52 protein-coding genes, 1 tRNA gene and 1 pseudogene (1 of these 54 cut by a window edge) are annotated in these 57,427 nt (G+C 58.1%); 22 read left to right on the top strand and 32 right to left on the bottom strand.

What is annotated here, in order from left to right:
• Positions 1-382: 382 nt before the first annotated feature.
• A complete protein-coding gene (locus AC13C8_RS11000; RefSeq protein WP_091427176.1) occupies positions 383-1,132 on the top strand; it encodes a class I SAM-dependent methyltransferase in 750 nt (249 codons plus the stop codon).
• Positions 1,133-1,134: 2 nt separating this feature from the next.
• Here AC13C8_RS11000 and msrQ read toward each other — a convergent pair whose 3' ends face one another.
• The 3 genes and pseudogenes from msrQ to AC13C8_RS11015 all read right to left on the bottom strand — a co-directional run.
• Positions 1,135-1,767 carry a protein-methionine-sulfoxide reductase heme-binding subunit MsrQ gene (gene msrQ, locus AC13C8_RS11005; protein ID WP_482847330.1) on the bottom strand — a complete coding sequence of 211 codons (633 nt, stop codon included), beginning with the start codon at positions 1,765-1,767 and terminating at the stop codon, positions 1,135-1,137.
• Positions 1,767-2,675, bottom strand: a complete 909-nt coding sequence (msrP, locus tag AC13C8_RS11010; RefSeq protein WP_091427182.1) for a protein-methionine-sulfoxide reductase catalytic subunit MsrP — start codon at positions 2,673-2,675, stop codon at positions 1,767-1,769. The genes msrQ and msrP overlap by 1 nt, the downstream gene beginning before the upstream one ends.
• A 255-nt stretch (positions 2,676-2,930) precedes the next feature.
• Positions 2,931-3,424: pseudogene (locus tag AC13C8_RS11015) on the bottom strand (FMN-binding glutamate synthase family protein); the annotation flags it as partial.
• Positions 3,425-3,887: 463 nt separating this feature from the next.
• Here AC13C8_RS11015 and AC13C8_RS11020 point away from each other — a divergent pair.
• On the top strand, positions 3,888-4,127 hold the full coding sequence (locus AC13C8_RS11020; RefSeq protein ID WP_091427188.1) for an EF-hand domain-containing protein: 240 nt from the start codon (positions 3,888-3,890) through the stop codon (positions 4,125-4,127).
• 82 nt (positions 4,128-4,209) lie between these two features.
• Here the strand turns inward: AC13C8_RS11020 and clpB are convergent, their stop codons facing one another.
• On the bottom strand, positions 4,210-6,825 hold the full coding sequence (gene clpB, locus AC13C8_RS11025) for an ATP-dependent chaperone ClpB (RefSeq protein ID WP_482847331.1): 2,616 nt from the start codon (positions 6,823-6,825) through the stop codon (positions 4,210-4,212).
• Between the two features lie 231 nt (positions 6,826-7,056).
• On the opposite strand from clpB, the gene pyrF reads away from it, so the two are divergent.
• A complete protein-coding gene (gene pyrF, locus AC13C8_RS11030) occupies positions 7,057-7,776 on the top strand; it encodes an orotidine-5'-phosphate decarboxylase (RefSeq protein ID WP_482847332.1) in 720 nt (239 codons plus the stop codon).
• Between the two features lie 168 nt (positions 7,777-7,944).
• A complete protein-coding gene (locus tag AC13C8_RS11035) occupies positions 7,945-8,685 on the top strand; it encodes a hypothetical protein (RefSeq protein ID WP_482847333.1) in 741 nt (246 codons plus the stop codon).
• A 3-nt stretch (positions 8,686-8,688) separates the two neighbouring features.
• Here AC13C8_RS11035 and AC13C8_RS11040 read toward each other — a convergent pair whose 3' ends face one another.
• From AC13C8_RS11040 to AC13C8_RS11050, 3 genes are read right to left on the bottom strand one after another with little or no spacing between them, the layout of a single operon-like run.
• On the bottom strand, positions 8,689-8,958 hold the full coding sequence (locus AC13C8_RS11040; RefSeq protein ID WP_177179252.1) for an NfeD family protein: 270 nt from the start codon (positions 8,956-8,958) through the stop codon (positions 8,689-8,691).
• Positions 8,958-9,845, bottom strand: coding sequence for an SPFH domain-containing protein (locus tag AC13C8_RS11045; RefSeq protein WP_091427196.1), 888 nt, complete (start codon positions 9,843-9,845; stop codon positions 8,958-8,960). Before AC13C8_RS11045 ends, AC13C8_RS11040 begins: the two co-directional genes overlap by 1 nt.
• A gap of 43 nt (positions 9,846-9,888) precedes the next feature.
• Positions 9,889-10,272, bottom strand: coding sequence for an NUDIX domain-containing protein (locus AC13C8_RS11050; protein WP_482847334.1), 384 nt, complete (start codon positions 10,270-10,272; stop codon positions 9,889-9,891).
• A gap of 115 nt (positions 10,273-10,387) precedes the next feature.
• Between AC13C8_RS11050 and AC13C8_RS11055 the strand changes: the two genes are divergently transcribed.
• Positions 10,388-11,641: a DNA polymerase IV gene (locus tag AC13C8_RS11055; RefSeq protein ID WP_091427198.1), complete on the top strand. Its 1,254-nt coding sequence runs from the start codon at positions 10,388-10,390 to the stop codon at positions 11,639-11,641.
• Positions 11,642-11,643: 2 nt separating this feature from the next.
• Here AC13C8_RS11055 and AC13C8_RS11060 read toward each other — a convergent pair whose 3' ends face one another.
• Positions 11,644-12,504 carry an N-formylglutamate amidohydrolase gene (locus AC13C8_RS11060; protein WP_482847335.1) on the bottom strand — a complete coding sequence of 287 codons (861 nt, stop codon included), beginning with the start codon at positions 12,502-12,504 and terminating at the stop codon, positions 11,644-11,646.
• Positions 12,505-12,672: 168 nt separating this feature from the next.
• Between AC13C8_RS11060 and AC13C8_RS11065 the strand changes: the two genes are divergently transcribed.
• A tRNA-Val gene (locus AC13C8_RS11065) sits at positions 12,673-12,747 on the top strand.
• An 81-nt stretch (positions 12,748-12,828) separates the two neighbouring features.
• Positions 12,829-12,954, top strand: a complete 126-nt coding sequence (gene ykgO / locus AC13C8_RS11070; protein WP_005850168.1) for a type B 50S ribosomal protein L36 — start codon at positions 12,829-12,831, stop codon at positions 12,952-12,954.
• Between the two features lie 95 nt (positions 12,955-13,049).
• On the opposite strand, the gene AC13C8_RS11075 is transcribed toward ykgO, so the two are convergent.
• The 8 genes from AC13C8_RS11075 to AC13C8_RS11110 form a co-directional block, all read right to left on the bottom strand.
• Positions 13,050-14,525, bottom strand: coding sequence for a peptidoglycan-binding domain-containing protein (locus AC13C8_RS11075; RefSeq protein WP_482847336.1), 1,476 nt, complete (start codon positions 14,523-14,525; stop codon positions 13,050-13,052).
• A gap of 145 nt (positions 14,526-14,670) precedes the next feature.
• Positions 14,671-15,870 (bottom strand): phenylacetate--CoA ligase family protein, encoded by a 1,200-nt coding sequence (locus AC13C8_RS11080; protein ID WP_091427203.1) that lies wholly within the window; start codon positions 15,868-15,870, stop codon positions 14,671-14,673.
• A gap of 69 nt (positions 15,871-15,939) precedes the next feature.
• Positions 15,940-16,788: an ABC transporter ATP-binding protein gene (locus AC13C8_RS11085; protein WP_091431847.1), complete on the bottom strand. Its 849-nt coding sequence runs from the start codon at positions 16,786-16,788 to the stop codon at positions 15,940-15,942.
• Positions 16,789-16,865: 77 nt separating this feature from the next.
• A complete protein-coding gene (locus AC13C8_RS11090) occupies positions 16,866-18,152 on the bottom strand; it encodes an ABC transporter substrate-binding protein (RefSeq protein WP_482847337.1) in 1,287 nt (428 codons plus the stop codon).
• A 109-nt stretch (positions 18,153-18,261) separates the two neighbouring features.
• Positions 18,262-19,338, bottom strand: coding sequence for a branched-chain amino acid ABC transporter permease (locus AC13C8_RS11095; RefSeq protein ID WP_482847338.1), 1,077 nt, complete (start codon positions 19,336-19,338; stop codon positions 18,262-18,264).
• 3 nt (positions 19,339-19,341) lie between these two features.
• Positions 19,342-20,328 (bottom strand): branched-chain amino acid ABC transporter permease, encoded by a 987-nt coding sequence (locus AC13C8_RS11100; RefSeq protein WP_482847339.1) that lies wholly within the window; start codon positions 20,326-20,328, stop codon positions 19,342-19,344.
• A gap of 10 nt (positions 20,329-20,338) precedes the next feature.
• Positions 20,339-21,169, bottom strand: a complete 831-nt coding sequence (locus AC13C8_RS11105; RefSeq protein ID WP_482847340.1) for an ABC transporter ATP-binding protein — start codon at positions 21,167-21,169, stop codon at positions 20,339-20,341.
• On the bottom strand, positions 21,166-23,331 hold the full coding sequence (locus AC13C8_RS11110) for an AMP-binding protein (protein WP_091427211.1): 2,166 nt from the start codon (positions 23,329-23,331) through the stop codon (positions 21,166-21,168). Before AC13C8_RS11110 ends, AC13C8_RS11105 begins: the two co-directional genes overlap by 4 nt.
• 215 nt (positions 23,332-23,546) lie before the next feature.
• On the opposite strand from AC13C8_RS11110, the gene AC13C8_RS11115 reads away from it, so the two are divergent.
• Together AC13C8_RS11115 and AC13C8_RS11120 are read left to right on the top strand one after the other, a co-directional pair.
• Positions 23,547-25,469 (top strand): hybrid sensor histidine kinase/response regulator, encoded by a 1,923-nt coding sequence (locus tag AC13C8_RS11115; RefSeq protein ID WP_482847341.1) that lies wholly within the window; start codon positions 23,547-23,549, stop codon positions 25,467-25,469.
• On the top strand, positions 25,466-26,167 hold the full coding sequence (locus AC13C8_RS11120) for a response regulator transcription factor (protein WP_482847342.1): 702 nt from the start codon (positions 25,466-25,468) through the stop codon (positions 26,165-26,167). Before AC13C8_RS11115 ends, AC13C8_RS11120 begins: the two co-directional genes overlap by 4 nt.
• Positions 26,168-26,220: 53 nt before the next feature.
• Here the strand turns inward: AC13C8_RS11120 and AC13C8_RS11125 are convergent, their stop codons facing one another.
• Complete coding sequence (locus AC13C8_RS11125; RefSeq protein ID WP_482847343.1) at positions 26,221-27,039, bottom strand: DUF6544 family protein; 819 nt, start codon at positions 27,037-27,039, stop codon at positions 26,221-26,223.
• Positions 27,040-27,140: 101 nt separating this feature from the next.
• The gene (fdhF, locus tag AC13C8_RS11130; protein WP_482847344.1) at positions 27,141-29,891 is read right to left on the bottom strand and encodes a formate dehydrogenase subunit alpha; all 2,751 of its coding nucleotides are present in this window, start codon (positions 29,889-29,891) and stop codon (positions 27,141-27,143) included.
• A gap of 145 nt (positions 29,892-30,036) precedes the next feature.
• Here fdhF and AC13C8_RS11135 point away from each other — a divergent pair, with 145 nt between their 5' ends.
• From AC13C8_RS11135 to AC13C8_RS11155, 5 genes are all read left to right on the top strand, one after another.
• Positions 30,037-30,687 (top strand): histidine phosphatase family protein, encoded by a 651-nt coding sequence (locus tag AC13C8_RS11135; RefSeq protein ID WP_482847345.1) that lies wholly within the window; start codon positions 30,037-30,039, stop codon positions 30,685-30,687.
• 12 nt (positions 30,688-30,699) lie between these two features.
• The gene (locus tag AC13C8_RS11140; protein ID WP_482847346.1) at positions 30,700-31,755 is read left to right on the top strand and encodes a saccharopine dehydrogenase; all 1,056 of its coding nucleotides are present in this window, start codon (positions 30,700-30,702) and stop codon (positions 31,753-31,755) included.
• A 1-nt stretch (position 31,756) separates the two neighbouring features.
• Positions 31,757-32,005 (top strand): SemiSWEET family sugar transporter, encoded by a 249-nt coding sequence (locus tag AC13C8_RS11145; RefSeq protein WP_091427225.1) that lies wholly within the window; start codon positions 31,757-31,759, stop codon positions 32,003-32,005.
• Positions 32,006-32,019: 14 nt separating this feature from the next.
• Positions 32,020-33,159, top strand: coding sequence for a saccharopine dehydrogenase family protein (locus AC13C8_RS11150; protein ID WP_482847347.1), 1,140 nt, complete (start codon positions 32,020-32,022; stop codon positions 33,157-33,159).
• 303 nt (positions 33,160-33,462) lie between these two features.
• On the top strand, positions 33,463-33,978 hold the full coding sequence (locus tag AC13C8_RS11155; RefSeq protein ID WP_482847348.1) for a hypothetical protein: 516 nt from the start codon (positions 33,463-33,465) through the stop codon (positions 33,976-33,978).
• A 32-nt stretch (positions 33,979-34,010) separates the two neighbouring features.
• Here the strand turns inward: AC13C8_RS11155 and AC13C8_RS11160 are convergent, their stop codons facing one another.
• The 10 genes from AC13C8_RS11160 to AC13C8_RS11205 form a co-directional block, all read right to left on the bottom strand.
• Complete coding sequence (locus tag AC13C8_RS11160; RefSeq protein WP_482847349.1) at positions 34,011-35,258, bottom strand: hypothetical protein; 1,248 nt, start codon at positions 35,256-35,258, stop codon at positions 34,011-34,013.
• Between the two features lie 88 nt (positions 35,259-35,346).
• Complete coding sequence (locus AC13C8_RS11165) at positions 35,347-36,576, bottom strand: DNA recombination protein RmuC (RefSeq protein WP_091427233.1); 1,230 nt, start codon at positions 36,574-36,576, stop codon at positions 35,347-35,349.
• Positions 36,573-38,438, bottom strand: coding sequence for a DNA mismatch repair endonuclease MutL (gene mutL, locus AC13C8_RS11170; protein ID WP_482847350.1), 1,866 nt, complete (start codon positions 38,436-38,438; stop codon positions 36,573-36,575). Before mutL ends, AC13C8_RS11165 begins: the two co-directional genes overlap by 4 nt.
• A gap of 70 nt (positions 38,439-38,508) precedes the next feature.
• On the bottom strand, positions 38,509-39,819 hold the full coding sequence (locus tag AC13C8_RS11175; RefSeq protein WP_091427237.1) for a M16 family metallopeptidase: 1,311 nt from the start codon (positions 39,817-39,819) through the stop codon (positions 38,509-38,511).
• Positions 39,816-41,153 (bottom strand): M16 family metallopeptidase, encoded by a 1,338-nt coding sequence (locus AC13C8_RS11180; protein WP_091427238.1) that lies wholly within the window; start codon positions 41,151-41,153, stop codon positions 39,816-39,818. Before AC13C8_RS11180 ends, AC13C8_RS11175 begins: the two co-directional genes overlap by 4 nt.
• Positions 41,154-41,271: 118 nt before the next feature.
• Positions 41,272-41,799 carry a DUF3035 domain-containing protein gene (locus AC13C8_RS11185; protein ID WP_091427240.1) on the bottom strand — a complete coding sequence of 176 codons (528 nt, stop codon included), beginning with the start codon at positions 41,797-41,799 and terminating at the stop codon, positions 41,272-41,274.
• Positions 41,800-41,852: 53 nt separating this feature from the next.
• A complete protein-coding gene (gene lspA / locus AC13C8_RS11190) occupies positions 41,853-42,323 on the bottom strand; it encodes a signal peptidase II (RefSeq protein ID WP_482847352.1) in 471 nt (156 codons plus the stop codon).
• A 7-nt stretch (positions 42,324-42,330) separates the two neighbouring features.
• Positions 42,331-43,920 carry a bifunctional phosphoribosylaminoimidazolecarboxamide formyltransferase/IMP cyclohydrolase gene (gene purH, locus AC13C8_RS11195; RefSeq protein WP_091427243.1) on the bottom strand — a complete coding sequence of 530 codons (1,590 nt, stop codon included), beginning with the start codon at positions 43,918-43,920 and terminating at the stop codon, positions 42,331-42,333.
• Positions 43,921-43,941: 21 nt separating this feature from the next.
• On the bottom strand, positions 43,942-45,690 hold the full coding sequence (locus AC13C8_RS11200; protein WP_177179256.1) for a heparinase II/III family protein: 1,749 nt from the start codon (positions 45,688-45,690) through the stop codon (positions 43,942-43,944).
• Positions 45,691-45,811: 121 nt separating this feature from the next.
• On the bottom strand, positions 45,812-47,071 hold the full coding sequence (locus AC13C8_RS11205) for an RsmB/NOP family class I SAM-dependent RNA methyltransferase (protein ID WP_482847354.1): 1,260 nt from the start codon (positions 47,069-47,071) through the stop codon (positions 45,812-45,814).
• Between the two features lie 69 nt (positions 47,072-47,140).
• On the opposite strand from AC13C8_RS11205, the gene AC13C8_RS11210 reads away from it, so the two are divergent.
• Positions 47,141-47,344 (top strand): DUF1674 domain-containing protein, encoded by a 204-nt coding sequence (locus AC13C8_RS11210; RefSeq protein WP_091431852.1) that lies wholly within the window; start codon positions 47,141-47,143, stop codon positions 47,342-47,344.
• Positions 47,345-47,362: 18 nt separating this feature from the next.
• Here AC13C8_RS11210 and dapB read toward each other — a convergent pair whose 3' ends face one another.
• Positions 47,363-48,172, bottom strand: a complete 810-nt coding sequence (dapB, locus tag AC13C8_RS11215; RefSeq protein ID WP_091431853.1) for a 4-hydroxy-tetrahydrodipicolinate reductase — start codon at positions 48,170-48,172, stop codon at positions 47,363-47,365.
• 94 nt (positions 48,173-48,266) lie between these two features.
• Between dapB and rbfA the strand changes: the two genes are divergently transcribed.
• Both rbfA and truB read left to right on the top strand, forming a co-directional pair.
• Positions 48,267-48,689, top strand: a complete 423-nt coding sequence (gene rbfA / locus AC13C8_RS11220; protein ID WP_482847356.1) for a 30S ribosome-binding factor RbfA — start codon at positions 48,267-48,269, stop codon at positions 48,687-48,689.
• On the top strand, positions 48,689-49,594 hold the full coding sequence (gene truB / locus AC13C8_RS11225; RefSeq protein WP_482847357.1) for a tRNA pseudouridine(55) synthase TruB: 906 nt from the start codon (positions 48,689-48,691) through the stop codon (positions 49,592-49,594). The genes rbfA and truB overlap by 1 nt, the downstream gene beginning before the upstream one ends.
• 10 nt (positions 49,595-49,604) lie before the next feature.
• Here truB and deoA read toward each other — a convergent pair whose 3' ends face one another.
• Positions 49,605-50,912 carry a thymidine phosphorylase gene (gene deoA, locus AC13C8_RS11230; protein ID WP_482847359.1) on the bottom strand — a complete coding sequence of 436 codons (1,308 nt, stop codon included), beginning with the start codon at positions 50,910-50,912 and terminating at the stop codon, positions 49,605-49,607.
• Between the two features lie 92 nt (positions 50,913-51,004).
• Here deoA and AC13C8_RS11235 point away from each other — a divergent pair, with 92 nt between their 5' ends.
• Positions 51,005-51,511, top strand: coding sequence for a DUF1643 domain-containing protein (locus AC13C8_RS11235; RefSeq protein WP_091427253.1), 507 nt, complete (start codon positions 51,005-51,007; stop codon positions 51,509-51,511).
• A 10-nt stretch (positions 51,512-51,521) separates the two neighbouring features.
• Here the strand turns inward: AC13C8_RS11235 and AC13C8_RS11240 are convergent, their stop codons facing one another.
• Positions 51,522-52,835 (bottom strand): calcium-binding protein, encoded by a 1,314-nt coding sequence (locus tag AC13C8_RS11240; protein ID WP_482847361.1) that lies wholly within the window; start codon positions 52,833-52,835, stop codon positions 51,522-51,524.
• A 148-nt stretch (positions 52,836-52,983) separates the two neighbouring features.
• Here AC13C8_RS11240 and AC13C8_RS11245 point away from each other — a divergent pair, with 148 nt between their 5' ends.
• The 4 genes from AC13C8_RS11245 (at position 52,984) to pnp (ending at position 56,947) form a co-directional block, all read left to right on the top strand.
• The gene (locus AC13C8_RS11245) at positions 52,984-53,298 is read left to right on the top strand and encodes a DUF5665 domain-containing protein (RefSeq protein ID WP_245744606.1); all 315 of its coding nucleotides are present in this window, start codon (positions 52,984-52,986) and stop codon (positions 53,296-53,298) included.
• Positions 53,299-53,453: 155 nt separating this feature from the next.
• Complete coding sequence (gene rpsO / locus AC13C8_RS11250) at positions 53,454-53,723, top strand: 30S ribosomal protein S15 (RefSeq protein WP_482847363.1); 270 nt, start codon at positions 53,454-53,456, stop codon at positions 53,721-53,723.
• Positions 53,724-53,866: 143 nt separating this feature from the next.
• Complete coding sequence (locus tag AC13C8_RS11255; protein WP_091427258.1) at positions 53,867-54,607, top strand: sterol desaturase family protein; 741 nt, start codon at positions 53,867-53,869, stop codon at positions 54,605-54,607.
• 192 nt (positions 54,608-54,799) lie between these two features.
• Positions 54,800-56,947, top strand: a complete 2,148-nt coding sequence (pnp, locus tag AC13C8_RS11260; RefSeq protein ID WP_091431858.1) for a polyribonucleotide nucleotidyltransferase — start codon at positions 54,800-54,802, stop codon at positions 56,945-56,947.
• Positions 56,948-57,023: 76 nt separating this feature from the next.
• Here the strand turns inward: pnp and AC13C8_RS11265 are convergent, their stop codons facing one another.
• Positions 57,024-57,427, bottom strand: partial view of an ABC transporter permease gene (locus AC13C8_RS11265; RefSeq protein ID WP_482847365.1) — the 3' portion only. It continues 862 nt past the right edge of the window; the window shows 404 of its 1,266 coding nt (coding positions 863-1,266); the start codon falls outside the window, past its right edge; the stop codon is at positions 57,024-57,026.

Raw genomic sequence — 57,427 nt, forward strand, 5'->3', positions numbered from 1 at the left:
CTCAAAAATCCTATCCGCTGACCCGTGCCGCCGCTTCCGCAACCGCCAGTCCAGCGACCCAACCGCGCCTCAGCGCCGCCGGTGAAGGGGGTTCTAGGCCCAACGCAAAAGAGTCGCAACCCCTTTTTTGAGAAAAACGCATCTTTTTGTATTTTTCTGATTTTCGGTGTGTTTTTAACGTGTTGGCGTAATTTTCAACATCAGTGCCAGCTTCAGAATTTAAGATTATTACTCGATCGGGATCAATCCTTCCTATTGCCCTATTTCACCTTCAATTCCGACGCTGAATCTGAATGTCGCTCAAGACTACCGAGACTTTTCTTGCGCATCCGATCCGGATGATTGAACAGTTGCACCCAAATAACACCAAAAGAGGCCCAAATTGTCAGACACCACTCAAGTCACCCTCGCCGACATTGCTGCAATTGCTAAGACCGCTGAAACGCGGATAGATCTCACAACACGACTGATCGAATTGCTTGATCTACCGACGATCCTTGAGCTTGGAGTATGGCATGGTGAATTCGCGAAAGATATTCTTGAGCGAAATCCCTCTATAAAGACCTATTATATGCTTGATCCGTGGCGCACGCTTGATAACTGGAACAAGCCCTTCAACATAAGCGCACCGGAGTTCGAGGAAGCATATGAAACCTCACTTAAGAACACCAATTTCGCCGCACAGAAGCGGGTCATACTTCGGGGAACGACATTGGAAATGATAGACCAGATCAATGATGAATCGCTTGATCTGATCTATATCGACGGGGATCATACACTCAGGGGTATCTGCATCGATTTGATCTCAGTTTGGCCCAAACTGAAACCCGGAGGAATAATTGTAGGTGATGATTTCTCTCCGACGATTTGGCAACATAGCAGCGAGTACGAGCCAACTTTTGTGTATCCCTTTGCGCAGTACTTCGCAGAAGCGCAGAATGCACCAATGGTTGCGGCACATCGGGCACAGTTTATTATGATCAAACCCAATGGCCAAAATCATGGTCATCGATTTTTGGATGTCACAGGAATGTATCACACGCCGAATGTGCTGGATCAGATAGAGAAGAAGCCCACAACGGTGAAACCATCCAAGATAAGCGCGCTTCTAACGAAGTTTGGGCTACGCTGACTTTAAGTTGGAAGGGGCTGCTTTGGTTTCTGGACCCGGGCACGTGTCAAAACCTGCCAGACCCGCCAACCCAACAGCGTGACAATAACTGCCATATACATTAGCGCATCAGCTTCCCATGTCTTACCGACCATGATGAAGTGCACGCCGCCCAGCAGAACCGTGGGATAGACCAACCGGTGCAGCTTGCGCCATTTCGGGCCGAGCTTGCGCACCGACCAGTTGTTTGACGTGATCGCAAGCGGTGTCATCAACAGGAATGCCCCCATCCCAACAGTGATATACGGCCGTTTTACAATATCTTTCCAGATCTCGGACAGAATCTGAACATCCAGCACCAACCACACAAGAAGATGGACTGACACGAAATAGAAGGTCAGAACGCCGATTGCGCGCCTGAAACGGATCAGGTTGATGCCAGCAACGGCGCGTAACGGTGTCACGAGCAACCCAAGGATCAGGGCTTTCAGCGCCAGCCGGCCCAGCTCTTGCTCAAGTGCTTTGACAGGCTCTGGTCCCATACTGCCTGTTGCCGCAAGATACAGCAGCCAGGCCGGCCAAAGAGCACCTGCAACATAAAGCACCCAAACCGGCACCTTCCGCGACGCGGTGTTGATCCGTTCAACCATGGTCATCAGTGGTTCACCACCAAGTCCATGCCATCATACAGGCTGGCGACCTCTTCTTGGTATCCGTTGAACTTCAACGTCTCCTGCCGCTTGGCAAACAGACCACCCCCAATCGGTTTCTCGTAAGCTTGCGACCAACGCGGGTGGCTGACCTCGGGGTTCACATTGGAATAGAAACCATACTCATTCGGTTGCAACATATTCCAAGTGGTTTGCGGCTCTTTATCTGTCAGAGTCACGCGCACGATCGACTTGATCGACTTGTAGCCGTATTTCCACGGCACCACGAGGCGCAAGGGCGCACCATTCTGCTTCGGCATCGGTTCATCATAGATGCCGGTGGCCATGATCGTCAGCGGGTGCAGTGCTTCGTCCAGCCGCAGACCTTCACGATAGGGCCATTCCAGACTGACGGTTTTCTGCCCGGGCATTTCTTCGGGTCGGAACAGGGTTTCGAAGGCAACGTATTTCGCTGATCCTTGGACCCCGGCCAGATCCAGCAACTGGTTCAATTCGAACCCAACCCAAGGCACAACCATCGACCAGGTTTCAACGCAACGGAACCGATAGATGCGCTCTTCCAACGTGACCTTCTTCAGGATATCCTCAAGCCCATAGGTACCGGGTCGATCCACCATCCCGCCAATCTCGACGGACCATGGATCAATGGTCAGCTGGCTTGCGTATTTGACCGGGTCGGTCTTACCAGTGCCAAATTCATAAAAGTTGTTGTAGGAAGAGATGTCTTCCAAGGTGTTGGGCTCAAGATCGACCGAGTATTTCGATGCGCCCAGCACCGGACCAAGCGCCAGCCCGGCAGCCAGCCCGGCGGCACCGCCCATCAACTGGCGTCGGTTCATATACGCCGCGCGCGGCGTTACGTCGGAATATTTCAGTTTACTCATATAAGCCATTTGGCACACCTCTCATGCTCGTCTACCTTTGACCTAAGACAGCACGCGCGAAAATCCAAAGCACAATGACTCACGTCCGCGCCAGAGGATTGTAACAATCCATCAATCAAGAGGGGGGAAGGCAGGATAGATGTGGTTCATTTGAACCGAACGACCGTTCTGCTGCACCAGACGAACATGATGGCGGCCCATCTGGCGTGGCTGGCTTACGCCAACGGAATGAGCGATGGTTTCCACTTCTTGGATGATGCCCATGCCTTCGGCATCCCGCACCCCGTATTTCGCAGTGCCGATCTGAAAGACAATGTCGCTACACCCCTTCAGGTCATAGTGAGACAAGGCACCGAAACTCATACCTGACAGATTGAAAATGGATTTCGCGCTATAAGTGTGTCGGGCGGTTGGACCGATCAAAAACGGTTCGGTCTGGGAGTGCTGATCGCTGAGAGGCGGGAATGCGCCATTCACAAAGATGGGGGTGCCAGTAACACCCAGATTCCGGGTCGACCCGAAGGCACCGTGTTGCCCAGCCCCGACGCCGAACGCTTGACCCAATCCCGTTGGGCACGGTTGAATGGCAGTTCTTTGCGGTCCATCGCAAAGAAATACTGCCGGAAAAACTCGCCCGGATTGGTGAACAGCGCCCGAAACCGGCTGACCATCGGCTCGTTGCGGCGCACTGCGTCATGGGTTTGCAACCGGTCGATGGCATAAAGCACAACCAGCACCAGAAACCCGATGCCAATCATAAAGAACAACGCCTGCGCTAACAGTTCCACCGCCCAGAACTTGGCCAGAAGATGGCCAGAACATGGATTGCATCTAAACCTCTCCGTGATGCAGATCGAGTCTAGCGCCATGTGCCTGAACGGAAAGACTGCGACTCAATCTGGACGAAGTAGCGTGATTCGGGGTGAAGACGGAATCACCTTCGTCCACGCCACCGACAAGCACAAAACTTCGCGTGATCGCGAAATGCGATTTCTCGGCTGCGAATCGCCTAAAACCTCCCTTTGGATAGGAGCCGTTTTGCCGGGTTCCGACCCTTTGACCCGCCCCTGCGGAACTTCGCCTGTAGGTGGAGGTCAATCTCGCAGGTTAGCGCCTAAACAGAGCATCGCTGCGCATTTCAGATGAACCCTACCATCGGGCGTGATTTCTATCTCTCTGCACCCGACGTTGGGTGCGATCAATAAACTTGGAGTATATCGCATGAAAACCACATCTCTTGCCGCCGCTCTTCTGATTGCCGGGTCGACTTCAGCTTTTGCCAACATCGACGCTTTGGATGCAAACGAGGACGGGCAGGTCACGATGGAAGAACTGGTCGCAGTTTATCCTGACGTGACCGCCGAGGACTTCTCGACGGCCGACGCGGACGCAAGCGGCACTCTGGACGCTGACGAACTTGCAGCAGCCCAGGAAGCTGGCTCGATCCCAAGCGAGATGTAAGGGCTCTCTGCCTCTTCCCCACTCACGGCAAAGCCCCGTCGGTTCTCACCGGCGGGGCTTTCATTTGTTTTAACGGACGGGATTAGTGAACGACCGCGTCTTCCGGCGGATGTTGGTTCGAGCTTGCAACTCGATCCCCGATTATCAGGCCATCCACCCCGGCAGAAACCGGGATCGTGTCACCATCCATCACATCCCCGGCCAGGATCATTTCCGCCAACTGGTCCTGAAGCGCACGTTGAATAACGCGCTTCAAAGGGCGGGCGCCAAACACCGGGTCGTAGCCTTCATCGGCCAGCCATTTGCGCGCGCCATCGTCCAGTTCAAGGGCTATGTTGCGACGGGCCAGACGGCGGGTCAGACGCTCCAACTGGATATCGACGATGCCGCCCATGTCATTCCGGCTAAGCCGATCAAAGATGATCGTTTCATCCAGACGGTTCAGGAATTCGGGGCGGAAGTGGGCCCGCACCGCATCCATCACGTCACGCTTGGCATCTGACGCATCCGCTCCATCGGGAAGCTGGCTCAGCGCCTGCGCCCCAAGGTTCGAGGTCAGAACGATCAGTGTCTGCTTGAAATCCACGGTGCGCCCTTGACCATCGGTCAGAACACCATCATCCAGAACCTGCAACAGCACGTTGAACACATCGGGGTGCGCCTTTTCGACTTCGTCAAACAGCACCACCTGATAGGGCCGACGTCGCACCGCTTCGGTCAGCACCCCACCTTCGTCATAGCCGACATAGCCCGGAGGCGCGCCGATCAGACGGGCGACGGAATGCTTCTCCATGAACTCGGACATGTCCACACGAACCATCGCGTTGTCGTCGTCAAATAGGTATTCAGCCACGGCCTTTGTCAGTTCCGTCTTACCGACACCGGTCGGCCCAAGGAACAGGAAAGATCCAAGCGGACGGTTTTCGTCGTTCAGCCCGGCACGCGCACGGCGCACGGCGTTCGCCACGGCTTTCACGGCCGACGTTTGACCGATCACACGCTTGTGCAGCTCGTCTTCCATTCTGAGCAGCTTCTCACGCTCGCCTTCCAGCATTTTCGAGGTTGGGATACCCGTCCAACGCTCGACCACACTCGCGATCTGCTCGGGCCGCACCGCCTCTTCGACCATCATATCGCTCTCGGCGCTTTCGGCTTCTTCCAACTTCTTCTGAAGGCTTGGAATAACGCCATAGGACAGCTCACCGGCCTTGGCCAGATTGCCTTCGCGCTTGGCGGAATCCAGTTCTGCACGGGCGCGATCCAACTGCTCTTTCAAGCCGCGCGCACCTTCAAGCTGATCGCGTTCGGCCTGCCATTTGGCGGTCATCGAGGACGATTTTTCCTGAAGATCCGACAACTCGGCTTCAAGTTTCTCAAGACGGTCTTTCGACGCCTTGTCGTCTTCAAGTTTCAGGGCCTCGGCTTCGATCTGCATCTGCATGATCTGACGGTCCAGCGCATCAAGTTCTTCGGGTTTCGAATCCACTTCCATCCGCAAACGGCTGGCAGCTTCATCCACAAGGTCGATGGCTTTGTCCGGCAAGAACCGGTCGGTGATATAGCGATGGCTCAGCGTCGCGGCCGCGACCAACGCATTATCGGAAATCCGCACACCATGATGCAACTCATACTTTTCCTTGATGCCCCGCAGGATCGAGATCGTGTCTTCCACGGTCGGTTCTTCCACCATCACCGGCTGGAACCGACGGGCCAAAGCAGCATCCTTCTCGACATACTTGCGGTATTCATCCAGCGTGGTGGCCCCGACACAGTGAAGTTCACCGCGCGCCAGCGCAGGCTTGATCAGGTTGGCGGCATCCATCGCGCCATCCGACTTACCGGCCCCAACCAGCGTGTGCATTTCGTCAATGAACAGGATGATTTCACCAGCCGCGGCAGTCACTTCGCCCAGAACCGCTTTCATGCGCTCCTCGAACTCGCCACGGTATTTCGCACCGGCAATCAGCGCGCCCATATCCAGAGCGAGCAGTTTCTTGTTGCGCAGGCTTTCCGGCACGTCGCCATTGATAATGCGCAGGGCCAGCCCCTCGGCAATGGCCGTCTTACCGACACCGGGTTCACCGATCAAAACCGGGTTGTTCTTGGTGCGGCGCGACAGTACCTGCATGGTGCGACGAATTTCTTCGTCACGACCAATGATCGGGTCAATCTTGCCCTCTTCCGCTGCTTCGGTCAGGTCGCGGGCATATTTCGACAAAGCTTCATAGCTGTCTTCGGCACTGGCACTGTCAGCCGTGCGCCCCTGACGCACCGCATTGATCGCAGCGTTCAGTTTCTTGGCATCAACAGCGCCAGCATCCAACGCGTCGCGCGCCTTGGATTTGATCATCGCCAACGCGGTCAACAGCCGTTCGACGGGAACAAAACTGTCCCCGGCCTGCTTGGCCAGTTTCTGCGCCTCGTCCAGAACGCGAGCGGTGGCGTTGTCCATGTAAACCTGGGCGGCATCACCTGTCACCTTCGACAGCTTGCCGATGGCCTCGTCCACGGCGGCGCGGACACGTTCTGGCGACCCACCTGCCTTGCGGATCAGGTTGGCGCTCATCCCTTCTTCATCATCCATCAGGGCTTTCAGCAGATGCTCGGGAACCAGACGTTGATGGTTTTCGCGCATTGCGATGGTCTGTGCGGCCTGTATGAAACCACGCGACCGTTCGGTGAACTTGTTCAAGTCCATATCACTCTCCTTTTAAAGCGCCCGCAGTTGGAATGCCCACCGTTGCAGCACATCCCTTCGGGCCTCGCAATAAAGATGGGAACGGGTCGGAAAAATGCAAGACGACGGATGGGTCGATTGACCCGAAACTGATCATTTTTCAGCCCGTCGCATCGTCATCCAAACAACGATCAATTGCCATTGTCGTTGGCGGCAGTTAGGACGGGCCAACTGCGCAAAAAGGAACTTTCCATGTCTGATGACCGCCTGATCTTTGCCCTTGATGTCCCCAATGCGCTGGAAGGCCTGCAACTCGCCGAGTCACTGGGCGACGTCGTGAGTTTTTACAAAATCGGGCTGGGTATGCTGACGGGCGGCGGGTTGGCGCTGGCCAACGAGCTGAAAAGCGAACAGGGCAAAAAGATCTTTCTGGATATGAAGCTGTTTGACATCGGCAACACTGTCGAAGCTGCCGTGCGCGGGCTGTCGCAGTTCGATCTGGATTTCCTGACCGTGCATGGCGATCCCAACGTGGTGCGCGCCGCACAGGAGGGCAAGGGCGGCAGTGACATGAAGATCCTTGCCGTGACCATCCTGACATCGCTGGATCGCGACGATCTGGATGCTGCGCTGATCAAGCCCGGCAACATTCGGGATCTGGTTCTGGAACGTGCCGCCCGCGCGTTGGACGCCGGTGCGGATGGCGTCATCGCGTCACCACAAGAGGCCAGGTTGATCCGCGCCCTGCCCGAGGCAGACGGCAAACTGATCGTCACCCCGGGCGTGCGCCCGGCTGGCGCTGAGCTGGGTGATCAAAAGCGGATTGCCACCCCGGCGCAGGCCATCGCCGATGGTGTTGACCATATCGTGGTTGGCCGCCCCATACGGAACGCCAAAGACCCGAAAGCAGCGGTCGAAGCAATCATTGCCGAATTGAACTCACCTCAGGCCCGGCAAGCCAACCAAAGCTAGATCGCCCTCTCCGGTCAGCCCGGTCACGCATCGCTCGTACAATCGTGAGCCAATGACAGGACATGCCGCCTTGCGCGGTGCAAACAAAGTTTCGAACATAGGGCCTGATGTGCTTTGCTGCGGCACACATAACAATTGACGCCGGCGACAGCTACTCCGAGGTGCCCCATGCCTGACACACGCCCCAACCCCGACATGTCCACCGTGTTGCGACTTCGGCGTGCGATCGGGGCGATAGGGCTGACGCTGCCGTTTGTGTTGCTTGCCAATGTCTATCTGTTCAACGTGCCAATGCAGCGCTCGATCTCGGCCTTCTTCTTCACCGAACTGCGCGAAGTGTTCGTGTCGGCCTCAGCCGGTGTCGGGTTGTTTCTGGTCGCCTATGAGGGGTATTCACGCAGGCCGAACGAAGTGCTGACCGACCGCATGGTCTCCAGTATTTCAGGCGTCGCGGTGTTCACAACGGCGTTCATCCCGACGCTTTGCTATCGCGAAAATTGCTATCAACCGTTGGCGCTGTTTGATCGGCTCATCCCACCATCAATGGACCAGTTGCAACAGAACATCCATTTTTCGGCTGCAGGCATTTTCCTGATCTTCATGGGCATCACATCCATCCGGCTGTTCACCCGCTGCTCGGTGGAAAATCTTGGTCGGCACAAGAAACGACGCAATCAATGCTATCGCTTCTTTGGCTGGACGATCATTGCGATGGTGATCCTGATCGGCGTGGTCAAGATCTTCCTGCCCGAGCACGGAAGAATTTGGGACGCCGCATGGTCATTCACCTTCTGGGCAGAAAGCGTCGCCTTGTGGTCACTTGGTCTAAGCTGGCTGTTGAAGGGCGGCACGATGGCGGAACAGATACCTTTCCTGTTCGACGCCGAGGCCGCCAGCCCCGGCACCTGACAATCATAACTCGTTGATGTCGATGTCGATGCGTTTCGATTGCCCTTTGCGCACGCCAACAACCCGGCGCAAAACCAGCCATGTTGCCAGCGAAATGGCCGCGAACAGAACCAGCATCCACGGCAGGCCGGGTGCTATTCCAAAAAACAGCAAAAACCCTACAACGGCAGCGCCAACCGCGAATCCAAGGAAGATGAAACCAGGGGCCAGCATTTCAAGAATACCCAGGGCAATTGCCACAGCGACCCAGACCCACCATGTCGCCCAAAACATCATGGCTTTCCTTTCAACAGCTTAAAGGCATCCCCGAACGCCTCCAGCGCATTTGCAGGCAGGATGATGGTCTGTCTGCCCTCGCCCTTTCCGACCGCTGTCAGGGCTTCGACCTGCTTCAAGGCAACCTGATACTGTGCGGCTTCAAGCCCGTTCTCGGCGATGGCCTTGGCGACGACCCCGGTCGCGTATGCCTCGGCATCAGCTGAAATGCGGCGAGCCTTGGCGGTCTGCTCGGCGGCATAAAGCTCTGCATCGGCGGCCAGTTCAACCGCGCGACGCTTGCCTTCCGCTTCGGTGACTTGCGCCCGGCGGGCCCGCTCCGCGTTCAACTGCTGAAGCATGGCCTCGCGCGTGGCATTGTCCAAGTTCACGTCCAAAATTTCGGCGCGCGTCACCTCTATCCCCCAATCGTCGACGGCATCTGCGACCTGCTGCTTGATCTTCGCGATCAGTTGCTGGCGGTTGGATTGGACCTCATCCAACTCCATCTCGCCGATGCCCGACCGGACAATCCCGGCAACCGTGGTTGAAATCGCCGCATCCACATCGCGGATACGATAGACTGTCTTTTCAGGTTCAAGAATACGATAGAACACGCTGGTATCAACCTGAACCAACACGTTGTCCGAGGTGATCGCGTCCTGGCTGGCCGTCGGCAACTGGCGTTCAAGGATTGACACTTTGTGGCGCACACGATCCAGAAACGGCACGATGAAGTTGATCCCCGGCCCCAGAACCGATTGCAGGCGTCCGAACCGTTCGACCACGAATTTCTGGCTTTGCGGCACGATCTTGACGCCCAAAAGGACAACGACGATCAGGAAGGCCGCCAACAACAGCAGCACACTGTTTCCGCCAAGTAAATCTGCGGGGATGTCATTCATGGAAAGAACCTTTCACTGTCCGATAATTAAAATGAAGATGGCGTCATTTAGCCGGATATACAACGTATTGCTCCGCAATTGCGGCAAGTGCAGTTTGCAATCGTGGCTTGAAATGAGCAATCGCTTTCGGGTGCGACAGCCACTTTGACGGCTCCATCAAAGTCCAACACTGCCCTTCATCGCCAAACACCACGTCTTGCATGCACGTTTCTGGCAGGGACGCGGCAAACCACCACGTAAAAGTTCCGGGGACTGTCGGACTTTCGAAAGTTTGTCGCCAGATCAGATCTTCTTCGTTCAGCATTAACCCTAATTCTTCATGGGTTTCGCGCAGCACGCATTGTTCGGGGGTTTCGCCCGCTTCATTCCCGCCACCCGGAAAATCCCACATGTCGGGATACGGGATGTTTGCGAAATCATCGCGCAACAGGGTTGCCACCTGACCGCCAATCAGCAACACAAGCTTCGCGCCACTAAATTCCATGTGCCACCTTTGGTCCGCCAAATGTTTGAGCCACGCCGCTGATAAGTTACCATACCTTATGCCCGCTTTGTGCCGAGATTGCCTGACCCAATTCGATGATGGCCGCCGCTGCCCGTCCTGCCGCAGTCCGCGGGTGCTGTCGCATCCCGAGCTTTTTGACCTGACCATTGCGCATATGGATTGCGATGCGTTTTACGCTTCGGTCGAAAAGCGCGACAATCCCGAATTGGCGGACAAGCCTGTGATTATCGGTGGTGGGAAACGTGGTGTCGTATCAACCGCTTGCTATGTTGCGCGCATTCGCGGGGTGCGGTCTGCCATGCCTATGTTTCAAGCGCTGAAGCTTTGTCCTGATGCCGTGGTGATCAAACCGCGCGGAAGCCACTATGCGGCGGTGTCCAGACAGATCCGCGCAATGATGGATGATCTGTCCCCGTCAATCGAACCGCTGTCGCTGGACGAAGCGTTTCTGGACATGACCGGCACCCAGAAACTGCATGGCGCGCCACCTGCCGTAATGCTGGCAGGCTTGGTCAAACGTATGCAGAACGAATTGGGGCTAAGCGGTTCCATCGGGCTGAGTCACAACAAGTTCTTGGCGAAAGTAGCCTCTGATCTGGACAAACCGCGCGGATTTTCCGTGATCGGCAAGGAAGAAACCGCGCGTTTTCTGCGCGACAAACCCGTCGGCCTGATCTGGGGCGTGGGCGGTGTCAGTCAGGCGGCACTGGAAAAGGCAGGCATTCGCACCTTCGCCGATCTTCTGCGTTGGGAAAAACCCGACCTGATCACGCGGTTTGGCGGGATGGGTGAACGGCTTTGGCATCTGGCGCGAGGCGAAGACAAGCGACGCGTTTCAGCCCATGCGCCAGTCAAATCAATCTCGAACGAAACCACGTTTTTCGAGGACACATCAGACATTGACCTTCTGGACGGCCATCTGTGGCGTTTGTCCGAAAAGGTATCGGACCGTGCCAAAGCGCGTGATCTGGCCGGTCGGGTTGTGACGCTGAAACTGAAACGCGCCGATTTTCGCGCGCTGAGCCGGCAAAGCAATCTGGGGGATGTCACACAGTCCTCGGACCGGATTTATCGAACGGCGCGTACATTGCTGGACACGGTTGTCGACAAGGGGCCGTTTCGGTTGATCGGTGTGGGGCTTAGCCACCTTGGCTCGGCCGAGAATGCCGATCTCAGCGACGATCTGCTTGACCCCTACGCCGCGAAGCGACGCGCGGCGGAACGAGCGACGGACAAAATCCGCGCCCGTTTCGGAGATGGCAGTATCGTCAAGGGTCGCGGTATTCGCTGAGATTACTCGGCAGCCAATGCGGTTTCGCTCCGCCCGATCTCGGCAATTTCGGCGATCACGGACGCCAATCTTGCCCGGATATGTGCAAAATTGGCATTTGGGCGCACCATGCGCTCGTCCAGATAAAGCGACCGATCAATTTCGACCTGAACGACGTGTTGCCCACGTGACGGACGCCCATAATGTTGCGCAATATATGCGCCCGAGAAAGGTGTGTTACGCGCTGTGTCAAACCCTCCACGGACAAATGCGTCTTCGACGCGACCAACGATTTCTGGCGCGGCAGACGCGCCATAACGATCGCCCAGAACGATCTGTGGACAGCGCTTTGCACCTTTGCTCAGGCTGGCGACTGCCTCGTGCGGCATCGAATGGCAATCAATCAATATCGCCTCTCCGAACATCGCGTTGCTGCGATCCAGCAGGGATTGCAGCGCCGTATGATAAGGGTGCCAATGCGTCGCCAGACGTGATTGCGCATCACCCAAGGACATTTTGCCCCGATAGATCGCCCGCCCGCCTGCAACAACGCGCGGAACAACCCCCAGACCCGACGATACCCTTGGATTGTGATCGACCCGACGCAGTCCGTTGATCAGAGCCGGGTCCAATTCTTCAGGCCCGCGGTTAAGGTCGACATAGGCGCGCGGCGTGTTCGACATCAAAAACGGCGCGCCATGATCCGGGACCGCCGCATACAACTGATCAACATAAGCGTCTTCCGATGAGCGGAGGGCCTGTTCATCAAGCGCGCTGTTTCGCATGAAAGCGGGTGGGTAATCTCGACCGCTATGGGGCGACGCAAAGACAACACTGGTTGTGTGCGCCTTCGGCAATGTCAGCGTGTATGGAGGTGTCGACATCCGAAGCCCTTTGTGCCTTTTTCTACAATGTATAATATGGCAAAAAATCTCTCGTCAAAAGCCCTTGCGCACGGGCACGACTCCTTTTATAGAACCGCGAACCGGCGCGGGTATTCCCGCGTCGCGTTTTTTGGATCGGTCACATAGATTGGTCCGGGAAGATTTTCCGGGCGATTAGCTCAGCGGTAGAGCACTTCGTTGACATCGAAGGGGTCACTGGTTCGATCCCAGTATCGCCCACCATGAACCGCCAGACGACCGAAAGGTCCAACGGCATAATGTAGCTTAGGCGCAACCGCAGCGCCGCGTTGAAGGAGAAGGAACATGAAAGTTCGCAACTCGCTCCGCTCGCTGAAAAACCGCCACCGCGATTGCCGCGTGGTGCGCCGTAAAGGCCGCGTTTACGTGATCAACAAAACGCAACGCCGGTTCAAAGCCCGTCAGGGCTGAACACATCAGCAGCGTTATCAAAAAAGCCGCCCGGTGGGCGGCTTTTTTGTGTGGGTGTATGTGCCTGACCTGCCCCGCCTGACAGACGCATTCCCTTACATGTTGATCATCAATCGGGCGAAAGTGATCTGGTCGACAAATCCTGTAACGGCAAGACCCCGACTTTTCTGATACTGGCGCAATGCCTTGCGGGTTTGTGCATCAAACGCACCGTCGACCTGCCCGGTTTTGAACCCTTGCCCGCTTAGCCGTTGTTCGACGATCAGCCTCAGCGGGCCGTTTTTCAACAGCGATGCCTCGGCGGCGGCCAGCGCCTTCTGTTCCGCCTGACGCCTTTGCGCCTGCTTCAACTCTTCTATTCTGTTCGCAGCCGCAGCTGAAAAATAACCATTTGGATGCCTGCGCAGAAATGTATCATAGGCTTGAACCGTATCTTTAGCCTTTGCAATGTTCCAGTTTTCAAGTTCAATCTTGCTGGCCTTACCGTTACCTCCACCCTGTAACTTCGCAAGGGCTTCATTTGCTTCGTCAGAGTGCAATCCATCTGGGTATTTCTTCAGATAAGCCAGCAACCCTTTGGCGCTGCCATCTTTCCCGTTCTTGTTCCAAAACGCGTTATCCTGCCGCGTCTCTTCCGCCGCACGTTCACGCGCAGCCTCTTCCAACTCCGCCGCGCGACGCGATGCCTGTCGCTGCAATGCCTTGATCTGTCGTGCATTCAGATAGCCGGTCGTCTCGTGCCCCTGATCTTTCTGCCAGGCTTCGATCGCGGCGCGCGATCCCCGACCGAATATTCCGTCAATCCCACCCGGACTGTGACCCAGGATGGTCAGGTCACGCTGGACGTTCCGGCGCTCCGATCGTGTCAGACCCAATGCCGCTTCGGCACGTTCGGCGTTTGACAACTCACCACGCGTAAAGGGCGTGTTGTCCGCAACGTCCCCGAACACCTCGATCGCCGGATAATTGGCCCGCAGGGCGCTGCGCATTTTTGCATCGGGCGTCAATGCGATCTTGTCAACGAAGCGCACAAGACCGTCCGCTGGCCCAATCAGAACGCCAACACCTTCCGGGGCTTCGATCGGACCGACGCCTGGCAACAATCCGGCTCCCAGGGGCGTCCCGCTGCCTTGCGGCGCCAACAGAACCAAGGCCCGATCAGGATGGTCGGCCACACTGCGCAGGATTGCACTTAGTGGAACACCTACGCCGCCAATCGACAAATCATCGACATCTTCGGCATAGCGCGTGATCAACCATGTTTCATCGCCATTATTGGCAAATCGGCCCGATAAGAAGATCAGCAAACGCTCCGCATCCTCGGCCTCGGTTCGGAACACCGAGATCGCGTCCCAAGTGTCATCGGCACGCTCTGACTCGCTGTCAAGGAAAGTGAACCCTTCCTGCGTCAGACGGCGTTCCAGCGTCTCTGCGTTTTTGACGCCAACAACATCTTCCAAATACCGATAGTCGCTCTGCGTCACCAGTAAAGCCGCATCCTTGGCCGTTGCAAATCCTGCCAAACCGCTAAGCGCTGCTGCCGCAACTGCTATCTGAAACCGACGGGTCATGCCCACCTCCACCATATTACGAGAACGCCGAAGCGCCAGATTGGTTCATTCTGGGTGAAAATCAGCGACACTCAACGAAAAAACCCGCCAGTTAGATAACCGGCAGGTTTCGGAAAAACGCAGGCACCCGTCATGGCAGTTCAATCTAGTCGTAAACGCGCTTGTCGTCGATCACGATGCCGTCGTTGGGCAGGCTGCCGGGGGCGACGAGTTCAATCTTACCTTTAAGTTTCAGGGTTTCGACCACTGATTTCGCGTAAGACTCGGCATCGCCACCGTCTGCTTCGACCTGCACGGTCATCGCGTCCATCTCGCCTTCGCGGGTGGCGATGACGCGCGCCTTTGAAACTTCTGCGTGCTTGGCCACGAAATCGGCGACCTGCTCGGGGCGCACAAACATGCCCTTGATCTTGGCCGTCTGGTCCGCACGACCCATCCATCCTTTAATGCGCATATTGGTGCGGCCACACGGGCTGGTGCCAGTCAACACCGCCGACAAATCGCCCGTCGCAAAGCGGATCAATGGGTAATCCGGGTTCAGCGTGGTCACGACGACTTCGCCCACCTCACCTGATGCCACCGGATCGCCGGTGCCGGGGCGCACAATCTCGACGATCACGCCTTCATCAACGATCATGCCTTCCATCGCTTCGCTTTCATAAGCGATATTGCCAAGGTCAGCGGTCGCATAGCTTTGCAGACAGGTTACACCACGGTCCGCGTATTCCTGACGCAGACTGGGAAAAAGCGCCCCGCCGCCTACTGCCGCTTTGGTGATCTTGAGTTTGACGCCGTCGGCATCTGCGCGATCCAGAATGATCTTCAGATAGTCCGGGGTGCCCGCATAGGCCGTGGTGCCAATATCTGCCGCGGCGCGCACCTGCAATTCGGTCTGACCGACACCGGCAGGAAGCACGGAAGCACCCACGGCCTGCGCGCCGTTCTCGAATATCATACCGGCTGGGGTCAGGTGATAGCCAAAGCAGTTCTGAACGATATCCCCTTCTCCAATCCCACAAGCATGCAGGAACCTCCCCATGCGCCACCAGTCATGGCTGATGCCGCCGGGTTCATAAATCGGACCAGGCGATTGAAATATATGGGCGGGTTTCTTGACGGCAAATCCACCAAACGGCGGGCTTTTCTTTTGCCATCTGCTCAGGTCGGATTTTCGCAGGACCGGATATTTTGCCAGATCCGACAATGATTTGATCTCTGGCCCATCCAGTTGACAGGCGTTTTTCGCCGCACGGGCACGGTCAATCTGAGCGCGGAGGCCGTCAATCAATGCGCTTGTGCGTTCGTCCGCCGAACGGGTTTCCAGCGCGTCAAAATACTTGGACATGAGTGACCTCTTGTCATCGCCGGATATCCTCCGGACCTGCGTTACGTTTTGTCGGTGTGCGGGAAGGCGTCAGGCCAGCCAACGCTTGCGACGGCGATAGGACCGCACGTCGCGGAAGCTTTTGCGGCCTTCGTCCGACATACCGAGGTAGAATTCTTTGACGTCCGGGTTTTCGCGCAATTCGGCGGCCGGACCATCCATCACCACGCGCCCGTTCTCCAGGATGTATCCGTAATGCGCGTAGCGCAGCGCGACGTTGGTGTTTTGCTCTGCCAGCAGGAAGGTCACGCCTTCTTGCTCGTTCACTTTCTTGACGATCTCAAAGATTTGCTCGACCAACTGCGGTGCAAGACCCATGGATGGTTCGTCAAGCAAGATCATATCGGGGCGCGACATCAGCGCGCGGCCCATTGCCACCATTTGTTGCTCGCCGCCCGAAGTGTAACCCGCCTGGCTTTTACGACGCTCTTTGATGCGTGGGAAATAGTCATAAACCATCTCAAGATCCGCAGCGATCGCGGCCTTGCCATCGGTGCGGGTATAGGCTCCTGTCAGCAGATTTTCCTCGACGGTCAGGTGTTCAAAGCAGTGGCGGCCCTCCATCACCTGAATAACGCCACGTTTGACCAGCGCCGAAGGGTTCAGCTCGGCCACATTTTCATTCTTGTGCAGGATGGTGCCTTTGGTGACTTCCCCCCGCTCGGATTGCAGCAGGTTCGAGATCGCCTTCAATGTGGTCGTCTTGCCAGCGCCGTTGCCACCCAGAATGGCTGTGATGCTGCCTTTGGGCACATTAAGGCTCACGCCCTTCAACACAAGAATCACGTGATTATAGATCACCTCGATATTGTTGACCTCCAGAAGGTTTTCACCGGCGTTTCTTGCGGTCTTTTCTGCGGTCTGTGCGGCGTCCAGCATATCGGTCGTCCTGTTTGTGTTCGTTGTCCGGGGGTCGCCCGGACCAAACGGCCCGAGCGACATATCTTACACGCGGCTTAGTTGCAGCGCTCCTCGATGTTGTTCTCAGCGGCATAAGCAGCCGAATCTTCATCGATCAGCGGTTGGATCACATCCATGTCCGACGGTCCAAAATCCGAAATCAGCGACCACTTGCCAGCAGCCGCGTCCCATTGCTGGATCGCGCCAGTGCCGGGGCCGCCGTGGTTTTCGCAGCTGACCGAGAAGGACGGACCAAAGCCCGGCATCCCAAGTTCAGTCATCCGCTCCTCGGTGATCTCAAGCGCTTCCATACCATCACGCATCATCGACGATGTTATGTCCGGGGTGCCGTGGATCTCCTGAGCCTTCTTAGCCGCTTCAGCCAGCAACATCGCGGCATAGACACCACGGTTATAAAGGGCCTTGCCGATGTTATCGCCGTTACCTGCGGCTTTGCCGGCATCCACAACGTATTCCTTGATGTCGTCAAAGACAGGATAATCCGATCCAACACCGTGGAACGTCACAGCTTTGTAGCCAGTTGCAGCTTCACCAGCGGGGGTCACATCATGGTCACCGCCTGACCACCACACGCCGATGAAATTCTCCATCGGGAAACGAATATTGGCGGCTTCCTGGATGGCAACCTGGTTCATCACGCCCCAGCCCCACATCATTACGAAATCAGGACGCTCCCGACGAATTTGCAGCCACTGGGCTTTTTGTTCCTGACCAGGGTGATCCACAGGAACTGTCATCAATTCGAAGCCGTGCTTTTCTGCAAGGCCTTCCAGCGTGCGGATCGGCTCTTTGCCATAGGCCGAGTTGTGATAGACGAGCGCGATTTTCTTGCCTGTCAAATCGCCGCCGCTCACCTCTTTCAGGTGGTTCACAGCCAGCGAAGCAGCGTTCCAGTAGTTGGCGGGGAAGTTGAACACGTGGCTGAACACTTTCCCGTTTGCAGCCGATGTGCGGCCGTAACCCGGCGTGTAAAGCGGGATGTCATCTGCGGTTACTTTCGGGATCAACTGATAGGTGATGCCTGTCGACAGCGGGTTATACGCCAGCGCGCCCAGACCCTTGGTCGCCTCATAGCATTCCACACCTTTTTCAGTGTTATAGGCTGTTTCGCACTCGGGCGCAGATGTCATCACGCCACCGATACCGCCATCACGTTCGTTCAGCAGGGTGAAGTAATCTGCAAAACCGTCCGCATAGGGGATACCGCCGGCCGCATACGGGCCAGTCCGATAGCTGAGCGACGGGAACACCAATTCTGCGAGGACGGGGGTTGCCGCCATAAGGGCCGTGACACTGGCCGCTGCGAGTTTCGAGTATTTCATTTGCTTCCTCCCTAGATTAGCAAATTTATGTGCCCATTGCGGGTCACGTTGCTTTGCCCCCAGAACCTTCTCCTCGTTGGTCCTCGGGGTGTGATGGATTGCGCGGGTCCTAGTGCGGGAAGGGCCACAGACGCAGTTTTTCTTTCGTCAGTCGCCACAATTGCGCCAGACCATGAGGTTCGACGATCAGAAAGATGACGATCAGGCCACCCACGATCATGAACTCGAAATATGCGGCCAGATCGGTCGGCCAGCCAAGGCCGCCCACCAACACGTTCTTCAGCAAGACCGGCATCAGCACCATGAAGGCCGCACCCGCAAACGATCCGAAGATCGAGCCAAGTCCGCCGATGATGATCATGAACAGGATAAGGAACGACTTGTTGATGCCGAATGCCTCGCCTGCCTCGACTGCTCCAAGATAAACCGAGAAGAACAGCGCGCCAGCAATACCAATAAAGAAAGATGATACCGCAAAGGCCGACATTTTGGCCATCAGGGGGTTCACCCCGATGATCTCGGCGGCGATGTCCATGTCGCGAATGCCCATCCATTTGCGCCCCATCATGCCGCGCGTCAGGTTGCGCGCTACCCATGCCAGCCCGACAACAAAGACAAGGCAGATCATGTATTTTGCCCAAGCCTCGGTGTTGGGTCCGGTCACGATGACACCAAACACTGACCGCTCTGGCGCGTTGATCTGACCCGATGCAGAGTAGTTATAAAACCACGGTACTTTGTTGAAGACCCAGACAAGGAAGAACTGTGCAGCCAGCGTGGCCACCGCCAGATAGAACCCTTTGATCCGCAGGGACGGCAAACCAAATGCCACACCCACGACGGCAGTGATCCCACCGGCCAGCAGAATGTGGATGATGATGCTGACCTCTGGAAAGCCTGTCATCAGCTTGTAGCTCGCATATGCCCCCACAGCCATGAAGCCCCCGGTGCCCAGCGACACCTGCCCGGCATACCCGGTCAGTATGTTCAGCCCCAGCGCCGCAATTGCATAGATCAGGAACGGCGCGAACACGGCATTGACCCAATAGTCATTGATGAAGAACGGGACCACCAGGAAGGCCACGAACATCAGTATGTAGTAACCCATCCGATCCAGCCGGATCGGGAAGGTCTGGTTGTCGTCTCTGTAAGACGTTTTGAAGTCACCTGCTTCGCGGTAAAACATGTATCAGACCCTCTCGATGATTTTTTCGCCAAACAGACCTTGGGGCCTGAAGATCAGGAAAATAAGCGCCAACACATAGGCAAACCAGTTCTGGGTTGCGCCGCCGATCATGGGTCCGATGGCGAATTCGAACAACTGCTCACCCACACCGATGATAAGCCCACCAACGATGGCACCGGGGATCGACGTAAAGCCACCGAGCATCAGAACCGGAAGTGCCTTCAGCGCAATCAGCGACAGGCTGAACTGCACCCCTGACTTGGCCCCCCACATGATGCCCGCGACCAAGGCCACGAAGCCAGCAATCGACCAGACCAGCACCCAGATGAAGCGCAACGAGATGCCAACCGACAAAGCCGCTGAATGGTCATCCGCCACGGCGCGTAGCGCGCGACCCTGCTTGGTATACTGCGAGAAGATCACAAGCGAAGTTACAAGAAGCGCAGCAACGACGGTCGCTACAATGTCCAGATTGTCGATGAAGAAGCCGTAGCCGAACCAATTATAGGTGATTTCGTCGATGGTCATGTTCATACCCTGCGGCAAACCAACATCAAGCGTCTTGATGTCGGCACCCCACATTATATCGCCAAACCCTTCCATGAAATATGCCAGACCGATGGTCGCCATGAACAGGATGATATCAGGCTGTCCGATCAAGTGCTGAAGAATGTATTTTTCCACGATCCATGCAAACAGGATCATCACGCACGCAGCCAGCACGATCGCAATCAGTGACGGGACTTGCCATGGGAAATTTTGAACTTCCGTACCGAAAATCGCGTTGATCAGGTGAGAGAACGGCACCTGTCCTTGTTGGATGCCGACCAATGTGAGCGCTGCAAACAGCGCCATAACACCTTGGGCGTAGTTGAAGATGCCAGAGGCCTTGAAGATCAAGACAAACCCCAGCGCGACCAGCGCATAAAGCACCCCGGCCATCAGGCCGTTCAGGGTGACTTCCATCGCAAAGAGTAGCTGTTCAGGCATAAGTCCCCCCTTAATCGTGTGCCACGCCAAGATAGGCGTCGATCACATCCTGGTTGTTGCGCACTTCGTCCGGCGTGCCGTCCCCGATTTTCTTTCCGTAATCCATCACGACCACGCGGTCGGACAGATCCATGACCACGCCCATATCGTGTTCGATCAGGGCGATGGTGGTGCCAAACTCGTCGTTCATGTCGAGTATAAAGCGGGACATGTCCTCTTTTTCCTCAACGTTCATGCCGGCCATCGGCTCATCGAGCAAAAGAAGCGACGGTTGCGCGGCTAGTGCGCGCGCCAGTTCAACCCGCTTTTTCAGACCATATGGCAAACGTCCCACCGGCGTTTTGCGGATATGCTGGATTTCAAGGAAGTCGATGACCTTCTCGCAAATCTCACGGTTCGCAATCTCTTCCCGTTCGGCCTTGCCCTTCCAGATCGCTTGCTGAAGCAGGTTGGCCTTCATGTGGTTCAGACGGCCGGTCATGATGTTATCCAGCACAGTCATCCCGTCAAACAACGCGATGTTCTGGAACGTCCGCGCCAGACCTTGCCGTGCAACCTGATAAGGTTTCATCGGTGGGCGCTTTGACCCACGGAACCAAACCTCGCCTTCCTGAGGTTTATAAAACCCCGAAATGACGTTCAGCATGGAAGACTTGCCAGCCCCGTTCGGGCCGATGATTGCGCGTATTTCACCTTCGCGGATGTCAAAGCTGATGTCCTTGATCGCCACCACGCCACCAAATCTTAGCGTAATGTTTTTCAGGTCCATCACGACCCCGCCAATCGTGCGGCCGTCCGCGGTGACATAGCTGTCGGCGTTCATGTCGGTCGCTGTCGTCATTCTGCCGCCATCCCCTGAATGTTGCCCACAACAGCCGCGTCGCGGATATTGAGGGTCGCTTTGATCGAGCCCTTCCGACCATCTTCATATGTGACTTCGGTCTCGATGAATTGTTCGGATTTCCCGCTGTAAAGCGCGTCGATCAGCGAAGCGTATTTTTCCTCGACGATCTTGCGACGCACCTTGCGGGTCCGTGTCATTTCGCCGTCATCGGCATCCAATTCCTTGTGCAGGATCAGAAAGCGGTGGATCTGACAACCTGACAGCATCTCGTCTTCGGCCACGGATTTGTTCACGGTTTCCACGTGTTCCTGGATGGTCGACAACACATCCGGGTGTCCGGCCAGTTCCTGATAGGACGCATAAGCGACGTTGTTGCGTTCCGCCCAGTTGCCGACCGCCGTCAGATCGATGTTGATGAACGCCGTGCACATGTCACGGTCATTGCCAAACACCACCGCTTCCAGAATATCAGGATAGAACTTCAGCTTATTCTCTACATATTTCGGCGCGAACAGGCGACCATCGGCCATTTTGCCGACATCCTTAGCGCGGTCGATGATCCGCAAATGACCGTTTGTCTTGTCAAAGAATCCTGCGTCACCCGTGGCCACCCACCCTTCCGGGTCCTTGGTGTCCGCAGTGCTTTCGGGGTTGTTGTAATACTCTACAAAGGTGCCGGGGCTGCGATAGAAAATCTCGCCATTCTCCGCCAGTTTGATTTCAACGCCCGGTGCTGGCACACCCACGGTATCGTTGCGCACTTCGCCATCAGGCTGCACGGTGATGAACACGGTGGCTTCTGTCTGACCGTAAAGCTGTTTCAGGTTGATCCCCATCGAGCGGTAGAACTCGAAAATCTCGGGGCCAATGGCTTCACCGGCAGTATAGCCCACACGAATGCGCCCAAAACCCAGCGTGTCTTTCAAAGGGCCATAGACCAGAACGTCACCGCAGCGATACTTGAAATAATCATGCGCATTGCCGCGATACAGCTTCAGACCAATCGGGTCTTTCGCCTTGAAATGTTTGCGCACATTCTTGCCGTAACGCAGCTTGGCAATGCCCAGCCGGATGACATTTTCGATGACTGTCTCTGTTGCAAAGCCAATGCCCATCGCATAGCGAAAGCCGTGGCGAATCTTCTGCTCCAGGGTTTTTTTCTGGGTCGTGACCTTGCGGCGCGGCATACCGTATTTCTCGCCCGCACCTTTCTTGGCGAAATCCAGAAAATGGTGGAACAACGCGTATTTCAGATCGCCAGCGTCCTCCATCCGGATCATCACGTTGGTCAACTGGGTTTCGAACACGCGGGGCGGTGCGAAGTAATAGGTCGGACCGATTTCGCGCAGATCTGTCATCATCGTTTCCGGGCTTTCCGGGCAGTTCACGCAGAACCCGCACCACATCGCCTGTCCCAGCGAAAAGATGAAGTCACCCACCCACGCCATCGGCAGATAGGCAAGGATGTCTTCATTCACACCCAGATTATCGAACTCTGACGAATTCTTGGCGCTTTCAACGATGTTGCGGTTTGACAGCACCACCCCTTTGGGGCGTCCTGTCGTGCCGGAAGTGTAAAGCATGACGCATTTACTGTCATAGGTCAGTTCGGCTTCGCGGGCTGCCATTTCGCCTTCAAGGCGCGAATGGGCCACGCGGCCTTCTTCCTGAATGTCGCGATACCAGTGCAGATGGCTGTGGTCGTATTTCCGCAAGCCGCGCTTGTCATAATACACGACATGCTCGATATGCTTGATGCTTTCCTGCACCTCGATGACCTTGTCGACCTGCTCCTGATCGCCACAGACCACGAACCGTGCACCGCAATGGTTCAGCACATATTCCATCTCTTCTACGACAGCGTCCTGATACAATGGTACCGGTACCGCGCCGACCTTTTGCGCGGCGACCATTGCCCAGTAATGAGCGGGGCGGTTGCGCCCGATGATGGCGACGTGGTCGCCGCGATCAATCCCAAGCGCCAAAAGGCCAAGGGCAAGTTTCTCGATTTCCTCGGCAGCTTCAGCCCAAGTCCAGCTTTGCCAAATGCCGAATTCTTTTTCACGATAGGCCGGGCGATCCCCATACTTCTTCGCATTCCGCGCAAGCAGCGCAGGAATGGACGCAAAGTCGCCTTGAGCGGCTAGTTCCTGTGACAAATTTTCCTCCCACCGTCGGTACGGGCGACGTTCCCGAGCGCAGAGCGAATCTTGCCCTGCAACCCTGACCTAAAAAACTTCGCCGTCAAAGGTTTCGCCACTTTTTCGCAATTCTAACGAATTGTTACACGGCGGGCTTCGGGCCGAACCACCATCTGAAATGCCTTTTCACAGGTCGTTTCAGGTGCTAGCGAAACAAGGAACAGGAGGCACTGTTGGCAAAAAATTCAACCGAAACCTCGGCCCTGACGCAAGCCGGTCTGAACCTTATTCAACAGGCGCTTTCCATTTATGACCGCAAACTGCAACTGGTCGTAGGGAACCGCCAGTTTCAACAGATGTTCGACCTGCCCGATCACCTTGTCACCCCCGGTGCAGAGTTTTCCGACACCATCCGCTATCTTGCGGAGCGGGGCGACTATGGCGCGGTCGGGGACATAGAATCTTTTGTGACCTCGCGCGTCCAGCAAGCATTGGCGTTCGAACCTCACTATATGGAGCGCACGCGGGCCAACGGTCGGGTGATCTCGGTCGAGGGGCATCCGCTGTCTCAGGGCGGGTGGGTGACGGTCTATACCGACATCACACCGATCAAGCGGCAAGAGGCGCTGTTGCGCGCCCGGTCCGAAGAATTATCCGATCAGGTGCTCGCTTACACAGAGGAACTGACACAGACCAACCGGGCGCTGGCTTCGGCAAACTCGGCGCTGGAGGAAACCAAGCGCGAACTGACCGAAATGGAAAGCCGCACCCGACTGACAGCCGAGATGATGCCTGCCCACATCGCGCGCATCGACCGTGACCGGCGCTACACGTTCTCGAACCGCCGGTTGGGGGATGTGATGCCGGGGCGGCCCAGTGATCTGGTTGGCCTTCATGCAAGCGCGGCCTTGGGCGACGAGTTCTATAACCGCATCTCGCCCTATTTTGCCCGCGCCTTCACTGGCGAACCCAGCGTGTTCGAGCTGGTCGATGATGCATCGGGCCGCCGTATCCGAGTAGCCTTGACGCCTGATCACGATGACGACGAGATCACTGGCGTCTATATCCTGTCGATGGACATCACGCAGGAAGCGCAGGCCCGCGCCGCCTTGACGCAAACCCGGAAACGCGAACTCGCTGCCCAGCTGACATCGGGCGTCGCGCATGATTTTTCGAACCTGCTGACCATCATCCTTGGACTGCAAAGCCGCCTTGCTCAGATGCCGCTGGGCGAAGAGGCGCAAAAGATGGTCGCGGCCACCACCAGAGCGGTGCGCAGGGGCGGAACGCTGCTGGACCGGATCGCCTCGATCTCGGGGCGGCGCGAGTTGCATTTCGAACCCACCCTAGTGCCCGACATGCTGCGTGGCTTGGAAACACTGGCACGGTCCACCTTGCCGGACGGGATCGACTTGAAGATCGACGTGTCCGAACTTGGTGATCCAATCGTTCTGGATGCCGGCGCCGTGCAGGACGGGATATTGAACCTCATCCTAAACGCCACCCACGCAATCGGGGCGGGACCGGGCACAATTCACCTGACCGCGCGCCCGATCCGCGAAACCTGGGTGGAATTTCGCGTCACCGATACCGGCCCCGGCTTCGCGCCCAAGGCCCTGGAACACGCGCTGGACCCGTTTTTCACAACCAAAGGGGGCGAAGGGTCGGGCCTGGGCCTGTCCATGGTCTATGATCAGACAAAGGTGGCCGGCGGACAGTTGAAACTGTCCAACTCGGCCGAAACCGGGGGGGCAGTGGTTTCAATCCGCCTGCCCCTTCGCAAACCGCTGCAACCCATTTCGCCGCGCCTTGTTCTTCTGATCGAAGACAATGAAGATATCCGCACCTCGGTCCGTGACATGCTGACCACCATGGGCCATCAGGTGATCGAGGCGACATCGGCAGAAGAGGCGCTGGGGCTTGTCGATCTGGACGGGCTTGGCCTGATCCTCAGCGATGTGATGCTGGAAGGCGCGCAGACCGGACCGGAGTTTTTGAAGGGGTTGCGCGCGGCAGGGATAAATGTCCCTATGCTGGTCATGACATCCCTTCCCCCGGACGATCCACGCCGCGCCGAGGCCGGTTTTCCGGTTCTGCCCAAGCCTTTTACGCAGGGCGAGCTTGCCACCTTTCTGTCAGACGAGGTTCGAATATGACCCAACCCATGGTTGCCATCCTCGATGACGAACCTGAAATCCGCCGTATGCTTTCTGACGCGCTTGAAGACGCTGGTTTTCGCACCGCCAGTTTCGCCCGCGCCACGGAATTCGAGGCCGCGCTGAACGCCATGTCCCCTGATGTCTGCCTGGTCGACCTTGGTCTGCCGGATCGCGACGGGCTGACGCTGGTGCACCGGCTGGCGCTGGAAAGCGGGGCGTCGGTCATCATCATCTCTGGCCGCACGCAGGTGCAGGATCGGGTAACAGGGTTGGAATTGGGGGCGGATGATTACATCGTCAAACCCTTTGAACCGTCCGAGGTCGTAGCCCGCGTCCGCGCCCGGCTGCGCAGCCCGAAATCAGGTGTGAAATCGTCCCAAACCGCGCGTTTCAACGGCTGGACCGCCCATTTCGACCGCTACATCCTTGAAGATGAAAGCGGCGAAGAAACAGCGTTTTCCCACGCCGAAGGTGAAGTGCTGCGGCTGTTCCTTGACGCCCCCAAGCGCCTGATCTCCCGCGCGCAGATGCAGGAAACGTTGGGCGGCGTTGCTGGAGAAAGCTTCGACCGCGCCATGGACGTCCGCATCTCGCGCCTGCGCACCAAGTTGAAGGAAGACCCAAAAAACCCGCGCCTGATCAAGACGATCTATGGCGCGGGATATATTTTTCTGGGGGATGTGAAGTGGGGGTGAGGCGCTGCGTTTCTGTCTGCCCGCGTTCAGGGGTCGGACAGGGCTTCAAAGCCTCATAGCCGGATCTGATAGGACGTCACACGCCCGCGAAAGTACGGCTCGTAAGCACCGTCTACTACATAACCGACTTCCGCTTCTGCCGGAACGCGACGCCCGCCGATATCGGTATATGAGCTGAACAACCCACGCCATTCGCGCAACACGGTTTTCCCCTCGGAAGTATCGGGGCGTTTCTCGGCATAGACTTCGACGATGTCGCCGACATCGTCAAAGGTGAACTGCACGATTGCCGCCCCATCGGGCAGGGGCAGCCTTGCTTCCACAACTTGCGCGTCCACTTCACGCCAAGAAATGGACGGGTTGGTCAATATTGCATCTGGCGCCCAAGGAAGTTCGGCAACATAACGCATCGCCTCGCCCAGATCAGCATCAGCACCTTCAAATCTGGCCACCCGCACTGCACCAAGCAATCGCGCCTCCAGCAATCCGGCACCATCAACGAAACTGTCCACAACACGCACCACTGGCAAGGGCCAGCCCGTTCCGTCTGCCACCCAAACAAATCCCGGCCTAGTGATCGCGATGTGTTGATGAGCGGTCATTTTGCTCCATTTTTCGCCCTGTCGCAGCTCTAGGTCTTGCGTAAACTCGACGACGCGCGGAACACCGTTTTCTGCCGCATGACCTCGCTGGGCAAAACGGCGCACCACCTCTGGTAGATTATTGTCTGGCCGGACCGCCAAAACCGGTCCAGTCAGCAATCTGCTGATTTGTCGGTTGATTTCAGCCGTGAACCATTGGGCTGAAATCACAAGGAAAGCGGTGGCGGCAACGAGTAATCCGACACCGGTAAGGAAGATAATTTTCATCATACACCTCGAATTTTCACTCAAGGCGACCCTTACCAAAAATACGGGCAGTCCGCTTTGACACACCGCAATCGTGCGCTCGATTTAACCCTGCCCGTTGGCCCTTACTGCGCCGCGATGGAGTTGGTTCTCTCGACCTTCACCGCTGCAAACTTCATTTCCGCAATCTTGCCATAGGGGTCCAGCGCCGGGTTGGTCAGCATGTTGGCCGCCGCTTCGACATAGGCAAACGGCAGGAACACCATGTTTTCGGCCACACCATAATCAGCGCGGACCATCACTTCGATGGATCCGCGGCGGGTGGTCAGGCGCACCATGTCGCCCGGCTCGACCCCCATTTCGCGAAGGGTCTTGGGGTTCATGGAACAGTTCGCCTCCGGCTCGATGGCGTCCAGCACGGTGGCGCGGCGGGTCATGGACCCGGTGTGCCAGTGCTCCAATTGTCGCCCGGTGGTTAACACCATAGGATAGTCGGCGTCGGGCAATTCGGCCGGCGGCAGGATGGCCGCTGGTGTGAAGCGCGCGCGCTTGTTTGCGCGCGGGAAACCGTCGCCGAACACGACGGCCTGTCCCGGATCTTCGGGGGACAGGGATGGATATGTCACCGCATTCTGCGCCTCTAACCGGCTCCACGTGATGTTGTTAAGCGATGGCATCAGGCGGCCCATTTCGGCAAACACTTCGCTGGGGTGGGTATATGTCCAATCCAGCCCCAGACGCTTCGCCAGTTCAACCGTGATCCACCAATCCTCTTTCGCCTCATCCGGGGGCGGGACGGCGGGGCGGCCCATCTGCACCTGCCGGTTTGTGTTGGACACGGTGCCGGTTTTCTCGGCAAACGCAGCGGCGGGCAGGACGACATCGGCATAGCTGGCGGTTTCAGTCAGGAAGATGTCCTGACTGACCAGAAATTCCATCCGCTCCAAAGCCTCGCGCACATGGGTGATGTCGGGATCAGACATGGCCGGGTTTTCGCCCAGGATATACATGCCCTTGATGCGACCATCATGCACGGCGTCCATGATTTCGACCACCGTCAGGCCGGGCTGGTCGGACAAGTTATCCACACCCCATTCGGCGCTGAACTCGGCCAGAACAGCGGGGTCTTTCACCGACTTGTAATCCGGCAGGAACATCGGAATCAGACCGGCATCCGACGCGCCCTGCACGTTGTTCTGCCCCCGCAGCGGGTGCAGGCCCGTGCCCGAACGCCCAACATTGCCAGTCATCAACGCCAGCGAGATCAGGCAGCGGGAATTGTCTGTGCCGTGCACGTGCTGGCTGATACCCATGCCCCAGAAAATCATCCCGGCCTTACCTGCCGCAAAGGTGCGGGCGGTTTCGCGCAGGGTTTCGGCGGGGATGCCGCAAATCTCGGCCATATCCTCGGGCGGGAACGCTTTCAGGTGCTCGCGCATCGCCTCCCAATTCTCGGTATGCTTGGCGATATAGGCGTCGTCGGTCAGACCTTCTTCGGCGATCACATGCATGATCGCGTTCAGCATCGACACATCGCCGCCCGGCTTGAACTGCAACATATGCGTGGCGAACCGGCTAAGCGAAGTGCCGCGCGGGTCCATCACGATCAGCTTGCCACCGCGCTTTGTGAACTGTTTGAAATAAGTCGCCGCGACCGGATGGTTTTCGATCGGGTTCGAGCCGATGACGATGGCAACATCCGCGTTTTCAATCTCGTTGAACGTGGCGGTCACGGCACCCGAGCCGACGTTTTCCAGCAGCGCCGACACCGACGACGCGTGGCACAATCGGGTGCAGTGGTCCACGTTGTTATGACCAAAACCGGTGCGGATCAGCTTTTGAAACAGATAGGCTTCTTCATTGGTGCATTTGGCCGACCCAAACCCGGACACTGCGTCACCGCCATAGGTGTCGCGCAGCTTGGCAAGCCCGTTTGCCGCGTAATCCAGCGCCTCATCCCAAGTTGCCTCGCGGAAATGGGTCAGCGGGTTGGCGGGATCGACGTTCAACCCCTTGGGTGCGCCTTCCTTGCGGATCAGGGGTTTGGTCAGCCGGTGGTCGTGGTTGATATAGTCAAAGCCGAACCGGCCCTTCACGCACAGGCGGCCTTCGTTCGCGGGGCCGTTGATGCCTTCGACATACACGACCTTGTCGTCCTTCACGCGCAGGCTGACCTGGCAACCCACGCCGCAGAAGGGGCAGATGCTTTCGACCTCGCGGTCATAATCCTGCGTGTCCTTGACCTTGGCGGGCATCAGCGCGCCAGTGGGGCAGGCCTGCACACACTCGCCGCAGGCCACGCAAGTTGACGCGCCCATCGGGTCGGCAATGTCAAAGACAGGATAGGCGTCATGCCCGCGCCCGGCCATACCGATCACGTCGTTGACCTGCACTTCGCGGCAGGCACGGACGCACAGGTTACATTGAATACAGGCGTCCAGATTGACGCTCATCGCGACATGACTGTCATCCAGCAACGGGATGCGCCCGGATTCCAGCTTCGGGAAGCGGCTGGATGCCACACCGGTCAGATCGGCCATGTCCAACAAATGTGACGAGGCATCATGCGGGGTGTCAGGCTGGTCGGCCATCAACAGTTCAACCACCATCTTGCGAGCCTGGCGCGCGCGCGCATTGTCGGTGGTGACAACCATTCCTTGGGTCGGTTGCCGGATGCACGAGGCCGCCAACACACGTTCGCCCTCAATCTCGACCACGCAGGCGCGGCAGTTGCCATCGGCACGCAGGTCCGGCACATCCTTGTGGCACAAATGCGGAATCAGGGTGCCCTGCCGCTTTGCCACATCCCAGATGCTTTCGCCTTCGTGGGCGACCACGTCCTGCCCGTCCAAGGTGAATTTGATGCCATCGCTCATGGAAACCTCCGTCTGATGCAGGGCATTATAAACCACGTGTGGCCGTGCGTCAGTCTTACAATCCCGACACCCCACGCCGATTTTGCGCCAGCCCCCCTTTCCGAATTGGATCCAATTCACTAGCAATGAGCCGAAAGGATTCTTCATGACCACAATCACGCTGATCCGCCACGGCCAGGCCAACAACACAGCGACCGACGAAGCAGGCTATGATCGGCTGTCCGATCTGGGCCGCCAGCAGTCTCGTTGGCTGGGGGATTACATGCGCAACACCGGGCAGCGTTACAGAAAGGTTTACACCGGCACGCTGACGCGGCACCGCCAGACAGCACAGGAATGGGGCGCGGATGACTTCACACAGGACGCCCGACTGGACGAGGTGCGCTATTTCGACCTGTCCGAACGGATGCACACCCAGTTCGGCATCCCGCATCCGCGCACCCATGAAGATTTCATCGACCATCTGCCGCTGACCTTCTCGGCCTGGCAGGAAGGCAAAATCGACGACGTGCCAGAGACCTTCCACGATTTTCAAACCCGCGTCAGCGACGTGATTCACGACATCGCCGAACAGGGCGAGGATGCGATCATCTTTACCTCAGGCGGCTTGATCGGCATGGCAACGCGGGTGGTAATGGGCCTTGAAATCGGCGCGTTCACCCGCACGATCCTGCCGATCATGAACAGCTCGGTCCACCGGATGCGCCTGACACCTGCCGGGCTCAGCTTGATCCAGTTCAACGCTGTTCCGCATCTGGAACCCACCGACCGACACCACGCGCAGACCCATTTTTAAGGAGCTTTCACCATGACACATCTGTGGGTTCGCGCCGAACAGCGTCAGAACGAAGACCGCGTGGGGCTGACGCCTGACGGTGCGAAAGCCCTGATTGATGCAGGGCTGCGTTTGACGGTCGAAGAAAGCAGTGCGCGGGCTATTGGCATTGACGGCTACCGCGACGCAGGGTGCGAAATTGCGCCGGAAAACAGTTGGCCCGATGCGCCGAGCGACGCCATCATTTTCGGCCTGAAAGAGCTGCCCGAGGACGGCACCCCCCTTCCCCACTGCCACATCATGTTCGGCCACGCCTTCAAGGGCCAGCATTCTGGCCGTGCGTTGCTGGAGAGGTTCAAGAAAGGGGGTGGCACGCTCTATGACCTCGAATATCTGGTCGACGAAACTGGGCGGCGTGTGGCGGCGTTCGGCTATTGGGCCGGGTTTGCGGGCGCAGCGGTGACACTGAAAGCATGGGCCGCGCAACAACACGGAAAGCTATGCGGTCCCGTTGGAGCCTACAAGAACAAGGACGCGTTGCTGGACGAGCTTCGCGCCGAACTTAATGCCACCAATACCCCCCGCCCGACCGCCATCGTCATCGGCGCGTTGGGTCGCGTTGGCACGGGGGCGTCTGATTTGATGGAGGCGATGGGTGTCACCGTCACCAAATGGGACATGGCGGAAACCGCCAGCGGTGGCCCCTTCCCCGAGATCCTTGACCACAACCTGTTCATCAACTGCATCCTCGCCGGACCCCAAACGCCGGTGTTCGTGGCGCGCAATGCACTGACGGCTAATCGCACGCTGACCGCCATCGGTGACGTGGCCTGCGACCCGGACAGCGACTACAACCCCGTGCCGGTCTATGACCACGCGACCAGTTGGGACGCCCCCGTCCTGCGCGTGGCGGACAACCCCGTGCTGGATGTGATGGCAATCGACAACTTGCCGTCTATGCTGCCCTTGGAAAGTTCCATCGACTACGCCGGACAGCTTCTGCCGTCGCTTCTGACCCTGACCGATCTGACCACGGGGGTCTGGGGTCAAGCCGAGGCGACGTTCCGCACCCATTTGAAGGACATCTGATTTGGAAACCTTGATCGGTAGCGCCGCTGGCGTCATCAGCACCATCTGTTGGTTGCCGCAAACCCTTCGGGCCTGGCGCACGCGGCAAACGGCGGATTTATCCCTGCCAACGAACCTGATGGTCTTCGCCTCGATCGGGTTATGGCTGATCTATGGCCTGATGCTCGACGCGTGGCCTATGGTCATTGCAAACGCAATTGCCTTGGTGATGGTGGGGTCCATCATCACCGCCAAACTGAAATTCGGCTGAAAGGAAGCCCTGACATGACAATCCATTGGTGTGGCACCGGCCTGTCGGCCATCCCCGGCCTGCGTCGCTTGCTAGCGTCCGGTCGCAACGTCGTGGTCTGGAACCGGACCGTCGACAAGGCGCGCGAGGCCGTCGGCGATCTCACCAAAAATATCCGCGCCTTCGATCTGGACGCCGTGACCGCGGCCCTTGCCCCCGGCGATATCGCGGTGTCAATGCTGCCTGGCGATCTGCACGTCCCCTTGGCCGAGCGCTGCCTGCAAAGAGGCGCGCATTTCGTGTCCTCCAGCTATATCTCGCCCGAGATGCGCGCGCTGGATGAAGACTTCCGCGACGCTGGTCTTGCCTGCGTGAACGAGATCGGGTTGGACCCCGGCATCGACCACCTGATGGCCCACTGGCTGGTCGCCGATTATCGCGCGTCAGATGCCTTTGACCCGAATAACAAACTGAGTTTCATCAGCTATTGCGGCGGCGTGCCGAAAATCCCGAACCCGTTTCGCTATAAGTTCAGTTGGTCGCCTTTGGGCGTGCTGAAAGCGCTGCGTTCGCCCTCTCGCTCGATCAAGGACGGCAGACCGCTGGATGTCGCGCGGCCTTGGGACGCGATCAGCACCTATGACGCCCCCCTGCCCGCGCCCGAGAGCTTCGAGGTCTACCCCAACCGCGACTCGATCCCCTTCATGGCGGATTACAAGTTCGACCCCGCGTGGCACGTCGACACCTTCGTGCGCGGCACCCTGCGCCTGAACGGCTGGGCCGAGGCATGGAAAGACGTGTTTGCCGAGGTCGAAACGCTTGAAGGCCCCGAAGGCGACGCCCGCCTGAAAGAGATGTCCGACCAGTTCTGGCGCGACAATGCCTATGACGAGGGGGAACCTGACCGTGTGATCATGTGCGTGGCGTTGAAGGCGGAAAAAGACGGCGAAACGGTCTATGACAAGACCTATGTCATGGACGCTTGGGGCGACGAACGCGGCACCGCCATGGCACGGCTGGTCTCGACCCCCGTCTCTCTCGCCGTCGAGATGATCCGAGACGGCAAAGCCCCCGCGGGCGTGTCCGCAGCGACCGATGATCCCAAGATGATCGAGGCCTGGATGGGGCATGTGAAGGAGCTGGCCCAGCATGTCGAGGTGGTGGAGCATGGGTAACGGAGCGTCTGGTTTGCGGGACTTTGCGGACGCTCAGCGGACTCGGCTCTAGTTGATCGAGCGGGATCAAAAGGATGTCGCAAACGCTGGCGGCGGTCATCATTTCTGATGCAAAAGCATTCGCCGACTGGGGTTTCCTTTGCGTAGCGAATTTTGTACGCGTAGTTGCCGTGGCCATGGTTCGGATTCCGAGCCTAAAGAACGAACGGGCTGCACCGCAATCCCAAGGCACCTGGCATTCCATTCTTCGCATAGTTGCAATAAACCGAAGAAAATCAATTTTATCCAAGAGCTTCCAGACAAATGAAGAAGCCCAGCCGTTACTCGATCCTTGCCCTGTTTCTTGCCGGGTTGTTTGTCTTGGGTGTCCTGATCATGAGGGATACCGAGGAAAAGCAGCAGGTGCGCATCCAGATCAACCCGTCGTTCTGCGGCTTTTTCGAAGTGTTCCTCCTCGATTCCCGCAACCCGGATCTGTACGACGCCTGGCCCGAAAATGCAGATCCCATCGACGCGATCGGACAACGGGCAGCCATCGTCAAGGACACCGGCGAGCCCGGCAAGATGGTGTTTGCCTTTGTTTCGACTGACGCTGCCGATGGCACCCCCAAGAGCCGGATATTCCGTAATCGCCAAATCGGAACTTTCAACGTCTACCAGGACATCGAAACTCTGGCCGATGGCACCCGGGCCTACGTTGAGGGCAGCGGCGCGCAGATTACCTATCTCATGTACGAAATCGCCCCCGACGGCGATTGCACCACTGCCGCGGTTCAACAAGCCTCTCCCCGAGACCTGTTCGAAGCCCTGCTCCGATGAAGGTTTCCTACCCTACGGGCGGGTCATGCCTGTCAAAAATCCGGATCGTCCGGCAGTATCTCTTTTTGCGGGGATAGGATGATCGTCTTTTTGCCGTCCGTCAGCCGATAGGCATATTGGATGGCCGGGCGCTGGAACTTCTGCGTCAGTATGCGAAATCCCGCCCCCTTAAGGGGCAGTTCCTGACCCAGGCAAAATACCTTGTCAGGGTCCCAGATAAAGATGTCGTTTGTTTGCAGTTTTGTTGCGTCAAGCGGCAGACGATCCAGGCCCCAATAAACCTGCTGCCCATCGGTTCCATAGCCGTTGCCAATTTCCCGGAATTTGGTTGCATCAACGCCCGGCAGGGGAACAAGCGCAAGCGCCGAGGAGCTGCTGTAGACGCGGTGCCTGTCACGCCAGTAAATGGTATCCCACCGGTCGAAAAGCCAGCGAAAGGATGCTCCATCGGCACCCTCGACGTGTACGTATTCCCAAATTGCATCGCGATTGTTGCGTGGATAAACCCCTTTCGGATCTCTAGCCGGTGGCGAACCGTCCGCAAGCAGGCGATGCCAGACATGGTTCTTGTCGGCGTGATAGCGGCTTTCCTTTCGAAATGTCAGCGGGTCTGCTCCGGCAAACTCGATATCCCGCTTCGTATGGTTGTGACGCTGGAAAACCTGACCCTGTGCGGTGTAAACGTCGTCGAACAGCAAGAACGGCTCTTGTGCGGTTGCCGCCGCGATCCGGGCGGGGCGCTCTTCTTTCTCGCGCCAAACCAGATAGGATTTCCACGCGGTTTTGAAGGGTTTGCATTGCGTTGTCTTGCGCCGCATCGACGCGGCGGCATCCGGGAACTGCTCCTTCTTGGCAAAGTCCCAGAGTTTGTCGGAGAGCCGCGTGAGAAGATCGGCATCGACTAGATCGCCGGGCCCGCGGACCACCGTGCCATCCTGCACCCGAACGGATTCAAGGGCCTCGGGAAATATCGTGGCCACGGTGCCTCCGGCATCTGCCGATGGATCAATGTTTGCAGCCAGCGCATCAAGGATCGGCCAGATCGGGGCAAGTGCGCTTTTGTCATAAAAATTGAGCATCCAGGCTAGAAACAGGCGCTCTTGGTCTGGATCATGATGAACAATCAGAACGTCCGCATCGTCTCCGCTACCAAGGAGTTCGGATAACGCACGGCCAAATTGTACCTTGCGGTCGTCAAGGGTGATTTCTTGTTTGAACAGGGCTGCCAGTAGTTTCTCGTTCAACGGGCATTCAAACAGTAGACCTGCGGGTTCTGCCATGGTTCTTATACCTCCTGCCAGCATTTATGCGCTGGCCCGTGAACAACCGCAATGGGCTCAAAACTGCCTTTCAACGCCCCGGCAACCCTCACCCTTTCCCAATCGGCACCACATTCTCGGCCTCGTCTGACAGCTCTTCAAAATCGAAATTATCCAGCCGCGCCGCACGTTTTCCGGCGCGTTCCGCCGCCGTGGTGATCCCCTCTACATCGCGTCGTGCCTGATCGAAGTGAGTCTCCAACTTGCCCGCGCGCTCGACAACAAGCTCCACATCCCGGTGAAGGTGCTTCAGCATCTTACGGATCTCGCCTGCCTGTTCGCGCATTCGGGCGTCTTTCAGGATCGCCCGCATGGTGTTCAGGGTCGCCATGCAGGTCGTGGGGGACACGATCCAAACCCGCGCCGCGAACCCTTCGCGGACCAGTTCGGGGAAGTTGGCGTGCAGTTCGGCATAGACGGCCTCGGACGGCAGGAACATCAGGGCACCGTCGGCGGTTTCGCCTTCGATGATATATTTCTCGGCGATGGCCTTGATATGCGCCTTGACTGCGATGCGCATGGCCTTTGCCGCCTCGTTCACCTCGTAAGGCGTGTCCGCGGCGCGCAGGGCTTCATAAGCCTCCAGCGGGAATTTTGAATCGATCACGATCGGCCCCGGCGGGTTGGGCAGGTGGATCAGGCAATCGGCGCGTTTGCCGTTGGATAAGGTCTGTTGCAGGTCATAGCTGTCTTTGGGCAGCGCCTTGGATACGATGTCGTGCAGTTGTATCTCGCCAAATGCGCCGCGCGTCTGTTTGTTGGACAGGATATCCTGAAGGCTCAGCACATCGCCCGACAGCCGCGTGATGTTGTCCTGCGCCTTGTCGATCACCGCCAGCCGTTCCTGCAACTGGGTCAGACTTTGGGTGGTTTTGACCGTGTTGCCTTGCAGGCTTTCCTTCATCCGCTCCTGCAATTCCGACATGGCGCGGGCGGATTTCATCGCGTTGTCATGCAGCCGGTCGTTCATCTGCTGCTGCACATGCGCCAGACGCGTTTCCATCGCCTGCAACACCTGCGCCTGTCCGGTGGACTGAGCATCCGACACCGTGCGCAACCCGCCCGACAGCTGATCCTGGCCCGCGCCCAGCATCTGCACAGCCTGCCCAAGACCGCCCATGTCGCGGGCAAGATCATGGGCCACGCGTGCCGATTGCCCCGCCCGGCGCACCACGACGATAAGCAGGACGAACATCAACACGGCCAGCACTGCCGCGCCGATCACCAGCAGCGTTGACGGGTCCGCGAGGTTGTAGGTTGTATCGCCAATCTGGATCATGTGCGGCCAAACAGCCTTTCGATATCTGCAAGTTTCAGTTCCACATAGGTGGGGCGGCCGTGGTTGCACTGGCCGGAATGAGGCGTGGCCTCCATCTCGCGCAAGAGCGCATTCATTTCCTCGGGCCGCATCCAGCGACCCGACCGGATCGAGCCGTGGCAGGCGACGCGGGACAACACGGCTTCAAGGCGCGCCTGCACCTTGTTGCTGTCGCCAAGGTCGGCCAGTTCGTCCAGCACGTCCTTGATCATCGCAGTGGCGTTGATTTCGCCCAGAATGGCCGGGGTCTCGCGCACAGCGATGGCGTCACCACCGAAGGGTTCGATGACAAGCCCCATCCGGGCAAGGTCATCTGCGACTTCCAACAGCCGCGCCACATCACCCGAGGACAGTTCGACGATTTCAGGGATCAAAAGGGCCTGACGCGCGACGCCGTTTTCGGCCATCTGGCGTTTGAGCTTTTCATAGACCAGACGTTCATGTGCCGCGTGCTGATCCACGATAACCATGCCGGTTTCGGTTTGTGCGATGATGTAGTTCTCATGCACCTGCGCGCGGGCGGCGCCAAGGGGCAGCGCCTTTTGCAGGGCTTCGTTATCCGGCTCGACCACCGGATCAAAGCGGGCTGAGGGCGTGGACATTTCGGCAAAGCCCGGCACGTCAGAGCCGGGGGCTTGCGAGGTGTAGGTCTGCCGGATCGCGCCAGCGCCGGGGCGGTCCATTTGATAAACGCGCGGCGCCGGTTGTTCGGGCCGCATCGCGCCCAAAGTCGCCCCCGCGACAGTCGTTGACGCACGATGCCCCGCGCTTGCCAGCGCATGACGCAGGCCCGACACAATCAAGCCACGCGCAACGCCCGGTTCGCGAAACCGCACCTCGGATTTCGCCGGATGCACGTTTACATCGACCAGATGCGGGTCGCAGGATACGAACAATGCAGCCGCCGGGTGCCGGTCGCGGCTGAGGAAATCGAAATAGGCCGCGCGCAGTGCACCGGTCAGCAGCTTGTCTTTCACGGGGCGACCGTTCACGAACAGAAACTGCGCCACCGCAGCGCCGCGCGAATAGGTTGGAAGCGCCGCGAACCCGGTCAGGCGCAGCCCGTCGCGTTCCGCATCAATCCTGATCGCATTATCCGAAAAATCGCGCCCAAGGATGGACCCGAGCCGCCCGCCCAGCGCATCGAACATATCGCCGGTTTCAGGATCGGCGCGGAAGGTCACGCGGCCCTCACCGCCACCGGACACATCACGCAGGGTGAAGCCCACATGCGGTTCAGCCATCGCAAGGCGCTTGATCACATCGGTAATCGCCTGCGCCTCGGCCCGATCGCTGCGCATAAATTTCAACCTTGCGGGTGTTGCGTAAAAAAGATCACGCAGTTCAACCACAGTTCCAGCCGACAAGGCCGCAGGCTTCACCACGCTGGTTTCACCGCCGGCCACCCGGATCGTGGCAGCATCAAACCCATCGGCCCGCGAGGTGATGGTCAGGCGACCAACCGACCCGAGCGACGGCAATGCCTCGCCCCGGAAGCCGAAGGTATGAATGTCCAGAAGGTCCGAGCCGTCGATCTTCGACGTCGCATGACGCGACAGGGCCAAATGCAGATCATCGGGCGCAATTCCGCAGCCATCGTCAGTGACGCGGATCAGGGTTTTGCCGCCATCGGCATAGGCGATTTCAACCCGTGACGCGCCGGCGTCCAGCGCATTTTCCACCAGTTCCTTGACGGCTGATGCGGGGCGCTCCACAACCTCGCCCGCTGCAATTCTGTTGATTGCAGCATCGTCCAACTGGCGAATGACCGGGCGGCGATCAGAGGCGCGCGCGCGGCTTATATGGGGGCTATCCTCGGGCATACCACAAAACCTAGCATATCTTGCGCCGATTCGACCATTGCGAATTGCCCGGCCCAACACCTACAACCGATCAATTTGAAACAACGCCCTCAGGCTGGCCAACCACCACGAAATGCAATGCATCCGGGTCGTAAAGCCGCGTCGCAACCCGCGTTGCATCCTCTAGCGTGACCGCCATCACTTGATCATTTCGCGTGGCAATGTAATCGACGGGCAGGTCTTCCATCTGCATTGACACCATAATATTGGCGATATTGGCATTGCCATCGAAACGCAGCGGATACGATCCGGTCAGATAAGTTTGCGCGGCAGTCAATTCATCCTGCGTGATGCCATCTTTCGCGATCTTGGCCCATTCACCGCGTGTCACTTCGATCGCTTCGGCCATGGACCCGTTTTGGCTGGAAAACTGCCCCAATATGGTGTCTGACAGATCGGCATTGGCCAGAAACGTCCCGACGCCATAGGTCAGCCCGCGCTTCTCCCGCACCTCTTGCATCAGGCGCGAGCGCGAACCGCGTCCGCCCAGAACTTCATTCACAACGTAAGCAGCAAAGAAATCCGGGTCATCGCGGGCGATGCCAGACTGTCCGAACATTGTGACCGATTGTGGTGTGTCAAAAGGAACGACCGTGGTGCCACCGGACAACGCAAAATCCGCACGCGGTGGCAAAGGTGCACCGGTCGCGGGCAGCCCATCAAACAAGTCATCAAGCAGCTTGCTCAGATCATCCGCCGAGATATCGCCGACGGCAGCCACATAAATGCGATCCAGCGCAAGCGCGTCCTTCAGCGCCGTCACAAGATCGTCCCGCGTCAATCCCGCCACGCTGTCGACCGTACCAACCCGATAGCTGCCATAGGGGTGATCGCCATAGGCCATGCGATCCCATGTTTCGCCCACGATGGCGTTGGGATCGGTCGAGCGAGATGCCAGATGCGACATCACCTGCGCGCGAACACGGTCAATGGCAGCAGCATCAAAACGAGGCTCAGTTAGCGCCATATGCAAAAGCTCTGTCGCCGCCTCGCGATTCTCGGTCAGAAACTGCGCCGAAACCGTCACCGCATCATCATAGGCTCCGAAACGATACGACGCGGCCAGGCTTTCACGTGCTTCGGCAAAGCCGCGCGCGTCCAAGTCCCCGGCCCCTTCTTCCAGAAGGCCGACCATGAAATTGACCGCCCCGCGCTTGCCCGGCCGATCCAGCGAGGTGCCACCGCGAAAGCGGATTTCCAGCGCGGTAAAGGGCAGGCTGTCTTCTTCGACCAGCCAGGCGTTAATTCCGCCGGGCGTCGTGATTTCCTGAATGGCAATCTCGGCGCGGGCGGGAAAGCTCACAACCAACAGCGTGACAAGGGTGACGAACAGACGCTTCATTTCATTTCCTCTCCGCCTTCGGGAACAAGCCAGCCGGTGACGGATCGGCGATCATCGAACACCTTGCGCGCGGCGTCCATCACCTGTTCCGGAGTGACGGCCTGCAACACATCCGGCCACGCCTGCACATCCTCGATCGTCAGGCCCGAAGTGAGCGCACGACCATAGCGCTGCGCCCGCTCCATCGCGCTGTCGAGCGCATAGACTTGATCTGCGCGGATCTGGAACTTGATCCGCTCGAACTGATCAGGGTCGATGCCGGTGTCCAGAAACTTCGCAATCTGCGCGTCCAACGCCGCTTCGGCTTCGGCAAGGCTGGTGCCTTGGGTCGGATAGACCACCAGCGAAAACTCGGTGTCGTCCAGCATAACCGAGCCATAGCCCGCCCCGGCATAGACCGCGATTGGGTTTTCGAACTGAAGCGCACGCCCCAACACAGATGTGGCCCCGCTTCCGCCAAGAATTTCGGCCAGATACACAAGGGCTGCGGCTTCTTCCTGCGCGCCTGCATCACGTTCGGGCGCGACGTACTGGCGATAGACATAGGGTTGCGAGACCCTTGGGTCTTCGAAGCGTATCCGACGCTCGGCCAGTTGCGGCGGCTCGGCGCGTCGCTCGCGCGCCATCAGATCAGGCGTAGGCTTCAGCGGACCATAGTGTTTCTGTGCCAAAACCTTGACCTCATCCGGCGTCACATCGCCTGCGACAATCAAGACCGCATTGTTCGGTGCATAGAAACGTTCGTAAAATGCCAAGGCATCCTCGCGCGACAATTGGGCCGCTTCGTGGCGCCAACCGATGATCGGGGTGCCATAGGGATGGTTCAGATACGCTGCCGCGTTCATTTGTTCATAGAACAGGGACGACGGGTCGTTGTCAGTGCGTTGGGCCCGCTCTTCAAGAATGACATTTCGTTCGGTCGCGATGTCATCCTGGGTCAGTCGCAGATTGCGCATCCGGTCGGCTTCCATCTGCATCATCAGACCCAGACGATCCGCTGCGACCCGCTGGAAATACGCGGTATAGTCCTGCGATGTGAATGCGTTGTCAGACCCACCATTTTCGGCAACCACGCGGCTCAGCTCTCCGGCCTCCATCGTGTCGGTGGCCTTGAACAACAGATGCTCCAGGAAATGCGCAATGCCTGACACGCCGGGTTGTTCGTCCGCAGCCCCCGCCCGATACCACAGCATATGGACGACGACCGGCGCACGGTGATCTTCGATCACAACGACCTGAAGCCCGTTGTCCAGAGTGAAATCCGTGACGCCTTCTTTGGCGGAAATTGGGGTGCCTAACCCAACGGCCAGAAAAGCCGCAATCAAAAAACGCATCAGAGACTCCTGTCTGTTCCTAACCAAGTTACGCGCTGACGCGCGGGCTTCAAGGCGCGCAAACAGAGTTGTGATCGTCGTCGATCAGATGAAGAAAAACGGGGGCACTGGCCCCAAGTTACTGTGCCGCCACCGGGTCGGGCGGGGCAGCCGGTGTCCAGATGCCCAAGCGACGCAAGCGTTCAAGTTCGCGGTGCTGGTTCAGTTCCTGCGCCTCATACGCGCTGTAATATACATTCACGTTAAACAGCCGCTCAAGCAGCTTGCCGCGGTTTTCCTGACGCCATTTCAGGTCTTCTGCGGCCAGTTGACTGCGAATGCTCGCGGACACACCATATCGGCTTGCAGCTGTTACAAGCGCACCCTCACCACCGCGCAGACCCGTATTACGCAACTGACCACCAAGTGCCGCCACGGCATCTGCGTTCGGTGTGGGGTCCGTGACGTTCGTGCCGCCCGGTGTCGGGGCAGGCAGCGCCTGATAGCTGGGCGGCTCCTGTAACGGCTTGGTCGGCAGGATCGAAAACTCGTCCGGTCCGGCCTGCGTGGACTTGATGTTCATCAGCTTGGGATCGCCACCAGAACAGGCTGTCAGAAGAATACCGGCGCAAAGAGCGGTCAAAAGTTTGACGGATGAAAATCGCATGTGACGCAAAACCCTCGTTTCCTATCGCTTCTTAGCCCATCTGGAAACGCGCGTCACGGGGTCTTCTTCGATGATGAGAAGAGAACCAGGCCAATCGCCCCCGCGAAGACAAAAATGTCCGCCACGTTGAACGAAAACGGGTTCTGGATGCCGCAGCAGGACATGTTCAGAAAGTCCACGACGGCACCGTAAACAATGCGATCCGCCGCATTTCCCAGTGCGCCGCCTATCAATAGGCCTGCGGATATGTTGGCCAACCGCCCCAAACGCTCATTGCGCACCCATATGAAGACCCATATCGAAATCACCAGGCTGAGCACCACAAGCACCCATCGCATCGTCGCGGCGTCGGACCCGAACAGGCCGAAATTGACGCCTGTGTTCCACGCCATCTGATACACCAGATAAGGTGGCCAGATCGGGATCACGCCGACGCGGTCCAGTTCAAGTATGTAAAGAGAGTGAGACTTGCTGCCTTGATCAACGGCGAAGGCCAGAATGGCAGCTATCAGTAACGCGCGCATGGTCACATCAATGCCGGAAGTGGCGCATGCCGGTGAACACCATGGCAAGACCGGCTTCGTTCGCCGCGTCGATCACCTCGTTGTCACGCATCGAACCGCCTGGCTGGATCACGCAAGTGGCCCCTGCGGCTGCGGCTTCAAGCAACCCGTCGGGGAAGGGGAAGAACGCATCCGATGCCACGGCCGAGCCTTTGGCAAGACTTTCAGTCAGGCCCAACTCGTCCGCCATGCGTTGCGCCTTGGCGGCGGCAACATTGGCGCTGTCCAGACGGCTCATCTGACCGGCACCCACACCGACGGTCGCAAGACTTTTCACATAGACGATGGCATTCGATTTGACGTGTTTGCCGACTTTCCAAGCGAACAACAAATCACGCAGTTGATCTTCGGTCGGCGCTTTGTCGGTCACGACTTTCAGATCATTCAACCCGATATATCCCACATCTTTATCCTGAACGAGCAGACCTCCTGAAACCTGTTTATACGCTGTCAACGGCGTGCGAGGGTCCGGCAAGCCGTCCGTCAAAAGCAAACGCAGATTTTTCTTACCGGCAAAAATCTTGCGCGCGTCGTCCGAGGCTCCGGGGGCAATCACGACCTCGGTGAATATCTCCGTGATCTTCAAGGCGGTTTCGGCATCCAGCGGCTGATTCAGCGCCACGATCCCTCCAAAGGCGGAGGTGCGGTCGCAATCGAAGGCTTTTTGATACGCCTCAGCCAGAGTCGCGCCTTGGGCAACACCGCAGGGGTTGGCGTGTTTGATAATCGCTACGGCAGGGCTGTCGGCGGGGTCGAATTCTGCCACCAGTTCGAACGCGGCATCCGTGTCGTTTATGTTGTTGTAGCTGAGCTCCTTGCCCTGCAATTGCTGCGCGGTGGCAACGCCTGGACGGTTCGTGCCATCGGTATAGAACGCCGCCTTCTGGTGACTGTTCTCGCCGTAGCGCAGGGTCTGCTTCAATGTGCCCGCAAAGGCGCGGCGATATGGGGTTTGCAGGTCCAGCGCGCGCGCCATCCAATTGGATACAGCCGCGTCATAGGCTGCCGTGCGGGCATAAGCTTTCTGAGCCAGCTTCTTTCGGAACTTCGGGCAGGTCGACCCATCGTGCTGGTCCAGATCGCCTAGCAGCCTGGGGTAATCTTCGACATCCACCACCACATTGACAAACGCATGGTTCTTGGCAGCAGCGCGGATCATTGCGGGACCACCAATGTCGATATTTTCGATACAGGTATCATAGTCGGCGCCTTTGGCGACGGTTTCTTCGAACGGGTAAAGGTTCACCACCAACAGGTCGATGGCCCAGATGCCGTGTTCTTCCATCGCCGCGACGTGTTCTTCATTGTCACGCAAGGCCAAAAGGCCGCCATGCACCATCGGGTGCAAGGTTTTGACGCGACCATCCATCATCTCGGGAAAATCGGTGACATCGGCCACGTCTTTCACGGCCACGCCTGCATCGCGCAGTGCCTTGGCCGAGCCGCCGGTGGACAGGATTTCAATCCCGCGCGCTTCCAGCGCAGTGCCCAGATCAATCAGGCCGGTTTTGTCAGATACGGAAATCAGCGCACGGCGCACAGGATGAAAGTCGGTCATGGCTCTTGGCCCCTTTGGCTCTTAACTTGACAGCTCCGCCGTATCACCGCGTTCAAGGTCACGTAAAACCGATGGGGTTTCCTGCGCCTTTGCCAGCGTCCAGCGGATGCGTGTCGCATAATCCATTGCGACACCAGATAGAACCACTTGTTTCGTTTTCCGTGGCTTCAAACGTGTCTTTTCCAGATAAACGCTGCTTTCCAGCGTCAATTCGCCACGACCTTCGAAGCGGAACACCCAGATTTCGCCAGACCGCAGCGCCATGGATACGGCTGTGCCGCCCAGGTCGAGCGCCGCATCCACATCCGGATGCAGGTGAAACCGAATGCTGAACGGAACGCCCTGAAGTGCGACCTGATCCATCGCGCGATCAAAGCGGGCTTGATCGGCATCTGTCACGGCGGCGAGCGTATCTTCGCCCATCACACCGCGGCCATCCTGATCCATCTCGATTCGCCGCATATGGGTCAGCCCGTGGCTTTTGACATAGCCATCATGCGCCGCCACCACGCCGGTCAGCGCGCCTTCGGTCAAATGCTGCAAGTGAACCTGAGATGGAGTTGATGTCAGAAACACCTTAGCCCCGCCGCCATGATGTTTTGCTGCTCCCAGACGCGATGAAGACAGTCCCGCCAACCCCAGCACCGAATGCGAGGGCGTGGCGCGGCCCGCCTTGTGCCATTCGGCCCCGAAATGCGCGCCCGATCCACAATTCACGATCAGGGGGCGCCGACCCGAGGTCAGTTCCAGCGCAAGGGTCGAGGCATGGGCGTTGGCAGACGCCAGCCCGGTGGGCGGGGTGGCTGTATCGACGATCAGACTCGTGCGCCCCGCGCTTACACGCGTATAGCCCATCGACCGCCCAGAGGCCGCGCGACCGCGCACCCCCGATGTCGCCAGTGCGTGATCCAGCCGTCCTTCAAGCCCGCGCCCGCCGCCGTGAAACCGCGCCAGTCCACCATCGGCATGGCGAAGGGCGCGAAGGGTCGGCGCAATCCGCTCGATTGCGTCCATGTGAGCCTTCGCAGATTGACGGCCGCTTTCCGATAGCGCCAGTGCAGCCCAGTTCAGCAGCGTGAATACATCCAGAAGCTCTTCGGGGTTACGGGTCGGGATGCCACCTTCCGCGTCGATCTGATCAGCGCATTCCCGCGCAAGGGCTTTGACCGCGGGGGCCACATGCCGCTCCATGCCTTCCAGGGCGAGGCCCGCATATATCAGACCGGTCAGCGCCTCGAACCGCGGCAGTCCCGGAGATGCCGCGCCCCAACGCCGGGCCAAAAAGATCGTTTGCTGCCCCAAGGATCGGAAAAAGGCACGGCTTTGGTCCGAATCCATCCCCGCCATCAGGAATATTGCGTGGTTGATCCAGCGGATCAGTCGCCGCCCGGTCAGGTCCGGTGTCCAGCCATCGCCATCGCCTCGGCCAAACTGGTCAATCCAGCCCATGACCCAGGTCCGCGCCAGCTTGCGCGCGTCGCTGTCGCCCACGCTGGCCAGGTCATCCAGCCAGACAAAACCTTGCGTTTCTTCAGAAAATCCCAGACTCGGAGGAATGATGTCCCACAACCCGGCATCGGGTGCATTTACAAGATGTCCGGCGAACAGATAATTGCCAGCGATCAGTTGCTTGCCGCGCGCGTACGCGCCAATCGTGCGTGGCTCTGGTTGCGACACGAACCCGGTGGCCGGGCGCGCTCGTGCTGCCCGCTTCGCTTGCCAGCGATTCGCAAAACGGGTTCTAAACCCGGAAAAACCGTCTTGGTGCACCACGGGGACGCCTCGCCTCAATCATCCAACTATGTTGAACTTACGCCCCTCTGACGGGGGTCTTTGGGAAAGCATACAGACCCGCATGACGAGAGTCATCGGTGAATTGCCGCATTGTCGGTCAGGTTTTGCGAAAGGCTGTGATGAAAAATCCGTCCATCCCGCCAAGATCGGCGTTGAAATGCGGAAAAATCCGCAACCCTTCAGGACCGATCCAACTTCCGTCAACGCCTGGAAGGCGCAGAGCGTCGAGATCAAGCTGCACATTCGCATGGCGTCCCAGCGCATCGCGCACCTGCTCTTCGCCTTCGTCGATCAGCAGGCTACAGGTGCAAAACACCAGCCGCCCGCCGGGTTTCAACAGCCCAATGGCGCGATCAATCATGTATTCCTGCAACTCGAACAGGCCAGGAAAGTCGCTGCCATCCTTGGCATGGGGCAAATCGGGATGTCTGCGGATCGTGCCTGTCGCTGTGCAAGGCGCATCCAGCAAGATGGAATCAAATTGCGGTTCGTCGAATTCCAGCGCATCGCCTACCACGAGTTCGGCCTTCAGTCCGGTGCGCGACAGGTTTTCAGCCACGCGCTTCATCCGAACCTCGGACACATCCAGCGCAGTCACATTCGCACCCATCGCGGCCAGTTGCATGGTCTTGCCACCCGGCGCGGCGCACATGTCCAGCACCCGCGCCCCGGACACTGGCGTCAGCACCTTTGCAGGCAAAGCGGCAGACGCATCCTGCACCCACCAATCACCGGCATCATACCCAGCGAGCCCCGTCACCTGCCCGGCATCCTGCAACCGCACCGACCCAGTGGGCAACAAGGTTCCGCCCAGCCGTTTCGCCAATTCCTCAGCGTCTCCCTTCGCGGTCAGATCAAGTGGAGGTGCGAGCACCTGTACTGCCTCCATCGCTTCGACCCGTGCTTTACCATAATCGGCAATCAGCGGCTTACGCAGCCATTTCGGCAGCCGCGGGATCGGCAAACCATCCCACTTGGCAGTCTCTTCGGTGACCTTACGCAGAATCGCGTTGACCAAACCGGACTGCCGTTCCGTCTGGCGGTTCGCACGGGTCAAAGCCACAAGCGAGTTCACGATGCCATGCGCAGCCCCGCCCGTGCATATCTCGGCCACACCCAGCCGCAGAATATTCAGAACCCGTGCGGAAGGGCGCTTTTTCAGATGTGGCCCCAACATGCGATCCGCCCGATCCATGTTGCGCAGCGCCAACAAAGTCAACCGCTGGGTGCGCGCGCGGTCTTCGGGCGCAACCTTGGCCAGCCGTTTCGGCAATGCTTCGGACAGCAAACGATGCTCGTCCAGAACATCCCCCAAAAGATCGACCGCGATATGTCGCGGGTCCACAACCTTGCCCATCGGCACCCCTTTGCATTTCACCTTCGCGCGACCTATATCATGGCACAGAAAGCCACAAGGATCAGGCCCATGCCCGACACGCCGTCAAAGCCCGAAACCGAGCAGCGCGACCTACCGCCCGCGGCCAAGCGTGCCTTGGCCGAAGCCGCGGAACGCCGCAAGAAGGCAGAGGCAGAGGCCAAAACTCGCCCGACAGAACTCGGAGGCCGCGACGGCCCCGAACCGGTCCGCTATGGCGATTGGGAAAAGAAGGGCATCGCGATCGACTTCTGATCGGGTCGACCCAGCGGTTTACAGCCCAAGCACGTCCATCATGTCGTATTCACCGGGCTTCTTGCCCTGCCCCCAAAGTGCGGCCTTCACAGCCCCACGGGCGAAAATGGCGCGGTCTGTGGCGACATGGCGCAGCACAATACGCTCGCCCGGGGCTGCAAACATCACGTCATGTTCCCCCACGATATCGCCGCCACGCACAGCGTGAAACCCGATGTCACCACGTTTGCGCGCGCCGGTCATACCGTCACGACCCCGGTCTGAAACCTCTTCCAGATCGACGCCCCGCCCTTCGGCCGCGGCCTCGCCCAGCATCAACGCGGTGCCTGATGGGGCATCGACCTTGTGATGATGATGCGCCTCGACAATCTCGATGTCGAAATCTTCGTCCAGCGCCTCGGCCACCTTGCGGGTCAGTTGCACCAGAAGGTTCACGCCAAGGCTCATATTGCCTGCGCGCACGATGGTCGCATGTCGCCCGGCAAGCGCCAGTTTCGCCAGATCGTCATCGCTCAGACCCGTGGTGCCAATCACGTGCACCGCGCGGGCCTGCGCTGCGATTTCAGCCATGGCAACCGTTGCCGCAGGAGCGGTGAAATCAATGACCGCCTGCGCCTTTGCCATTGTCTCCAGCGGGTCATCGGACACGGTGACGCCCAGCGCTTGACCGCCCATGCAAACGCCAACATCCTTGCCGATCCAATCATGCCCCGAACGCTCCAACGCGCCGACCAACCGCGCGCCCTTGATCGTGCCAATCTCGCGGATCAGCATCTGGCCCATCCGGCCTGACGCGCCCATCACAACAATGCCCGGCAAATCGCTCATCTTTGTCTCCTTCGCTTCATCGCTGTCTAGCGCGCTTGCCCTATCTTGGCAAAGCCCTGTTGCGAAGGCGCGCAATCGGGCATAAATGGCCCCTATGGCAAAGAACCGATTTCATGACACAGCCGGCCCGACGCAGCGACAGCTGCGCATCGCCGAACTGATCCGCCGGACCCTGTCCGAAGCATTGATGCGTGGTGATGTGCACGACCCCGACCTTGGGCGCATGTCGATCACAATTGGCGAGGTGCGTGTGACCTCGGACCTTAGCATCGCCACCGTCTTTGCGCTGCCCCTGGGGGGCAAGGATGGCGATCTGGCGATCAAGGCGCTGGCCCGCAACAAGGGCGAGCTGCGCCGCATTCTGGGCAAAGCGCTTAAGATCAAGCACACGCCCGACCTGCGTTTTATGGTGGACGAGACCTTTGACCAGATGGACCACACCCACCGCCTGCTGTCACAGGAAGCCGTTCAGCGCGACCTGAAAACGAAAGATGACGACGGAGCGGAGGACGCCTGATGGGACGCCGCAAGAAGGGGCGGGACATTCACGGCTGGCTGGTCGTGGACAAACCCGCCGGTGTCAGTTCGAACGCCGTGGTCAACAAGGTGCGCTGGGCAATGGATGCCAAGAAGGCAGGACATGCAGGCACGCTGGACCCCGAAGCCACCGGCGTCTTGGCGGTCGCTTTGGGCGAGGCCACCAAAACCGTGCCCTACATTACTGACGCGCTGAAAGCCTATGTGTTTACCGTCCGACTTGGTCAGGCGACCAACACGGATGACACCGAAGGCGAGGTAATCGCCGAGAGCGACGCGCGCCCCACCGATGAAGACATTCAAGCTGCATTGGGCAAGTTCACCGGAAAGATCATGCAGGTGCCGCCGAAGTTTTCCGCCGTGAAAATCGACGGCGAACGCGCCTATAAACTCGCCCGCGACGGCGAAGACGTGGACATCGCCGCTCGTCCCCTCTGGGTCGAAGAACTAGTGATGCTGGACCGTCCAGACGCCGATAATGTCACGCTCGAAATGACCTGCGGCAAGGGCGGCTACGTCCGCTCCATCGCGCGTGATCTAGGCGAGGTGCTGGGTTGCCACGGCCATGTCCGCGAATTGCGCCGCATCTGGTCCGGCCCGTTTGACGTCGAAGAGGGCGTTAGTCTTGATTTGGTCGATAAACTGGCGAAAACTGGCGAACTCGACGCTTATTTGCACCCTTTAGAAGAAGGGTTGCAAGACCTGCCCGAACTGAAAGCAACCGACCAAGGAGCAACCCGCCTGCGCCACGGCAATCCGGGCATGGTGATCACCTCGGACGTTGAATATGGTGACGAGGCATGGGCGTCCCATGACGGAAAAGCTGTTGCCGTTGGTATCTATCGCGCGGGCGAATTGCACCCGTCACGGGTGTTCAACCAATAGCAGTCCGCTTTCAGTCGATGATGTCGCGCACGACCGGCTGCCGATCCGGGCATTCGCCGATCTCATAGGCTGACAGGATCTGCGCCTGCGCTATTTCCGCAGCTTGTTCGCTGCGCGCATGAACCGTGACAATAGGGTCGCCTTTGTCGACCATGACCCCCAAAGGCAAAAGGCCGGTCAAACCAACCGCAGGATCGATCGTATCGCTGGACACGCGGCGCCCACCGCCCAGTTCGACCACGGCCAATCCAACATCGCGCGTTGCAATGGCACTTATATAACCCGCACGTGGCGCGAGCACTTCTCGCTGAATGGGCGCAACCGGCAGGTACGTCACGTGGTTTTCGACAAAATCAGAGGGGCCGCCCAGGGCGGCGACCATCTTGCCAAATCGCTCAGCCGCACGCCCATCATCAAGCGCCGCTTGTGCCAGATCACGCGCACGGGTGCGATCTGTTTCAACCCCTGCCGTTACCAACATTTCGCCACACAGACCGATCACAACCTCGGTCAACCGGGCCTCTCGCCGTGCACCGGTCAGAAAATCAACTGCATTGATGACCTCGACCGCGTTCCCTGCCGCATCCGCCAACGGTTGGTTCATATCGGTCAAAAGCGCATGACATGGCAATCCAGCGGCGCGGGCAACCTCGGTGATCGACACCGCAAGCTCGTGGGCCTTGTCAAAATCCGACATGAAGGCACCATTGCCGAACTTCACATCCATCACCAACGAACCAAGCCCAGCCGCCAGCTTCTTTGACAGGATCGAGGCGGTAATCAGCGGGATGCTTTCAACCGTCGCCGTCACGTCACGGATGCCATAAAACCGCTTGTCCGCCGGGGCCAAATGCGCAGTCTGTCCAATAATGGCGCAGCCAACCCCATTCACAACCTCCGAAAACAAGGTGTTATCAGGTGTTGCGCCATATCCGGGGATCGATTCCATCTTGTCCAGTGTCCCGCCGGTATGACCAAGCCCGCGCCCAGAAATCATCGGCACATAGGCACCGCACGCCGCCACAATCGGTGCAAGCATCAGGCTGACATTGTCGCCAACCCCCCCGGTGGAATGCTTGTCCACAACAGGCCCCGGCAGGTCGGACCAATTAAAAACATCCCCGCTGTCGCGCATCGCCATGGTCAGGGCAGCAGCCTCGTCCCGCGCCATCCCGTTCAAAAGGACTGCCATGGCAAACGCGGCGATCTGCGCGTCGCTGGCGCTGCCGTTGGAGATGCCGCGCACCATCTGGGCAATATCGTCAGAACTCAGAACCCGTGCATCGCGTTTCTTGCGGATGATCTCGGCTATCAGCATGATGTGACCTTTCTTTGCCCAGCCAGTGAACGACCAAACGCGCGGCGGCGCAAGGGCTTGCCAATAAGGCGCGCCACGTTCAAAACGCGTCTATGATTACGCGTGAGTTCCAGAAGGGCGATGCCCAGTCCTTCGCGGTCTATTCAGACTGCGAGAAATACCGTTACCTGCTGACCCGAGTTTGGGATCCGGCAGGTCGCAAGGCGCTGTTCATCATGCTGAACCCGTCCACCGCAACCGAGGTGCAGAACGATCCGACGGTCGAACGCTGCGAACGGCGGGCACGCACGTTGGGATTCGGGGCGTTTCGCGTCACCAACATTTTCGCGTGGCGCGACACCGATCCGCGCAACATGCGTGCAGCAACAGACCCGGTTGGCCCGGCAAATGACGCGGCCATCGTGGACAGTTGTCCTTGGGCAGATCAGATTATCTGTGGATGGGGCACGCATGGTGCACATCTGGACCGTGGTGCACAGGTTGAGGCCTTGTTGCGCCAGACCGGTCAGCCTGCTTTTCATCTTGGTCAGACGAAGGATGGGCATCCAAAGCACCCGCTTTACATCGCCTATGCCCAACAACCCCAAAAATGGTTTTGATCCGTCAAAGTCAGCCGACCACGTTGGGTACGACTTCTACATAGACATCATGCATCGTTGCGCCCGGTGCACCCCTAAGGATGGCAACAACCTCGCCATTTACGGTCACTATACCATCTTCACCAGTTGCCGATGGGTGAACATCATATTCCAAATCCCTGGCATCTTGGGTCGGATCCAGCGACACGCGCAGGAAATCCTGTCCGGGGACGAAATCCATCACTTCGGCATGGCTCTGTCCTGCGTCAGCATCAGAATAGACCCAGAACACATCTTCGCCGTCACCGCCGGTGGCGATGTCGCTGCGATCCATGATCAGCGTATCGTCACCTGAACCGCCATCCAACGTGTCCTGATCGCCATCAATATGCCAACCGAAGTCGTGAAGCTCAGCACCGCCGCGCTCCATCGCGTGGCCAAGGTGATTGATGATGTCATCCCCTTCCCCGCCCGTCAGTGTATCGGCGCCGTGCCCGCCAAATAGGGCATCGTCACCCGCACCGCCGATCAAAATATCGTCGTCTGTTACGGGGGTATCCTCTTCATCAGGCGTCTCATGCACACCGCCGAACAGTTGATCGTCCCCGTCACCCCCGACCAGCATGTCATCGCCTGCCCCTCCATCCAGAAAACTATCGCGACTTCTCGCGGCGTCCAGTGTGTCGTCCCCGTTGCCACCGAACCCGGCCAAAACGCCCTCGCCCGAAGTAATCACGTCATCGCCATCATTTCCGAACAGATAGGCAGCATCATCACCGGATGTCAGCGTGTCGTTGCCGGCAGCACCATCAACCACTGGCACCTCAGTCCCTTCATCATTGCTCAGGATTGGGGTGCCATGAAATTCGTCGATTGTTCCCCTGCCAGTGCCGTCGATACCATCATCCGGCAAAACCGCGTGATCATCGGCATCGTTCAGCGACAGTTCATCCAGCTCATCAAGGAAATGCCCCATATCCTCGCGACCATAATGCTGATCCGTTTCGGTCGCCAACAAACGATCCAGCAGCGTGGCATCTTGATGAGGGGTGGCACCATCGCCCAACCCGTTATTCGGCGCAAGAACTGTATCGTCTGCACCGATATCCTGACCTGGAATTACCTGATCGCCGGTGTTGGGCAACAAAACCCCTGCTGTATTTTCACCGCCGGACATATCCCCATCGTCGACCGCGATGAAATCGCCTTGTCCCGCAGGCGGCACAGGTTCGGTGCCGCGCCCGACATCTTCATCCTCTTCTTCATCATCCGAGAAGCCTTCGGTGAAACTGTCAGCCATTAAGGCGACCGGTAGCAGACCCAGAAACAGCAACGAAAACAACATTTAACAGCTCGCTTTCCAAAAAGCGCGAAACGGTAGAACTCGCGACATAACGCCGGTTGGCACAGACAACCGCTTGCGATTGTAGCCTTCTGAACGCAAACTCATAGAAAATAGTAGTTACAAACTTAAATTAACGATTGGCTAACAAATGGTTAACAAGCCTGAAGACACCCGGGCGAACGTCAGAAGCAAACTCGCCGAGCGCGAAAAAGCACTGTCATTCGAAGTCCGTGCGCTGCGCGCCGAGGTGGAGCGGATGAACAATCATCGCTTCATCAAGCTGCACGATTCCTTGTGGAAACTTGGCCTGTTTCAACTCTATCGCGGCCTTGCCTTCGGACTGGGATCAGTGCTGGGTGCGTCGCTTCTGGTCTCGATCCTGCTGTATGTTCTGGCCTCAATCGACTTCATCCCGGTGCTGGGCGATTGGGCCCAGCAGATCATTGACGAGATGAAAAAATAATCTGCAAACGACCTCCGGTATTTTTTCTTTGCGTTTTCTAGGGAATCTTCCTATACGCCCCCATCTGTTCACGTCTGTGGGCAGACCTCTCCACGGGCCTTGCTGGACGACATCCCGGCCTGCGCCATCAACCTTAACCTATGAAGGAGACCCCGATGTCGATTACGCCTGAAGAAAAATCCCGCCTGATCAAAGAGTTCGGCACCAAAGACGGTGACACAGGTTCGCCCGAGGTGCAGGTTGCAATCCTGTCCTCGCGCATCGCGACCCTGACCGAGCACTTCAAAACCCATAAGAAAGACAACCACGGTCGCCGTGGTCTTCTTAAAATGGTTGCTCAGCGTCGTAAACTTCTGGACTACGCCCGCGCGAAAGATGAGGCCCGGTATCAGGACCTGATCAAACGCCTTGGCCTGCGTCGCTAAGCGTTGCTTCAGAAACCGGACGAAGGGGCTGTTTTGCAGCCCCTTTTTCTTTGGCACCTTTGGCAAAAACCGTCTTTACGTCGCGTCCCGCTTGATCGACCTGCATTGGATTGCTCATGCTGTCAGGATCAAGGGAGGACACCATGAAAGCCACGTTTGCAATTCTTGTCAACATGGGCAGCCTGCACAGGCTGTTTCCGTTTTGGTTTGCTGGCATTGCCGCGCTGATTTATTGGTTCACGCCGTGGCTCCTTCTGGCCGTGGTTTATGGCGTCATTGCCCAGTTCTTTGTCGAATATGCGATGCATCGCTTTCTACTGCATCGTGAACCGCCTACCGATCAGGGCGTTTTCAACGATCTGTATCGCAGCCATATCGGTCACCATGAATTTCCCGGCGACCCAGAATTCTTCACGGGCGGCGATCACTGGTATCCGGTGCGCTTCGGGCTGATTTCTTTCGTCGCCCACAGCCTGATCCTCTGGCCCATTCTCGGGGCCGGGCCTGCTGTTCTGACTGCCTATGTCGCCTTGTTTGTCGGATCGGTCAGCGCATTCACATTCTATGAATATTGCCACACGCTCGCCCATGTGAACGTGCCGAAAGGATGGTTCGGGCGACGGGTCACTCGCACTCATCTGGCGCATCACTTCCAAGACCATCAGGCAACCTATCACGTTAGCTTCGGCATGAACTGGATCGACCGCCTGTTCGGCACCAGGCACGACCCGGACGCCGCCCGCGAACGATATGATCGCGACACGATCCTGTCGATGGGAATGGACCCGGAAGACCTGCGACTGGTCACGGCGCGAAAAGCCTTCGGGATCACCAAAGTGCCGCGCGGCAAGCTGACCCGGCAGCGGGCTGCACAAACGCAGTAAGTCCAATCCAAACAGGATTGTGTGCGCAAACAATCCTGTTTCCAAACACCTGCTTTTCCTATATGGACCGCCCATCTGAGACGTGACGCTTCGACCCCGGCGCATGACAAGGTAGAGGGGTCGGTGGCAATGGGGCCACCATGACAACGGAAGACCCGGAGGGCCGGGAGTGCTTCCAACTAGGAAAACATGATGTTTGATGTAACGACAAAATCGATTGAGTGGGGCGAAGAAACCCTCACTCTGGAAACCGGCAAGGTTGCCCGTCAGGCTGATGGATCGGTCATCGCCACGCTGGGCGAAACCTCGGTCATGGCCAACGTAACCTTCGCGAAGGAACAAAAGCCCGGTCAGGACTTCTTCCCGCTGACGGTTCACTACAACGAAAAATACTATGCAGCCGGCAAAATCCCCGGTGGCTTCTTCAAACGCGAAGCGCGTCCAACGGAAAAAGAAACGCTGACAAGCCGTCTGATTGACCGTCCGATCCGCCCGCTGTTCGTCCCCGGCTTCAAAAACGAAGTTCTGGTTATCTGCACCGTGCTAAGCCACGACCTTGTCAACGATCCCGACATCGTGGCGATGATCGCGGCCTCGGCTGCGCTGACCATTTCGGGCGCGCCTTTCATGGGCCCGATTGCTGCCGCACGTGTCGGCTTTGAAGATGGTGAATACATCCTGAACCCGACTTGCGACGACATGCACCAGCTGCGCAACAACCCGGACCAACGTCTGGATCTTGTGGTTGCTGGTACCAAAGACGCCGTGATGATGGTTGAATCGGAAGCCTATGAGCTGACCGAAACCGAAATGCTGGGCGCCGTGAACTTTGCCCACGAACAAATCCAGCCCGTCATCGACCTGATCATCGAACTGGCGGAAGCTGCCGCGAAGGAACCTTTCGACTATCAGCCTGCTGATTACTCGGACCTTTACGAAGCTGTGAAAGCGGCTGGCGAAGACAAAATCCGCGCAGCTTACGGCAACACCGACAAGCAGGAACGTGTCGCGGCACTGGCCGCTGCCAAGGACGACATCATCGCATCCCTGAGCGAAGAGCAACAGGAAGACGAAAACCTCGGCTCCGCGCTGAAAAAGCTGGAAAGCTCGGTTGTGCGTGGTGACGTGGTGAAGACCGGCAAGCGCATCGACGGCCGCGCGCTGGACACGGTGCGCCCGATCGTGTCAGAGGTCGGCGTTCTGCCCCGCACACACGGTTCGGCCCTGTTCACCCGTGGTGAAACACAGGGTCTGGTCGTGACCACTTTGGGCACAGGCGACGACGAGCAAATGATCGACGCGCTGACCGGCACCTACAAGTCGAATTTCATGCTGCACTACAATTTCCCGCCCTATTCGGTCGGCGAAGTCGGCCGCTTCGGCTTTACTGGCCGTCGCGAAATCGGCCACGGCAAGCTGGCTTGGCGTGCGTTGCAGGCGGTTCTGCCGTCGGCCACCGACTTCCCCTACACGATCCGCGTAGTGTCCGAGATCACCGAGTCCAACGGTTCATCCTCGATGGCGTCGGTCTGTGGTGGTTCGCTGTCAATGATGGACGCCGCTGTGCCGCTGAAAGCCCCCGTGGCCGGTGTGGCCATGGGCTTGATCCTTGAAGATGACGGCTCCTACGCCGTGTTGACCGACATTCTGGGTGACGAAGATCACCTGGGTGACATGGACTTCAAAGTGGCAGGCACCGAAGACGGCATCACCTCCTTGCAAATGGACATCAAGGTCGCAGGCATCACGCCCGAGATCATGGAGAAAGCCCTCGCGCAAGCCAAGCAAGGCCGTCTGCATATCTTGGAAGAGATGAACAAAGCCCTGTCCGCTGGCCGGGCCGAGTTCTCGACTCACGCCCCGCGCATTGAAACCATGAACATTCCGACCGACAAGATCCGTGAAGTGATTGGTTCGGGCGGCAAGGTCATCCGCGAAATCGTGGAAACTTCGGGCGCCAAGGTCGATATCAACGATGACGGCGTGATCAAGATCGCATCGCCCAATGGCGACGCCATCCAGAAGGCCTATGACATGATCCACGCGATCGTGGCAGAACCGGAAGAGGGTGCGGTTTACACCGGTAAGGTCGTGAAGATCGTCGATTTCGGCGCTTTCGTGAACTTTTTCGGTAAACGCGACGGCCTGGTCCACGTGTCCCAGATCGAAAACCGCCGCCTGAACCACCCGTCGGACGTTCTGAAAGAAGGCCAGGAAGTGAAAGTGAAACTCCTGGGCTTTGATGATCGCGGCAAAGTGCGCCTTTCGATGAAAGTTGTCGATCAGGAAACCGGCGAAGAAGTCGTGCCGGAACAGAAGAAAAAAGACGAAGACGCTTAAACTACGCATCGTTCCAACGAGAAAGCCCCGGTGGAACCACCGGGGCTTTTTGCGTCTCGCGGGTCATCGCTTTCGCTCAGTCGCTTCCGCCCCCGATATTGTTGGGGGCAAAGACACCTCCAAAACCTGAGTTGTTGGACGAGTCAGGCTCTTCGCTTGGAGCGCTGCTCTCTTCCTCGCTCTGAAGCGTTCCCGGCGCAAACACACCGCCAAAGCCGGAGTTGTTGGACGGCTTCGGAGCTGTCGCCCCGCCGTCTGTCGCTTCTTCGGCGGCTTTGGCTTCGGCATCGCGCTGGCGTTGTTCACGCAGTTCCTGAATGCGCTGCTGGGTCTCCAGGCGCTTCTGGTCCTGCACATTGGCGATGCATTGTTGGGGGTTATAGACAGTTGCCGTTCCGACCACCGCGATGGTGGCAATCGCAAAGACCACCAGCGCAACAGCAGCCGCGTTCCCGGTGAAGAACCCGGGAAGTTTAACGC

The sequence above is a fragment of the Aliiroseovarius sp. B-4 genome (genome assembly GCF_056857795.1).

Bases quoted from the DNA above. Each gene is read 5' to 3' on its own strand.
- msrQ (WP_482847330.1), bottom strand. From the start codon at position 1,767: ATGACCATGGTTGAACGGATCAACACCGCGTCGCGGAAGGTGCCGGTT.
- msrP (WP_091427182.1), bottom strand. From the start codon at position 2,675: ATGGCTTATATGAGTAAACTGAAATATTCCGACGTAACGCCGCGCGCG.
- AC13C8_RS11020 (WP_091427188.1), top strand. From the start codon at position 3,888: ATGAAAACCACATCTCTTGCCGCCGCTCTTCTGATTGCCGGGTCGACT.
- clpB (WP_482847331.1), bottom strand. From the start codon at position 6,825: ATGGACTTGAACAAGTTCACCGAACGGTCGCGTGGTTTCATACAGGCC.
- pyrF (WP_482847332.1), top strand. From the start codon at position 7,057: ATGTCTGATGACCGCCTGATCTTTGCCCTTGATGTCCCCAATGCGCTG.
- AC13C8_RS11035 (WP_482847333.1), top strand. From the start codon at position 7,945: ATGCCTGACACACGCCCCAACCCCGACATGTCCACCGTGTTGCGACTT.
- AC13C8_RS11040 (WP_177179252.1), bottom strand. From the start codon at position 8,958: ATGTTTTGGGCGACATGGTGGGTCTGGGTCGCTGTGGCAATTGCCCTG.
- AC13C8_RS11045 (WP_091427196.1), bottom strand. From the start codon at position 9,845: ATGAATGACATCCCCGCAGATTTACTTGGCGGAAACAGTGTGCTGCTG.
- AC13C8_RS11055 (WP_091427198.1), top strand. From the start codon at position 10,388: ATGCCCGCTTTGTGCCGAGATTGCCTGACCCAATTCGATGATGGCCGC.
- AC13C8_RS11060 (WP_482847335.1), bottom strand. From the start codon at position 12,504: ATGTCGACACCTCCATACACGCTGACATTGCCGAAGGCGCACACAACC.
- ykgO (WP_005850168.1), top strand. From the start codon at position 12,829: ATGAAAGTTCGCAACTCGCTCCGCTCGCTGAAAAACCGCCACCGCGAT.
- AC13C8_RS11075 (WP_482847336.1), bottom strand. From the start codon at position 14,525: ATGACCCGTCGGTTTCAGATAGCAGTTGCGGCAGCAGCGCTTAGCGGT.
- AC13C8_RS11080 (WP_091427203.1), bottom strand. From the start codon at position 15,870: ATGTCCAAGTATTTTGACGCGCTGGAAACCCGTTCGGCGGACGAACGC.
- AC13C8_RS11085 (WP_091431847.1), bottom strand. From the start codon at position 16,788: ATGCTGGACGCCGCACAGACCGCAGAAAAGACCGCAAGAAACGCCGGT.
- AC13C8_RS11090 (WP_482847337.1), bottom strand. From the start codon at position 18,152: ATGAAATACTCGAAACTCGCAGCGGCCAGTGTCACGGCCCTTATGGCG.
- AC13C8_RS11095 (WP_482847338.1), bottom strand. From the start codon at position 19,338: ATGTTTTACCGCGAAGCAGGTGACTTCAAAACGTCTTACAGAGACGAC.
- AC13C8_RS11100 (WP_482847339.1), bottom strand. From the start codon at position 20,328: ATGCCTGAACAGCTACTCTTTGCGATGGAAGTCACCCTGAACGGCCTG.
- AC13C8_RS11105 (WP_482847340.1), bottom strand. From the start codon at position 21,169: ATGACGACAGCGACCGACATGAACGCCGACAGCTATGTCACCGCGGAC.
- AC13C8_RS11120 (WP_482847342.1), top strand. From the start codon at position 25,466: ATGACCCAACCCATGGTTGCCATCCTCGATGACGAACCTGAAATCCGC.
- AC13C8_RS11125 (WP_482847343.1), bottom strand. From the start codon at position 27,039: ATGATGAAAATTATCTTCCTTACCGGTGTCGGATTACTCGTTGCCGCC.
- fdhF (WP_482847344.1), bottom strand. From the start codon at position 29,891: ATGAGCGATGGCATCAAATTCACCTTGGACGGGCAGGACGTGGTCGCC.
- AC13C8_RS11135 (WP_482847345.1), top strand. From the start codon at position 30,037: ATGACCACAATCACGCTGATCCGCCACGGCCAGGCCAACAACACAGCG.
- AC13C8_RS11140 (WP_482847346.1), top strand. From the start codon at position 30,700: ATGACACATCTGTGGGTTCGCGCCGAACAGCGTCAGAACGAAGACCGC.
- AC13C8_RS11150 (WP_482847347.1), top strand. From the start codon at position 32,020: ATGACAATCCATTGGTGTGGCACCGGCCTGTCGGCCATCCCCGGCCTG.
- AC13C8_RS11155 (WP_482847348.1), top strand. From the start codon at position 33,463: ATGAAGAAGCCCAGCCGTTACTCGATCCTTGCCCTGTTTCTTGCCGGG.
- AC13C8_RS11160 (WP_482847349.1), bottom strand. From the start codon at position 35,258: ATGGCAGAACCCGCAGGTCTACTGTTTGAATGCCCGTTGAACGAGAAA.
- AC13C8_RS11165 (WP_091427233.1), bottom strand. From the start codon at position 36,576: ATGATCCAGATTGGCGATACAACCTACAACCTCGCGGACCCGTCAACG.
- mutL (WP_482847350.1), bottom strand. From the start codon at position 38,438: ATGCCCGAGGATAGCCCCCATATAAGCCGCGCGCGCGCCTCTGATCGC.
- AC13C8_RS11175 (WP_091427237.1), bottom strand. From the start codon at position 39,819: ATGAAGCGTCTGTTCGTCACCCTTGTCACGCTGTTGGTTGTGAGCTTT.
- AC13C8_RS11180 (WP_091427238.1), bottom strand. From the start codon at position 41,153: ATGCGTTTTTTGATTGCGGCTTTTCTGGCCGTTGGGTTAGGCACCCCA.
- AC13C8_RS11185 (WP_091427240.1), bottom strand. From the start codon at position 41,799: ATGCGATTTTCATCCGTCAAACTTTTGACCGCTCTTTGCGCCGGTATT.
- lspA (WP_482847352.1), bottom strand. From the start codon at position 42,323: ATGCGCGCGTTACTGATAGCTGCCATTCTGGCCTTCGCCGTTGATCAA.
- purH (WP_091427243.1), bottom strand. From the start codon at position 43,920: ATGACCGACTTTCATCCTGTGCGCCGTGCGCTGATTTCCGTATCTGAC.
- AC13C8_RS11205 (WP_482847354.1), bottom strand. From the start codon at position 47,071: ATGGGCAAGGTTGTGGACCCGCGACATATCGCGGTCGATCTTTTGGGG.
- AC13C8_RS11210 (WP_091431852.1), top strand. From the start codon at position 47,141: ATGCCCGACACGCCGTCAAAGCCCGAAACCGAGCAGCGCGACCTACCG.
- dapB (WP_091431853.1), bottom strand. From the start codon at position 48,172: ATGAGCGATTTGCCGGGCATTGTTGTGATGGGCGCGTCAGGCCGGATG.
- rbfA (WP_482847356.1), top strand. From the start codon at position 48,267: ATGGCAAAGAACCGATTTCATGACACAGCCGGCCCGACGCAGCGACAG.
- truB (WP_482847357.1), top strand. From the start codon at position 48,689: ATGGGACGCCGCAAGAAGGGGCGGGACATTCACGGCTGGCTGGTCGTG.
- deoA (WP_482847359.1), bottom strand. From the start codon at position 50,912: ATGCTGATAGCCGAGATCATCCGCAAGAAACGCGATGCACGGGTTCTG.
- AC13C8_RS11235 (WP_091427253.1), top strand. From the start codon at position 51,005: ATGATTACGCGTGAGTTCCAGAAGGGCGATGCCCAGTCCTTCGCGGTC.
- AC13C8_RS11240 (WP_482847361.1), bottom strand. From the start codon at position 52,835: ATGTTGTTTTCGTTGCTGTTTCTGGGTCTGCTACCGGTCGCCTTAATG.
- AC13C8_RS11245 (WP_245744606.1), top strand. From the start codon at position 52,984: ATGGTTAACAAGCCTGAAGACACCCGGGCGAACGTCAGAAGCAAACTC.
- rpsO (WP_482847363.1), top strand. From the start codon at position 53,454: ATGTCGATTACGCCTGAAGAAAAATCCCGCCTGATCAAAGAGTTCGGC.
- AC13C8_RS11255 (WP_091427258.1), top strand. From the start codon at position 53,867: ATGAAAGCCACGTTTGCAATTCTTGTCAACATGGGCAGCCTGCACAGG.
- pnp (WP_091431858.1), top strand. From the start codon at position 54,800: ATGTTTGATGTAACGACAAAATCGATTGAGTGGGGCGAAGAAACCCTC.